49 protein-coding genes (2 of these 49 cut by a window edge) are annotated in these 57671 nt (G+C 70.6%); 31 read left to right on the plus strand and 18 right to left on the minus strand.

What is annotated here, in order from left to right; all coding sequences use genetic code 11:
* Positions 1-143, minus strand: the beginning of a protein-coding gene (locus KV097_RS02185; protein WP_255559062.1) for a DinB family protein. It extends 358 nt beyond the left edge of the window; only the first 143 of its 501 coding nucleotides appear in the window; it begins with the start codon at positions 141-143; the stop codon falls past the left edge of the window.
* Positions 144-168: 25 nt separating this feature from the next.
* Between KV097_RS02185 and tsaD the strand changes: the two genes are divergently transcribed.
* Positions 169-1233, plus strand: coding sequence for a tRNA (adenosine(37)-N6)-threonylcarbamoyltransferase complex transferase subunit TsaD (tsaD, locus tag KV097_RS02190; protein WP_308289306.1), 1065 nt, complete (start codon positions 169-171; stop codon positions 1231-1233).
* Positions 1234-1461: 228 nt separating this feature from the next.
* Entirely contained in the window at positions 1462-3591 is a 2130-nt protein-coding gene (locus KV097_RS02195; protein WP_220364955.1) for an Ig-like domain-containing protein, read from the plus strand.
* 48 nt (positions 3592-3639) lie between these two features.
* Here KV097_RS02195 and KV097_RS02200 read toward each other — a convergent pair whose 3' ends face one another.
* The gene (locus KV097_RS02200; RefSeq protein ID WP_220342005.1) at positions 3640-4839 is read right to left on the minus strand and encodes a class I SAM-dependent methyltransferase; all 1200 of its coding nucleotides are present in this window, start codon (positions 4837-4839) and stop codon (positions 3640-3642) included.
* A gap of 241 nt (positions 4840-5080) precedes the next feature.
* Here KV097_RS02200 and groES point away from each other — a divergent pair, with 241 nt between their 5' ends.
* The 10 genes from groES to KV097_RS02250 all read left to right on the plus strand — a co-directional run bounded on the left by groES (position 5081) and on the right by KV097_RS02250 (position 17083).
* Positions 5081-5380, plus strand: coding sequence for a co-chaperone GroES (gene groES / locus KV097_RS02205; protein ID WP_149770274.1), 300 nt, complete (start codon positions 5081-5083; stop codon positions 5378-5380).
* A gap of 107 nt (positions 5381-5487) precedes the next feature.
* A complete protein-coding gene (groL, locus tag KV097_RS02210; RefSeq protein WP_220342004.1) occupies positions 5488-7068 on the plus strand; it encodes a chaperonin GroEL in 1581 nt (526 codons plus the stop codon).
* 158 nt (positions 7069-7226) lie between these two features.
* The gene (locus KV097_RS02215; protein ID WP_255559063.1) at positions 7227-7820 is read left to right on the plus strand and encodes a sigma-70 family RNA polymerase sigma factor; all 594 of its coding nucleotides are present in this window, start codon (positions 7227-7229) and stop codon (positions 7818-7820) included.
* Positions 7817-8656, plus strand: coding sequence for a hypothetical protein (locus KV097_RS02220; protein WP_220364956.1), 840 nt, complete (start codon positions 7817-7819; stop codon positions 8654-8656). Before KV097_RS02215 ends, KV097_RS02220 begins: the two co-directional genes overlap by 4 nt.
* 135 nt (positions 8657-8791) lie before the next feature.
* The gene (guaB, locus tag KV097_RS02225) at positions 8792-10309 is read left to right on the plus strand and encodes an IMP dehydrogenase (protein ID WP_220364957.1); all 1518 of its coding nucleotides are present in this window, start codon (positions 8792-8794) and stop codon (positions 10307-10309) included.
* Positions 10310-10350: 41 nt separating this feature from the next.
* Positions 10351-11454, plus strand: coding sequence for a GuaB3 family IMP dehydrogenase-related protein (locus tag KV097_RS02230; protein WP_220342001.1), 1104 nt, complete (start codon positions 10351-10353; stop codon positions 11452-11454).
* 88 nt (positions 11455-11542) lie between these two features.
* Positions 11543-13159: a succinic semialdehyde dehydrogenase gene (locus tag KV097_RS02235; protein WP_220364958.1), complete on the plus strand. Its 1617-nt coding sequence runs from the start codon at positions 11543-11545 to the stop codon at positions 13157-13159.
* A gap of 100 nt (positions 13160-13259) precedes the next feature.
* Entirely contained in the window at positions 13260-14963 is a 1704-nt protein-coding gene (locus tag KV097_RS02240; protein ID WP_220341999.1) for a GMC family oxidoreductase N-terminal domain-containing protein, read from the plus strand.
* A 35-nt stretch (positions 14964-14998) separates the two neighbouring features.
* Positions 14999-16555 carry a glutamine-hydrolyzing GMP synthase gene (guaA, locus tag KV097_RS02245; protein WP_374106976.1) on the plus strand — a complete coding sequence of 519 codons (1557 nt, stop codon included), beginning with the start codon at positions 14999-15001 and terminating at the stop codon, positions 16553-16555.
* 3 nt (positions 16556-16558) lie between these two features.
* Positions 16559-17083, plus strand: a complete 525-nt coding sequence (locus tag KV097_RS02250; RefSeq protein ID WP_220341997.1) for a DinB family protein — start codon at positions 16559-16561, stop codon at positions 17081-17083.
* Here KV097_RS02250 and KV097_RS02255 read toward each other — a convergent pair.
* From KV097_RS02255 to nhaA, 4 genes are all read right to left on the minus strand, one after another.
* Complete coding sequence (locus KV097_RS02255) at positions 17073-18299, minus strand: RNA polymerase sigma factor (RefSeq protein ID WP_220364959.1); 1227 nt, start codon at positions 18297-18299, stop codon at positions 17073-17075. The two genes, KV097_RS02250 and KV097_RS02255, sit on opposite strands and share 11 nt — an antisense overlap.
* Positions 18300-18326: 27 nt before the next feature.
* Positions 18327-18680, minus strand: a complete 354-nt coding sequence (locus KV097_RS02260) for a YciI family protein (protein ID WP_220364960.1) — start codon at positions 18678-18680, stop codon at positions 18327-18329.
* Positions 18681-18761: 81 nt separating this feature from the next.
* Entirely contained in the window at positions 18762-19865 is a 1104-nt protein-coding gene (locus KV097_RS02265) for a GNAT family N-acetyltransferase (protein ID WP_220364961.1), read from the minus strand.
* 70 nt (positions 19866-19935) lie between these two features.
* The gene (gene nhaA, locus KV097_RS02270) at positions 19936-21237 is read right to left on the minus strand and encodes a Na+/H+ antiporter NhaA (protein WP_220341993.1); all 1302 of its coding nucleotides are present in this window, start codon (positions 21235-21237) and stop codon (positions 19936-19938) included.
* Positions 21238-21406: 169 nt separating this feature from the next.
* Between nhaA and KV097_RS02275 the strand changes: the two genes are divergently transcribed.
* From KV097_RS02275 to KV097_RS02285, 3 genes are all read left to right on the plus strand, one after another.
* Positions 21407-23134 carry an ABC transporter ATP-binding protein gene (locus KV097_RS02275; RefSeq protein WP_220364962.1) on the plus strand — a complete coding sequence of 576 codons (1728 nt, stop codon included), beginning with the start codon at positions 21407-21409 and terminating at the stop codon, positions 23132-23134.
* Positions 23127-24872 (plus strand): ABC transporter ATP-binding protein, encoded by a 1746-nt coding sequence (locus KV097_RS02280; protein ID WP_220364963.1) that lies wholly within the window; start codon positions 23127-23129, stop codon positions 24870-24872. The genes KV097_RS02275 and KV097_RS02280 overlap by 8 nt, the downstream gene beginning before the upstream one ends.
* A 104-nt stretch (positions 24873-24976) precedes the next feature.
* On the plus strand, positions 24977-25417 hold the full coding sequence (locus tag KV097_RS02285) for an Lrp/AsnC family transcriptional regulator (RefSeq protein ID WP_220341990.1): 441 nt from the start codon (positions 24977-24979) through the stop codon (positions 25415-25417).
* Positions 25418-25469: 52 nt separating this feature from the next.
* Here KV097_RS02285 and KV097_RS02290 read toward each other — a convergent pair whose 3' ends face one another.
* From KV097_RS02290 to KV097_RS02300, 3 genes are read right to left on the minus strand one after another with little or no spacing between them, the layout of a single operon-like run.
* Positions 25470-25664 carry a PspC domain-containing protein gene (locus tag KV097_RS02290; RefSeq protein ID WP_220341989.1) on the minus strand — a complete coding sequence of 65 codons (195 nt, stop codon included), beginning with the start codon at positions 25662-25664 and terminating at the stop codon, positions 25470-25472.
* The gene (locus KV097_RS02295; protein WP_220341988.1) at positions 25661-26029 is read right to left on the minus strand and encodes a hypothetical protein; all 369 of its coding nucleotides are present in this window, start codon (positions 26027-26029) and stop codon (positions 25661-25663) included. Before KV097_RS02295 ends, KV097_RS02290 begins: the two co-directional genes overlap by 4 nt.
* On the minus strand, positions 26026-27333 hold the full coding sequence (locus KV097_RS02300; RefSeq protein WP_220364964.1) for a PspC domain-containing protein: 1308 nt from the start codon (positions 27331-27333) through the stop codon (positions 26026-26028). The genes KV097_RS02295 and KV097_RS02300 overlap by 4 nt, the downstream gene beginning before the upstream one ends.
* Before the next feature lie 142 nt (positions 27334-27475).
* On the opposite strand from KV097_RS02300, the gene KV097_RS02305 reads away from it, so the two are divergent.
* The 4 genes from KV097_RS02305 to KV097_RS02320 all read left to right on the plus strand — a co-directional run bounded on the left by KV097_RS02305 (position 27476) and on the right by KV097_RS02320 (position 32969).
* On the plus strand, positions 27476-28768 hold the full coding sequence (locus KV097_RS02305; protein WP_308289307.1) for a PspC domain-containing protein: 1293 nt from the start codon (positions 27476-27478) through the stop codon (positions 28766-28768).
* Positions 28765-29433 (plus strand): response regulator transcription factor, encoded by a 669-nt coding sequence (locus KV097_RS02310; protein ID WP_301022221.1) that lies wholly within the window; start codon positions 28765-28767, stop codon positions 29431-29433. The genes KV097_RS02305 and KV097_RS02310 overlap by 4 nt, the downstream gene beginning before the upstream one ends.
* Positions 29434-29507: 74 nt before the next feature.
* On the plus strand, positions 29508-30845 hold the full coding sequence (locus KV097_RS02315) for a protealysin inhibitor emfourin (protein ID WP_220364965.1): 1338 nt from the start codon (positions 29508-29510) through the stop codon (positions 30843-30845).
* Positions 30846-30863: 18 nt separating this feature from the next.
* Entirely contained in the window at positions 30864-32969 is a 2106-nt protein-coding gene (locus tag KV097_RS02320; protein WP_220364966.1) for a copper-translocating P-type ATPase, read from the plus strand.
* Between the two features lie 64 nt (positions 32970-33033).
* Here KV097_RS02320 and KV097_RS02325 read toward each other — a convergent pair whose 3' ends face one another.
* Positions 33034-34320: a fatty acid desaturase gene (locus KV097_RS02325; RefSeq protein ID WP_220345289.1), complete on the minus strand. Its 1287-nt coding sequence runs from the start codon at positions 34318-34320 to the stop codon at positions 33034-33036.
* A 10-nt stretch (positions 34321-34330) separates the two neighbouring features.
* Positions 34331-35422: a ferredoxin reductase gene (locus tag KV097_RS02330; protein ID WP_220364967.1), complete on the minus strand. Its 1092-nt coding sequence runs from the start codon at positions 35420-35422 to the stop codon at positions 34331-34333.
* A gap of 166 nt (positions 35423-35588) precedes the next feature.
* Between KV097_RS02330 and zwf the strand changes: the two genes are divergently transcribed.
* Positions 35589-37055, plus strand: a complete 1467-nt coding sequence (gene zwf, locus KV097_RS02335) for a glucose-6-phosphate dehydrogenase (RefSeq protein WP_220341981.1) — start codon at positions 35589-35591, stop codon at positions 37053-37055.
* 64 nt (positions 37056-37119) lie between these two features.
* A complete protein-coding gene (locus tag KV097_RS02340; RefSeq protein ID WP_220364968.1) occupies positions 37120-39516 on the plus strand; it encodes an excinuclease ABC subunit UvrA in 2397 nt (798 codons plus the stop codon).
* A gap of 18 nt (positions 39517-39534) precedes the next feature.
* Here the strand turns inward: KV097_RS02340 and KV097_RS02345 are convergent, their stop codons facing one another.
* On the minus strand, positions 39535-39894 hold the full coding sequence (locus tag KV097_RS02345; RefSeq protein WP_220341979.1) for a GntR family transcriptional regulator: 360 nt from the start codon (positions 39892-39894) through the stop codon (positions 39535-39537).
* 130 nt (positions 39895-40024) lie between these two features.
* On the opposite strand from KV097_RS02345, the gene pcrA reads away from it, so the two are divergent.
* Positions 40025-42442 (plus strand): DNA helicase PcrA, encoded by a 2418-nt coding sequence (gene pcrA, locus KV097_RS02350; protein ID WP_220364969.1) that lies wholly within the window; start codon positions 40025-40027, stop codon positions 42440-42442.
* 363 nt (positions 42443-42805) lie between these two features.
* Here the strand turns inward: pcrA and KV097_RS19620 are convergent, their stop codons facing one another.
* Both KV097_RS19620 and KV097_RS02360 read right to left on the minus strand, forming a co-directional pair.
* Positions 42806-44155 carry a peptidoglycan DD-metalloendopeptidase family protein gene (locus KV097_RS19620; protein ID WP_220364970.1) on the minus strand — a complete coding sequence of 450 codons (1350 nt, stop codon included), beginning with the start codon at positions 44153-44155 and terminating at the stop codon, positions 42806-42808.
* Positions 44156-44322: 167 nt separating this feature from the next.
* Positions 44323-45216 (minus strand): alpha/beta fold hydrolase, encoded by an 894-nt coding sequence (locus KV097_RS02360; RefSeq protein ID WP_220364971.1) that lies wholly within the window; start codon positions 45214-45216, stop codon positions 44323-44325.
* A gap of 106 nt (positions 45217-45322) precedes the next feature.
* Here KV097_RS02360 and sucC point away from each other — a divergent pair, with 106 nt between their 5' ends.
* Positions 45323-46486, plus strand: a complete 1164-nt coding sequence (gene sucC, locus KV097_RS02365) for an ADP-forming succinate--CoA ligase subunit beta (protein WP_220341975.1) — start codon at positions 45323-45325, stop codon at positions 46484-46486.
* A 14-nt stretch (positions 46487-46500) separates the two neighbouring features.
* Positions 46501-47394 carry a succinate--CoA ligase subunit alpha gene (gene sucD, locus KV097_RS02370; protein ID WP_220341974.1) on the plus strand — a complete coding sequence of 298 codons (894 nt, stop codon included), beginning with the start codon at positions 46501-46503 and terminating at the stop codon, positions 47392-47394.
* Positions 47395-47476: 82 nt separating this feature from the next.
* On the opposite strand, the gene KV097_RS02375 is transcribed toward sucD, so the two are convergent.
* Complete coding sequence (locus KV097_RS02375) at positions 47477-47914, minus strand: MerR family transcriptional regulator (protein WP_220341973.1); 438 nt, start codon at positions 47912-47914, stop codon at positions 47477-47479.
* A 57-nt stretch (positions 47915-47971) separates the two neighbouring features.
* Between KV097_RS02375 and KV097_RS02380 the strand changes: the two genes are divergently transcribed.
* Positions 47972-48940: an NAD(P)/FAD-dependent oxidoreductase gene (locus KV097_RS02380; protein WP_220364972.1), complete on the plus strand. Its 969-nt coding sequence runs from the start codon at positions 47972-47974 to the stop codon at positions 48938-48940.
* A 22-nt stretch (positions 48941-48962) separates the two neighbouring features.
* Here KV097_RS02380 and KV097_RS02385 read toward each other — a convergent pair whose 3' ends face one another.
* The gene (locus KV097_RS02385; RefSeq protein ID WP_220364973.1) at positions 48963-50834 is read right to left on the minus strand and encodes a sensor domain-containing protein; all 1872 of its coding nucleotides are present in this window, start codon (positions 50832-50834) and stop codon (positions 48963-48965) included.
* Between the two features lie 114 nt (positions 50835-50948).
* On the opposite strand from KV097_RS02385, the gene KV097_RS02390 reads away from it, so the two are divergent.
* The 6 genes from KV097_RS02390 (at position 50949) to KV097_RS02415 (ending at position 56071) form a co-directional block, all read left to right on the plus strand.
* The gene (locus KV097_RS02390; protein ID WP_220364974.1) at positions 50949-52202 is read left to right on the plus strand and encodes a DUF6350 family protein; all 1254 of its coding nucleotides are present in this window, start codon (positions 50949-50951) and stop codon (positions 52200-52202) included.
* Positions 52203-52221: 19 nt separating this feature from the next.
* Positions 52222-52809 carry a phosphoribosylglycinamide formyltransferase gene (purN, locus tag KV097_RS02395; RefSeq protein ID WP_220341969.1) on the plus strand — a complete coding sequence of 196 codons (588 nt, stop codon included), beginning with the start codon at positions 52222-52224 and terminating at the stop codon, positions 52807-52809.
* On the plus strand, positions 52806-54392 hold the full coding sequence (gene purH, locus KV097_RS02400; protein WP_220364975.1) for a bifunctional phosphoribosylaminoimidazolecarboxamide formyltransferase/IMP cyclohydrolase: 1587 nt from the start codon (positions 52806-52808) through the stop codon (positions 54390-54392). Before purN ends, purH begins: the two co-directional genes overlap by 4 nt.
* Before the next feature lie 94 nt (positions 54393-54486).
* A complete protein-coding gene (locus tag KV097_RS02405; protein ID WP_220341967.1) occupies positions 54487-55347 on the plus strand; it encodes a bifunctional methylenetetrahydrofolate dehydrogenase/methenyltetrahydrofolate cyclohydrolase in 861 nt (286 codons plus the stop codon).
* Positions 55344-55628 (plus strand): DUF3017 domain-containing protein, encoded by a 285-nt coding sequence (locus KV097_RS02410; RefSeq protein WP_220341966.1) that lies wholly within the window; start codon positions 55344-55346, stop codon positions 55626-55628. Before KV097_RS02405 ends, KV097_RS02410 begins: the two co-directional genes overlap by 4 nt.
* A gap of 44 nt (positions 55629-55672) precedes the next feature.
* Complete coding sequence (locus tag KV097_RS02415) at positions 55673-56071, plus strand: phage holin family protein (RefSeq protein WP_220341965.1); 399 nt, start codon at positions 55673-55675, stop codon at positions 56069-56071.
* Between the two features lie 71 nt (positions 56072-56142).
* Here the strand turns inward: KV097_RS02415 and KV097_RS02420 are convergent, their stop codons facing one another.
* Together KV097_RS02420 and aqpZ are read right to left on the minus strand one after the other, a co-directional pair.
* Positions 56143-57132: a malate dehydrogenase gene (locus tag KV097_RS02420; protein ID WP_220341964.1), complete on the minus strand. Its 990-nt coding sequence runs from the start codon at positions 57130-57132 to the stop codon at positions 56143-56145.
* 114 nt (positions 57133-57246) lie between these two features.
* Positions 57247-57671 carry the 3' portion of an aquaporin Z gene (gene aqpZ / locus KV097_RS02425; protein WP_220341963.1) on the minus strand. It continues 331 nt past the right edge of the window, so 425 of the gene's 756 nt are visible here — the last part of the coding sequence; its start codon lies off the right edge, out of view — the gene reads right to left on this strand; it ends in the stop codon at positions 57247-57249.

Genomic DNA, 57671 nt, shown 5'->3' on the forward strand with positions numbered 1-57671 from the left:
GGCGAGGTAGCCAGCGGTGTGGCGTGCGCGAGGTCCTCGGGGAGGCCCTCGGCCTTCGCGAGGGCGGTCTCCCTGACGTAGCGGAGGAGGGTGAGCGCTGTGGTGCGCTCGTCGACGGTGGATGGAGTGTCCGTACGGTCCATGACCCCACCCTGGCACCATGGGGACGTGAGCACTGCGACGACCCACGCCGACGGCCCTCTCGTCCTGGGGATCGAGTCGTCCTGCGACGAGACCGGTGTCGGCATCGTCCGCGGGACCGAGCTCCTCGCCAACGCCGTCGCCTCCAGCGTCGAGGAGCACGTCCGCTTCGGCGGGGTCGTCCCGGAGGTCGCGAGCCGCGCGCACCTCGAGGCGTTCGTCCCGATGCTCGAGAAGGCACAGGCCGACGCGGGCGTCTCCGTGGCCGACGTCGACGCGATCGCCGTCACCAGCGGGCCCGGACTGACCGGCGCGCTCCTCGTCGGGATCGCCGCCGCGAAGGCGCTCGCGATCGCGTACGACAAGCCGCTGTACGGCATCAACCACCTGGTCGCCCACGTCTGCGTCGATCGGCTCGAGCACGGTGAGCTCCCGGAGCCGACCGCCGCCCTGCTCGTCTCCGGCGGCCACACCAACCTCCTGCTCGTCGACGACGTGACCAGCTCGGTCCGGATGCTCGGCGAGACGATCGACGACGCCGCGGGGGAGGCCTTCGACAAGGTCGCCCGTCTGCTGGGCCTTCCGTATCCCGGTGGTCCGGAGATCGACCGCGCCGCCCGCGACGGCGACCCCACGGCGATCGCGTTCCCTCGCGGCCTGACCGGTGGACGCGACATGGACAAGCACCGCTATGACTTCTCGTTCTCGGGGCTCAAGAGTGCGGTCGCGCGGCACGTCGAGCACGAGGAGCGCATGGGCCGGTCGATCTCGGTCCCCGACGTCGCGGCCTCCTTCCAGGACGCGGTGTGCGACGTCCTCTCCGCCAAGACGGTCCGCGCGTGCGTCGATCACGGGGCGGAGCACCTGGTCCTCGGCGGGGGTGTCGCGGCCAACGGCCGCCTGCGCCACTACGTGCTGGAGCGCGCCGAGGCGGCCGGGATCGACGTACGGATCCCGCCGCCGGTGCTCTGCACCGACAACGGCGCGATGGTGGCGGCGCTCGGCTCGGCCCTGGTCGCCAAGGGCGCCGCGCCGAGCTCGCTCGACCTGGCCGCGGACTCCTCGATGCCGGTCACGCAGATCGTCGCCTGAACGGCTCTGCGCTCCCCTCTCGGTGTGGGCAAGAACACATTTCTTGCGTCCCACCTATTGCAACTTGTGGTTACACCTGCGTAGGTTACTGAACCGTAACACTCAGTTACTGGGTATCGGACAAACGGACGCTTACAAGGGCGGTCCGTCGATCTGGAGGGGATCATCTTGTCCATTTTCAGAAATCCAACGGCCCGAAGGCCGTTGTCGCTCGCAGCATCCGGGGCCTTGGTCGCCGGCATCGCGGTGAGCGCGACGGCTCTCGGGGCGGCGCCGGCCAGTGCGGCCGACGTCGAGCTCAACAAGGACTTCACCTACACGTGCAACGTCGTCGCGGCAGGTCTCGCGCTCGGTGACTTCTCCGTGGGTGTCAACGCCAGGGTCGTGATCCCGGAGGTTGTCGCCCCCGGCGACACGATCCCGGCTCGCAAGACCCAGATCACGTTGACGCTGCCTGAGCCGCTGCGCTCGGCGACGTACGGCCTGCTCGGTGCGCGATCGGCCAGCGGCTTCTCCAACGACGCGAGCATCAACATCACGGTTCCGGGGATCACCGACCCGTTCGTGTACCCGATCGCCAACCTCGCCGCGCCGTGGTCACCCGTCCCGGCGACGTCGACCCCGCCGTGGCAGATCCCGACCGAGGGCGACGTGCCCGCGATCCCGGTCCCCACGACGGCGGAGTACCCCGGCCTCGAGCTGCCGAGCACGGGCACCATCCACATGCCGCGGGCGTTCAACGTCATCGCATCGCTGCGCAACGCCGCCGGTGAGCTGGTGGGCGGCGAGGGCGCCGTCACGATGGCGTGCACCTTGCCCGCTGCCAGCGACGACACCTTCGGAACGTTCGGTATCGCGGAAGTGCCGCCGCCGCCGAACACGCCGCCCACCGCGGGCAACGTGACGGCCTCCACGGACTTCGGTGCGCCGGTCGACATCACGCTCGCGGGCGCCGATGCCGACGAGGGCGACGAGCTGACCTACACCTACGGGACGCCGGCCAACGGCACCGTGACCGGTGAGGGCGCCGACGTCACCTACACGCCCGACGAGGGCTTCTTCGGCACCGACACCTTCACCTACACCGTCTCCGACGGTGAGGCGGAGGCCACCGGCACCGTCACCGTCAACGTCGGCGAGCCGCCCAACCAGGCGCCGACGGCGAACGACGGCACGGCGGCGGTCCAGAGTGGCGACCCGGTGGACATCACCCTGTCGGCCTCTGACCCCGACGGCGACGACCTGACCTACACCTACACCCAGCCTGAGAACGGCACGGTGTCCGGTGAGGGCCCGAACGTCACCTACACGTCGGACGAGGGCTTCGCCGGCGACGACACGTTCACCTTCACGGTGGACGACGGCAACGGCGGCACCGACACCGCGACGATCACCGTGTCCGTCACTGCCGACCCGCCGACGAACGTCCCGCCGACCGCGGGCAACGTGACGGCGGAGACCAGGGAGGACGAGGCGGTCGACATCACGCTCGAGGGCGCTGATGCCGACGAGGGCGACACCCTGACCTACACCTACGGGACGCCGGCCAACGGCACCGTGACCGGTGAGGGCGCCGACGTCACCTACACGCCCAACGAGGGCTTCTTCGGCACCGACACCTTCACCTACACCGTGGACGACGGCAACGGCGGCACCGCGACCGGAACGGTCACCGTGACGGTCACCGAGGTCATCGACCCGCCGTACAACACGCCGCCCACCGCGGGCGACGTGACGGCGGAGACCAACCAGGACGAGGCGGTCGACATCACGCTCGAGGGCGCTGATGCCGACGAGGGCGACACCCTGACCTACACCTACGGGACGCCGGCCAACGGCACCGTGACGGGTACGGGCGCCGACGTCACCTACACCCCGAACGCCGGCTTCTTCGGCACCGACACCTTCACCTACACCGTCTCCGACGGCGAGGAGGAGGCCACCGGCACGGTCACCGTGACGGTCAACGAGGTCGTCATCCCGCCGAACACGCCGCCTACCGCGGGCAACGTGACGGCGACGACCAACCAGGACAGGGCCGTCAACATCGCGCTGCGCGGTGCGGACGCCGACGGCGACACCCTGACCTACACCTACGGCACGCCGGCCAACGGCACCGTGACGGGTACGGGCGCCAACGTCACCTACACCCCGAGGGCCGGGTTCTCCGGCACCGACACCTTCACCTACACCGTCTCCGACGGCCAGGCGGAGGCGACCGGCACTGTCACCGTGACCGTCACCAAGGTCACGCAGCCGCCGGCCGACAAGTGCGGTCCGATGCCCAACCCGCTGCGCGAGCCCATCAAGTGGCTCAAGTGGCTCGCCTGCAAGATCCTGGGTCACCTGGGTCGCTGAGCAGGAGCCGCTGAGCGGCACTGAAGCACGAACGCCGGTGGCGGGACCTCAGGGTCCCGCCACCGGTGCGTCTGTGCGGAGGACCGGCTCGACGAGGTAGGCCCGGCCCTCTCCCGCCACGCGGGTGAGGACGACGGTGGCGGTCTCCGAGCCGGCCAGCCGCAACCGTCTGACCAGCACCTCAGGGACCACCGAGACGCCCCGCTTCTTGACGGTCAGCGTGCCGACGTCGCGCTCGCGCAACGCCGCCCGCAGCTGCTTCTCCCGGTACGGGAGCTCCTCCAGGACACGGAAGGCCCGGGCGTACGGCGTCGCCACGTGCGTGGCGCTCGAGACGTAGGCGATGTGCGGATCCACGAGCCAGCCGTCGGTGAGGACAGCGACCGCGGTCACGAGACCTGCGCGGATCACCGCGTCGTCGGGCTCGTAGAGCCAGTCACCCGGGGCGGCGACGTGGACCTCGGTGGGCGCGTCCGCGTCGGTCAGCGTGGCCGTGGCGTGGGTCCCGATGACGGTGGCCCGCCGCGTCGCCCCGGCGTACGCGGGTCCCCAGAGGCAGGCTTCGACGAGGTCCCCACGGTCGCTGACCCACTCCGCCTCGACACCGTCGGGAACCAGATCGTGGGCGATGCCCGGGAGCACCTTGGCCAGGCCGCGATCGGCGAGCACCCCCACCACGAACGACCACGGAGGGCTGAACGCGTCGAGGTCGAACGTCCGACCGCGCCCGTCCCGCCGTGCCGGATCGACGAACGCCGCGTCGTACGGGGTCAGGTCGACCGCCGTCAGGTCCGCGACGCCGACGGTGCCGTCGAGCCGCAGGGCAGCGAGGTTCGCCCGCGCCATCGCGGCCCGGAGCGGATCGCGCTCCACGCCGTGGACCGACAGTCCCGCGCGGGCGAACGCCGCGAGGTCGGCGCCGATCCCGCACCCCAGGTCGACCAGCGTGCGGGCGCCGGTGGCGCTCAGCCGCTCGGCGCGATGAGCGGCGACCCGCAGGCGCGTCGCCTGCTCGAGCGCGTCCGGGGTGAAGTACATGTTCGCGGCGTCGGCGCCGAGCTTGGTGGCCGCCCGGCGCCGCAGCGCCACTTGACTCGTCGCCGCCGCGACCAGCTCGGGGGAGTGGCCCTGCCGGCGCAGCCGGGTGACCAGCGTCAGCTCGTCGACGCTCCCGTACGTGGCCTCGGCCTCGCGGAGGACCTGCTGTCCCTCGGCGTCGAGGAGTCGTTCGAACGTCTCGACCTCCATGGGGGCAAGTCTCGCAGCACGGGCCCGGAGGCCGGGCTCACGGGCGCTGGCACTCTGCTTGACCGAGTGCTAACCCGGCTCTAGGTTGGATTTAGCACTCTCGTATCCTGGGTGCTAACGGTGCACCGCGTACGGCTCCCGCGACGGCGTGCGTGCGAGCACCTCGAAGGACCCACAGTCCCAGTCCCGTCGTACGGGCGAACGCCCGCTCACGGGGTAACACGAAAGGGGAGGTCGACAAGTGTCGGTCACCATCAAGCCGCTCGAGGACCGTATCGTCGTCAAGATTCTCGAGGCGGAGCAGACCACCGCCTCGGGCCTGGTCATCCCGGACACCGCCAAGGAGAAGCCCACCGAGGGCTCCGTCCTGGCCGTGGGCCCGGGCCGCTTCAACGAGGACGGCGACGAGCGCATCCCCGTCGACGTCAAGGTCGGCGACGTCGTCGTCTTCAGCAAGTACGGCGGCACCGAGGTGAAGTACGACGGCGAGGAGTTCCTCATCCTGTCGGCGCGCGACGTCCTCGCGGTCATCGAGAAGTAGCGACGTGCTCGCCCCGGCGGTCCGAGACCGCTGGGGCGAAAGCACTCGTCCGCAGCACATGGGCCCGCGGTGTCTCGACGGGTCCGACACCACAGAGAAGGATCCCCATGCCCAAGATTCTTGAGTTCGACGAGACTGCTCGTCGGTCACTCGAGCGTGGCGTCGACATTCTGGCCGACACCGTGAAGGTGACGCTCGGCCCCAAGGGTCGCTACGTCGTCCTCGACTCCAAGTGGGGTGCGCCGACGATCACGAACGACGGCGTGACCGTCGCCCGTGAGATCGAGCTCGACGACCCGTTCGAGAACCTCGGCGCCCAGCTCGCCAAGGAAGTTGCCACCAAGACCAACGACATCGCCGGTGACGGCACCACCACGGCGACCGTGCTCGCTCAGGCGATGGTCCACGAGGGCCTGCGCGCCGTGGCGGCGGGCACCAACCCGATCGCCCTCAAGCGCGGCATCGACAAGGCCGTCGCCGCTGTCTCAGAGCGGCTCCTCGAGCTGGCCCGTGACGTCGACGACAAGCAGGACATGTCGCACGTCGCCAACATCTCGGCGCGTGACGCCCACATCGGTGGCCTGATCGCCGACGCCTTCGACAAGGTCGGCAAGGACGGTGTCATCACCGTCGAGGAGTCCAACACGATGGGCACCGGCCTCGAGTTCACCGAGGGCATGCAGTTCGACAAGGGCTACCTCTCGCCCTACATGGTGACCGACACCGAGCGGATGGAGGCCGTCCTCGACGAGCCGTACATCCTCGTGAACCAGGGCAAGATCTCGTCCGTCGCCGACCTCCTCCCGCTGCTGGAGAAGGTCGTCCAGGCGGGCAAGTCGCTCCTGATCATCGCCGAGGACGTCGACGGCGAGGCGCTCTCGACGCTGGTCGTCAACAAGATCCGCGGCACGTTCACCTCGGTCGCCGTCAAGGCGCCGGCGTTCGGTGACCGCCGCAAGGCGATGCTGCAGGACATCGCGGTCCTCACCGGCGCCCAGGTCGTCACCCCCGACCTCGGCCTGAAGCTCGACCAGATCGGGCTCGACGACCTCGGCACGGCGCGTCGCGTCGTCGTCACCAAGGACGACACCACGATCATCGACGGTGCCGGCAAGGACGACGAGGTCTCCGCCCGCGTCAACCAGATCAAGGCCGAGATCGACTCGACCGACTCCGACTGGGACCGCGAGAAGCTCCAGGAGCGCCTCGCGAAGCTCGCCGGCGGCGTCTGCGTCATCCAGGTGGGTGCCGCGACCGAGGTCGAGCTCAAGGAGAAGAAGCACCGCATCGAGGACGCCGTCTCGGCGACCCGTGCGGCGATCGAGGAGGGCATCGTCGCCGGTGGCGGCTCCGCTCTCGTGACCGCCGTGTCGGTGCTCGAGGACGACCTCGGGCTCACCGGTGACGAGGCCGTCGGTGTCGCGATCGTCCGCAAGTCGGCCGTCGAGCCGCTGCGCTGGATCGCCGAGAACGGTGGCGAGAACGGCTACGTCGTGGTCGCCAAGGTCCGCGAGAGCGGCCAGGGCTACAACGCCGCGACCGGCGAGTACGGCGACCTGGTCGCCCAGGGCGTCCTCGACCCGGTCAAGGTCACGCGCTCCGCGCTGGCCAACGCGGGCTCCATCGCCGCCATGCTGCTCACCACCGAGACGCTGGTGGTCGAGAAGCCGGCCGACGACGAGAGCTGATCCGAGCGCACTCCCACGACGAAGGCCCGTCCCGTGAGGGGCGGGCCTTCGTCGTTGTGCATCCGGTCTGGCGTGTCGCCCGGCGACGTGGGACGGTGGGCGTGGCACCACCGGTGCTGACCCGTCCTGATGCTCCTGAGCCCCCGAAGGATCCCCGGATGCTTCCCCGCCCACCCTCCGGTGAGCCAGACCTCGCCGAGCTGGCGCTGCGAGCCCTCGATGATGCCGACGTCATGGATGCCCTCATGCGCGACGTGCGCACCGTGTCGCACCGCTACTGCCGTGCCCGCCTCGGCGGATACCGCGACGGTGCGCAGCTGGCCGAGGACGTCGCCCAGGAGATCTGCATCGCCGTCTTCCAGGCACTCCCCACCTTCGAGCACCAGGGTCTTCCCTTCGAGGCGTTCGTGTACGCCATCGGCAGCCGCAAGGTGGCCGACGCCCAGCGCAGCGCCTACCGCTCGCGCCAGGTTCTCGTCGACGTCGTCCCGGACTCGGGCGTCGCCTCGGCCGAGAGCGAGGTGCTCGGACGCCTCGAGTCCCAAGATGTCCTCGACCTGCTCGACTGCCTTCCGGGCCGACTGCACGAGGTGCTCGTCCTCCGGGTCGCGATGGGACTGACCGCCAACGAGGTGGGCACCGCGATGGGGATGACGCCCGGCGCCGTACGGATCGCGCAGCACCGTGCCCTTCAGCGGCTGCGCGACCTCCACCGCAACCGCCAGGTGACGCGCGGGGAGGTCTCGGCGTGACCGGCGTCGATCCGGTCGCGCACGACGACCGTCTCCTCGACGACCTGATCGCCGGTCGGGCCACGGGCGACCCCCTCCTCGACGGACTGGCCGCTTGGCGCACCGACGTCATGGCCGCGCTCCCCGGCGCCGGGGACCCCGCCGCTGACCGGCTGACCGCCGTGTCGAGGGCGCCGGGCCGGGCCGGCTGGCGGGTGGGGCCTGTGGGTGCCCGTCGCGTGCGCCCGGTCGACCGCCGCCGCGCCCACCGCGGTCGCGCGACTCGACCCGCGCCGGGCGTCCGCCGCGCCACCGAGCTTGGTGTGGGCGTCGTCGTCCTGCTCGCCATGGGCGTCAGCCAGGCGGTCGCCGGCAGCCCCGTTGCGCCGCTCACCTACGTCGTCGGACGCGCGGTCGGGCTGGGTGAGGAGGTCGCGACACCGCGGACGGCCAAGAGGCATGAGCGCCCCAACCTGTCGGCGCCGGCGGTCACAGGTTCAGAAGTGCACACCGGGCGTTCCGGCGCCGAGGCGCTCTCGTCTGCTCACAAGGGCGAGGCATCTCACCCCGTTCCCTCGCGGGACGGACGGAGCCGTGCGGACTCGCCCCGGGCCGAGCACCCGGCGACTCCTGCGCCGTCGCCCGTCCCAGGGGTGGTGACGACCGCGCCCGCTCCCGCCGACGACGGGACCCGTGATCGGGACTGGGACCGTGACCGTGACGGCGCCTGGGACCGTGATCGCGGCGGCGCCTGGGACGGTGATCGTGACGGGGACCGCGACCGGGACCGTGATCGTTCGGGCGACCAGTGGGCCGACAGGTCGTCGTCGTGGCGCCCGTCGTACGTCGTGCGCTGACGCTCCTCGACGGTCCTCGCCGGACGTGACGGCCGCCGCACGTGGCCGTGGAAGCAGCTGCGCCCATCCGTCGTTGGATGTGTCGACAGGGGTCCTCGTAGGATGGGGACGTCGGATGCTCGAGGGAAGGACGTCATGGATCTCAACGCCGCGGGTGTGCCGGAGAAGTTCGCACCGCTGGGCCTCACCTACGACGACGTCCTGCTGCTCCCTGGCGAGACCGACGTCGTCCCGAGCGAGGTCGACACCACGTCGCGGTTGACCCGAGACATCTCTCTCCGCATCCCCTTGATCTCCGCGGCGATGGACACCGTGACCGAGGCGCGCATGGCCATCGCGATGGCGCGCGAGGGTGGCATCGGCATCCTCCACCGCAACCTGTCCGTGGAGGACCAGGCCTACCAGGTCGACCTCGTCAAGCGCACGCAGACCGGCGTCATCCCCAACCCGATCACCATCACCGAGAAGGCGACGCTGGAGGAGCTCGACGAGATCTGTGGCCAGTACCGCGTCTCCGGCCTCCCGGTCGTCGATGCCGACGACACGCTCCTCGGCATCGTCACCAACCGCGACCTGCGCTTCGTCCCCCTGGCGGAGTGGTCCCACAAGACGGTCGGCGAGGTCATGACGCCGATGCCGCTCATCACCGGCCCGGTCGGCATCGACCGCGAGGCGGCGGCTGAGCTGCTCCGCTCCCACAAGAAGGAGCGCCTCCCGCTCGTCGACGAGGGCGGCCACCTGCGCGGCCTCATCACGGTGAAGGACTTCGTGAAGTCCGAGCAGTTCCCCGACGCCAGCAAGGACGCGCAGGGCAGGCTGCTGGTCGGTGCCGCGGTCGGCTTCTTCGGTGACGCCTGGGATCGCGCGACCGCGCTGATCGAGGCCGGTGTCGACGTCCTCGTCGTCGACACCGCCCACGGCCACGCCCAGGCGCTGCTGGAGATGATCCAGCGCCTCAAGCGTGATCCCGCGACCTCGCACGTCCAGATCATCGGCGGCAACATCGCGACGTACGCCGGCGCGAAGGCGCTCGTCGACGCCGGCGTCGACGCCGTCAAGGTCGGTGTCGGACCCGGCTCCATCTGCACGACACGTGTCGTGGCCGGCGTCGGCGTGCCGCAGGTGACCGCCATCTACGAGGCGTCCCGCGCCACCAAGCCGGCGGGAGTGCCGTTGATCGGTGACGGTGGCCTCCAGTACTCCGGCGACATCGCCAAGGCTCTCGTGGCCGGTGCGGACACGGTGATGGTGGGCTCGCTCCTGGCCGGTACGGAGGAGAGCCCCGGCTCGCTCATCTTCGTCAACGGCAAGCAGTACAAGAGCTACCGCGGCATGGGGTCGCTGGGCGCGATGTCGTCGCGGGGCAAGAAGTCCTACTCCAAGGACCGCTACTTCCAGGCCGACGTCACCTCCGACGACCAGCTCGTCCCCGAGGGCATCGAGGGCCAGGTGGCCTACCGCGGCCAGCTCGGCGCTGTCGTACGCCAGCTCGTCGGCGGGCTTCACCAGTCGATGTTCTACGTCGGTGCCCACACCGTCCCGGAGCTGCAGGACCGCGGGCAGTTCGTCCGGATCACGTCGGCGGGTCTCAAGGAGAGTCACCCCCACGACATCCAGATGACCGTCGAGGCCCCGAACTACGCCAGGCTGTGACGCAGTCCTCGGTGTCCGCCCCGCCTCACTAGAATGCGGGGATGGACATCGAGATCGGCGCCGCCAAGCGCGGCCGCAGGGCATACGCGTTCGACGACATCGCGATCGTCCCGAGTCGCCGGACTCGTGATCCCGAGGAGGTCTCGACGGCCTGGCAGATCGACGCCTACCGGTTCGAGATCCCCGTGGTCGCCGCGCCGATGGACTCGGTGATGTCGCCGGAGACGGCGATCATGCTCGGCAAGCTCGGTGGTCTGGGCGTCATCGACCTCGAGGGGCTCTGGACTCGCTACGACGACCCGCTGCCGCTGCTCGAGGAGGTCTCCCACCTCGAGTCGCGTGAGGCGACGGTCCGGCTCCAGCGCATCTACCAGGAGCCGATCAAGGCCGAGCTGATCCACGAGCGGCTGAAGCAGATCCGCGATGCCGGCGTGACCGTCGCCGGTGCGCTCTCGCCCCAGCGGACCAAGCAGTTCGCGCAGACGGTCGTCGACTCGGGCGTCGACCTGTTCGTCATCCGGGGGACCACGGTGTCGGCCGAGCACGTCTCGGGGCAGACCGAGCCGCTCAACCTCAAGGAGTTCATCTACGAGCTCGACGTGCCGGTCGTCGTCGGCGGCTGCGCCACGCACCAGGCCGCCCTCCACCTGATGCGCACCGGCGCCGCGGGGGTCCTGGTCGGCTTCGGCGGGGGAGCGACGCACACCACCCGCCAGGTGCTCGGAGTCGCCGTGCCGATGGCGAGCGCGCTCGCCGACGTCGCCGCGGCACGACGTGACTACCTCGACGAGTCGGGCGGCCGCTACGTGCACGTCATCGCCGACGGCTCGGTCGGCCACAGCGGCGACCTCGCGAAGGCGATCGCCTGCGGCGCGGACGCGGTCATGGTGGGCTCGCCGTTCGCGCGGGCGGCCGAGGCGCCCGGACGCGGGTTCCACTGGGGCGCCGAGGCGTGGCACCCCGACCTGCCGCGCGGCCAGCGCATCAACCTCGGCACCGTCGGCTCGTTCGAGTCGGTGCTCTTCGGGCCGTCGACCGCGCCGGACGGCACGATGAACCTCGTCGGCGCGCTCCGCCGGGCGATGGCGACGACCGGCTACACCGAGCTCAAGGAGTTCCAGCGGGTCGAGGTCGTCGTCCAGTAGCGCCGACGCCCGGCGTTCGTGACACTGCCGGTGGCGGACTCGTTACCGGGGGGTAGCACTGGTGTGGTGCCCCCTCTACAGTGACCGCATGTCACGACGCGACCCCAGCGCTCCGGAGCACGGGCGCCTCCCCGCCGACCCCGAGCACGACGCGACAGCCGCGTTCGCCGTCGACCCGGCCCTCGTCCGTCGTCTGACCGCAGGGCTGCGCGCCACGTCGGGCGAGGCGGAGACGACGTACGCGCCCTTCACCGGGCAGCCGATCGCTACGCTCCCCGTCTCGGACACCGGTGACGTCGAGGACGCGTTCGCGGCTGCCCGGGCGGCGCAGGACCCGTGGTCGCGGACCGACCTGTCCCACCGGGCGGCGCTGCTCCTCGACCTCCATGACGCGGTTCTCGACCACGCCGACGACCTCATGGACCTCGTGCAGTGGGAGTCGGGGAAGGCGCGCAAGCACGCCTTCGACGAGGTCCTGCACGTGGCGCTCACCGCTCGCTACTACGGTCGCACCCTCGCGCGGCACCTCACGACGCGTCGCGTCCCCGGGGTCTACCCGCTCTTCACCCAGACGCGGATCAACCGGGTCCCCAAGGGCGTCGTCGGGATCATCTCTCCCTGGAACTATCCGCTCACGCTGGCGATCTCGGACGGGATCCCTGCCGTCGCGGCAGGCAACGCGGTGGTCCACAAGCCCGACGGCCAAACACCTCTCTCCGCCTTGGCCGCGATCGAGCTGTTCCGCGAGGTCGGCTTCCCCGCGAGCCTGTGGCAGGTCGTCAACGGGCCTGGCCCCGTGATCGGCGGTGCGATCGTCGAGCGGGCGGACCACGTCTGCTTCACCGGTTCGACCGCGACCGGCAGGCGTGTCGCGGCGCAGGCGGCCGAGCGGCTCGTCTCGACCTCGCTCGAGCTGGGTGGCAAGAACCCGATGCTGGTCCTCGCCGATGCCAACCTCGACCGCGCCGTCGAGGGCGCGGTCCGTGCGTGCTTCTCCTCCGCCGGCCAGCTCTGCGTGTCGGTCGAGCGGTTGTTCGTCGCGGACGCGGTCTATGACCGTTTCGTCGCCAAGCTCGTCAAGCGGATCGGCCGCATGACGATGTCGGCGTCGCTGGACTACGACGGAGACATGGGCTCGCTGGTCTCGCAGCGGCAGCTGGACACGGTGTCCGCCCACGTCGCCGACGCCGTGTCCAAGGGAGCCCGCGTCCTCACCGGCGGGAGGCCGCGCCCCGAGGTCGGTCCGTACTTCTACGAGCCCACGCTGCTCGAGGGTGTGAGCCCGGCGATGGACTGCTTCGCCGACGAGACCTTCGGCCCGGTCGTCTCGCTCTACCGCTTCGGCAGCGAGGGTGAGGCCATCGACCGCGCCAACGCCGGGTCGTACGGCCTCAACGCCGCGATCTACACACGTGACGTCGCGCGGGGTCGCGAGCTTGCTCGCCGGATCAAGGCAGGCAGCGTGAACATCAACGAGGGGTTCGCCGCCACCTTCGCCTCGCTGGAGGCGCCGATGGGCGGGATGCGGGAGTCGGGCATCGGCCGTCGGCACGGTGCGGAGGGGATCCTCCGCTACACCGAGACGCAGGCGGTCGCCAACCAGCGGCTGCTGCCCCTCTCGGCTCCCCGGATGGTGAGCGATGCGGCCTTCCAGACGACGATCACCGCGGCGCTGCGCGTCCTGAAGAAGGCCGGCCGGGCCTGACACCGACCGTCACGCCGCGTCGGAGGGGATACGACATCCGCGATGACATATTCGTTACCCAGGGGTAGCAATAGCGTGAACGCGGTCTTACGCTGACGCTGTGAACGACACCGCACCGCAGCACTACGACGTCCTGGTGATCGGCTCGGGGTTCGGCGGGAGCGTGACCGCACTGCGACTGACCGAGAAGGGCTACCGCGTCGGGGTCCTCGAGGCCGGGGCGCGGTTCCGCGACGAGGACTTCGCGGACAACTCGTGGAACCTCCGGCGCTACCTCTTCGCGCCCGAGGTCGGCTGCTACGGCATCCAGCGCATCAACCTCCTGAAGGACGTGATGATCATGTCCGGCGCGGGTGTCGGCGGCGGCTCGCTGGTCTACGCCAACACCCTCTACGAGCCGTTCGAGCCCTTCTATCGCGACCCTGCCTGGGGTCACATCACCGACTGGAAGGCGGAGCTCGCGCCCTTCTACGACCAGGCCAAGCGGATGCTCGGTGTGACGACGTACCCGGTCACCTCTCCTGCCGACGAGGTCATGCGGGAGGTCGCCGAGGAGATGGGCGCCGCCGACACGTTCCACCCCACACCGGTCGGCGTCTTCTTCGGGGGCCCCGGTGAGACCGTCGCCGACCCCTATTTCGGTGGTGCAGGCCCTGATCGGGCCGGATGCATCCAGTGCGGCGAGTGCATGACGGGGTGCCGCCACAACGCCAAGAACACGCTGGTCAAGAACTACCTCTATCTCGCCGAGCAGGCCGGCGCGCGCGTCCACGAGCTGACCACCGTGACGGAGGTCCGCCCGCGCCCCGGTGGCGGCTACACGGTCGACACGCGGCGTACGGACCGGCGCCGCAAGGTCGCCTGCCGCTTCACCGCAGACCAGGTCGTGTTCGCCGCCGGCTCGCTGGGCACACAGAAGCTCCTGCACAGGATGCGCAGCCGAGGCGTCCTCCCGCGGATTTCGTCGAGGCTCGGGGTCCTCACCCGGACCAACTCGGAGTCGCTGCTCGGGGCGATCGCCGGCAGCCGGGACGTGGACTACTCCACCGGCGTCGCGATCACCTCCTCGTTCCACCCCGATGAGGTCACCCACATCGAGCCGGTCCGTTTCGGCAAGGGCTCCAACGCGATGTCGCTGCTCCAGACGGTGCTCACCGACGGTGACGGGGAGAGGCCGCGCTGGCAGGCCTGGCTCAAGGAGCTGTGGGCGCAGAAGCGCAACGTCAGAGAGCTGTACGACTTCAAGCACTGGTCGGAGCGGGTGATCATCCTGCTGGCCATGCAGTCGCTCGACAACTCGATCACGACCTCCATGAAGCGGAGCCGGATCACCGGACGCCTGCGGCTGACCTCGGCCCAGGGGGCGGGCGACCCGAACCCCTCGTGGATCCCGAAGGCCAACGAGGCCGTGCGCCGTACGGCTGACAAGATCGACGGCTGGCCCGGAGGCACGATCGGTGAGCCGTTCAACATCCCGCTCACCGCGCACTTCATCGGGGGCTGCGTGATCGGCGACTCCCCGGCCACCGGGGTGATCGACCCGTACCACCGGCTGTACGGCTACGACGGCCTCCACGTCGTCGACGGCGCCGCGATCTCGGCGAACCTGGGCGTGAACCCGTCGCTGACGATCACGGCCCAGGCCGAGCGGGCGATGGCGTTCTGGCCCAACAGGGACCAGTCGGACCCGCGTCCGGCGACGGGCGAGGCCTACGCGCGCCTCGAGCCCGTGGCGCCGAAGAACCCCGTCGTGCCGGTCGACGCCCCTGCGGCGCTGCGTCTTCCCATCGTCGGCGTCAGCTAGCTGACGGCGCTCGATAGGATCGAGGTGTGACCGAGATTCCTGAGCACGACCTGGTCCTCGTCGTCGACTTCGGCGCCCAGTACGCGCAGCTGATCGCCCGACGCGTGCGGGAGGCGAAGGTCTACTCCGAGATCGTGCCCCACACGATGCCGGTCGAGGACATGCTCGCCAAGAAGCCGAAGGCGATCATCCTCTCGGGGGGCCCGTCGTCGGTGTACGAGGAGGGCGCGCCGCGCCTGGACCCGGCGCTCTTCGGCACGGGCACCGCGGTCTTCGGCATCTGCTACGGCTTCCAGGCGATGGCCCAGGTCCTCGGAGGGACGGTCGCGAGCACCGGCCAGCGTGAGTACGGCCGCACCGACGTCACGGTCGGTGATCACGGTGTGCTCCTGGCCGGGCTGCCCGACCAGCTCCGGGCGTGGATGTCGCACGGGGACGAGGTCGTCGCCGCGCCGGAGGGCTTCGTGGTCACCGCGTCGTCACCCCGCGCGGCCGTCGCGGCGTTCGAGGACGTCGACCGTGGACTGGCCGGGGTGCAGTGGCATCCCGAGGTCCTGCACACCGAGCATGGTCAGCAGGTGCTGGAGCGCTTCCTGGTCCAGATCGCCGGTTGTCGGCAGACCTGGACCATGGTCAACATCGTCGACGAGCAGGTGGACCGGATCCGGGAGCAGGTCGGCGACGCCCGCGTCATCTGCGCGTTGTCCGGCGGTGTGGACTCGTCGGTCGCCGCCGCACTCGTGCAGCGCGCGATCGGTGACCAGCTCACCTGTGTCTTCGTCGACCACGGGCTCCTCCGCAAGGGCGAGCGAGACCAGGTGGTCCGCGACTACGTGGACGCGACCGACGTCAACCTCAAGGTCGTGGACGCCCGCGAGCAGTTCCTCGGCCACCTCACGGGCGTCACCGACCCCGAGGAGAAGCGCAAGATCATCGGCCGCGAGTTCATCCGGACCTTCGAGGCCGCCGAGCGCGAGATCCTCGAGACCCCTGGCACGCCGGTCAGGTTCCTCGTGCAGGGCACGCTCTATCCGGACGTGGTCGAGTCCGGCGGGGGCGAGGGCGCGGCCAACATCAAGAGCCACCACAACGTCGGTGGCCTCCCCGAGGACCTCGAGTTCAGCCTGATCGAACCGCTGCGCACGCTGTTCAAGGACGAGGTCCGGCAGGTCGGCGAGCAGCTCGGTCTGCCGCCGGCGATGGTCTGGCGCCACCCGTTCCCGGGGCCAGGGCTCGCGATCCGGATCGTGGGCGCCGTCGACGAGGAGCGTCTCGAGATCGTGCGCGAGGCCGATGCCATCGCCCGGGAGGAGCTCACCGCCGCCGGTCTCGACCGCGACGTGTGGCAGTTCCCGGTGGTGCTGCTGGCCGACGTCCGCTCGGTCGGGGTCCAGGGCGACGGACGGACGTACGGACACCCGGTCGTGCTGCGTCCCGTGAGCAGCGAGGACGCGATGACGGCCGACTGGAGTCGTCTCCCGTACGAGCTCCTCGAGCGCATCTCCACCCGGATCACCAACGAGGTCCGCGAGGTCAACCGGGTGGTCGTCGACATCACCAGCAAGCCGCCCGGCACGATCGAGTGGGAGTGAGCCGTGGCCATCGTCCCCGACACGAAGGACTGGACCTGGACGGCGCGGAAGGTGTGCCCGGAGTGCGGTTTCGATCCGGCCGCGATCAGCGACGGCGAGGTCGGTGCGCACGTGCGTGCGCTCGCCGCACGATGGCCGGCGGTGCTCGAGCGCCCCGACGTGCGCGACCGGCCGGACGCGAGCACCTGGTCGCCGTTGGAGTACGCCTGCCACGTCCGTGACGTCTTCGCGCTGTACCGCCACCGCCTCGGCCTGATGCTCGACGAGGACGGCCCGACCTATCCGAACTGGGACCAGGACGCGACCGCGGACGCCGAAAGGTACTCCGAGCAGGACCCCGGCGCCGTGTCCGAGCAGCTCGCCCGCGAGGCGGCGCTCGTGGCTGCGGCCTTCGACGCGGTCCCTGCGGACCGGTGGACGCGTACGGGTCGGCGGAGCGACGGGGCGTCGTTCACGATCACGACCTTCTCACGCTATTTCCTCCACGATGCCGCGCACCACCTCCACGACGTCGGCGTCAGGGTCTGAGCGCGTCCAGGCGTGACGTGAGCAACCGACGCTGGCCATCGTCGCCGGCGACCGCGATTGCACGGCGGTAGGCGTCGGCCGCCTCCTCGCGTCGCCCGACGTCGGCGAGCAGTCGCGCCTGCACGGCGGGGAGGTAGGCGTACTCGCCCAGGCTCGGGTCGCCGATGACAGGCTCGAGCGCCGTGAGCGCGGCCTCGGGGCCCTCGACGTACGACACCGCGACCGCGCGGTTGAGGCGGACGACCGGGGTCGGCCACTCCTCGACCAGCCGGTCGTACAGCCGCAGCAGGGCGGGCCAGTCGGTCGTGTCGACGCTGGCCGCGTCGGCGTGCACGCCGGCGATGGCCGCCTGGAGCGCGTACCGCCCTGCACGGCCGTCGCGAGCCAGTGCCCGCTCGATCGCTCGGGTGGTCGCCTCCCGGCCACCCGCCATCAGCCGCACGTCCCACGATCCGCGGTCCTGACCGTCCAGGAGGACCACGTCGGCCTCGCGACGGGCCCACGTGCGCGCCTGCGTGAACAGCACCAGGCCCAGCAACCCCAGGACCTCCGGCTCGTCGGGGAAGATCTCGCCGAGGCTCGTCGCGAGCGAGCGTGACGCCACCTCGAGCGCGTCGGTCTGCGGGTCGCGCGGTCGTTCGTGCGCCGCGGTGGCCACCAGGTGGACGACCTCGAGCACGGCGCCGAGCCGCTCGGGAAGGTCGTTCGCGGCCGGGACGGCGTACCGGATCCCGGCCGCGGTGATCTTGCGCTTCGCTCGCGTGATCCGAGCCGCCGCGGTCGACGGACGGATCAGGAGGAGGGAGGCCGCGGTCGGTGTGGGGATCCCGCAGACCACCCGCAGCGTCAGCAGCACCCGGTCGGCCTCGGACAGCGACGGGTGGCAGCACGTGAAGACGAGACGGAGGAGCTCGTCGTTCCAGCGGGCGGCCGCGGCGTCGGCGTGGCGCGACTCCTCTCGCAGCGCGAGGTCGGGCATCCGCTGCCGCAGCGATCCCGTCCGGCGGTGCAGGTCGAGCGCGTGGTTGCGTGCGGTCCGGACGAGCCACCCGACCGGGCTCGACGGGACGCGCACCCAGGTCTGCAGCGCCCGCTCGAACGCGTGCTGTGCGCAGTCCTCGGCGGTGTCGATGTCGCCGGCGGTGCGGACCGTGGCCGCCACCACGCGGCCCCAGTGCTCCCGGTGCAGCGCGGCGACGGCCTCGTCGACCGTCACGGGTGTCGTCTCAGGCGACGTGGGCCGTCACTCCCCGCCGAGATCGAGGATCGGCCGCACCTCGACGACCGCGCTGGGGCACTGCTTCGCGAGCGCGAGCGCGGTGTCGAGCCCGTCGCACTCGATCAGGTAGTAGCCGCCGAACGCCTCCTTCGACTCGACGAACGGTCCGTCGGTGACGACCGGCTCGGGCCCGTTGCGCACGGTCGTCGCGGTCGTCGTCGGCTGCAGCGCCTCGCCCCCGTGGTCGACACCACCGGCGGCCGCGACCGCCTTGGAGAATCGGTCGTGGGCAGCCATCACGCGTTCCCACTCCTCGGGGGACGCCTCGGCCCACGTGGCCTCGTCGTCGAACAGGATGAAGAGGTAGCGCTCGCTCATCGGTCTCTCCTTCGGTCGGCCCCGCGGGTCGGGGCCCTCACCCGGACAACGAACAGAATCCCCCGAGATCGACAACCGGCGCTAGGAGTCCGTCAGCCGGAGCTGCCACTGCCCGCTCACGCTGGCCGGGCGGTAGCCGAGCGCGACGTTGACCGCCAGCATGTGCGTGTTCTCCTCGGCGTTCCACGTGTGGATGCGCCGCGCCTGCGGGCGTACGGACGCCAGCGTCTCCAGCAGACGGCACTTGACCAGCATCCCGAGGCGGTGTCCGCGGTGCTCCGGCAGCACAAGCGTGTCGTCCTGGATCACCGACTCGGGTCGTGAGTCGGTGAACTCGACGACGGTGTAGGCGGCGAGCTCCCCCGTCGGGACGTGCTCGGCCGCGACGACGAGCGCCAGGTCCCCGGTCGCCTGCCGTCGTGCCGTCGCTTCGCGGAGCCGTGCGACGTCCCAGGGATCCTCCACCTGCTCCATCCCGCCGGACGGTGTGGCCGTCGACATGCGCGTCAGGAGCCGGGCGTACTGGACCTCCCACGCCTCGGGGATCTCGTCGACCCACGTGTGGAGGCGATAGGCATCGCCGGCGGCCGCGGCCGACGTCCGGGACAGACCGGCCAGGTGCTCGTGGCCGACCGGCAACGGGAGCGTGGACTGTCGCTCCACCTGCTCGAGCGTGAACCCGTACCGGACGGCGAAGCGGGTCGCGGGATCGTCGGTGGGGACGCTGCCCACGCCTGTCGTCGCCGCCAGCGTCTCGTTGCCGGCGTCGATGACCCGTCCGTACGACGTCTCGGCCTTGACCACCGTGCGTCCCGTCTCCCGGACCCTCTCTGCGAGGACGGCGGCGAGCGCCGTCCCGATCCCGCGCCGACGCCATGCGGGGTCGACCCCGAGGTCGAGGTGCACGACGTCGGTCTCGCCGACCTGGGGCAGCCGGACCGACGCGTGGCCGACCACGGACTCCGGCGTACGGAGGTCGTCGCAGACGGCCACGATCCGGTGCTGTGGGCGGTACGTGCGGTCGGCCAGGATCGACGCCATCTGGGCGAAGCCCGGCGTCAGGTCGTGGTGGCCGTGGAGCGCGTCGTCGCTCGCCACCCGCACACGCTCGACCCCCAGCAGCGCCCAGGCCTCGGGGGAGGTGGCGGAGGAAGGCAGGGGGACGGGATGGATCGCGGGCAGCATCTGGCGAGTGTGTCCCCGGTCGGAGGGGCGGTCAATCGCTTAACGACCGCGCGTCCTCGGGCGACGGCAACTACGCCTCGTCGTCGCGCTGGTAGACGTCGGGCACGCCGTCACGGTCGTCGTCACACGCCTCGTCCTCACTGATCCGACGGTAGCGGCGGTTGCGCAGACGCAGCACGACCGTGGCGAGCAGCGCGGCGAGGACAGAGCCCTCGAGCACCCCGATCTTCACGTACTCGTCGTACGTCGAGGCGAGACCGTACGCGAGGTCGCCGATCAGGAGGGAGACGGTGAACCCGATCCCTCCGAGCATCCCGACGCCGACGACGTCGATCCACCCGAGCGACGGGTCGAGGCGTGCGTGCGTGAACCTCGCCATCAGCCAGGTGGCCCCGACGATGCCGAGCGTCTTGCCGACCACCAGACCGAGGACGATTCCGTACGTGATCGTGCTGCGGTTGGCGTCGAGGAGCCCGCTGACTCCGCCGACGTCGACACCGGCGGCGAAGAACGCGAAGATCGGCACGGCGATGCCTGCCGAGATCGGTCGCCAGACGTGCTCGAAGTGCTCGGCGAGCCCTGGGCCGGCCTCCGGGCCGCCCGCCGCCTTTCTGCGCGCCACCGGCACGGTGAATCCGAGGATGACGCCCGCGACCGTGGCGTGCACCCCTGAGGCGTGGACGAGGCCCCACGCGAGCAGCGCGAGGGGGATGAGGATCCAGCCCGAGCGCACCCGTCGCTGCACCAGCACCGCGAAGATCCCGATCGGCACGAGGGCGGCGGCGAACCACCCCACCGCGAGCTGGTCGGTGTAGAAGAACGCGATGATGACGATCGCCAGCAGGTCGTCGACGATGGCGAGGGTGAGCAGGAAGGTCCGCAGCGCCGTCGGCAGGAAGGACCCCAGGACGGCCAGGACGGCCAGGGCGAACGCGATGTCCGTCGCCGTGGGGATCGCCCAGCCGCGCAGCGCCGTGCCCCCCGTGCTGAGGTTGACGGCCACGAAGATCAGTGCCGGCACGACCATGCCACCGACGGCAGCGAGGATCGGGATCGCCGCTCGACGCGGGTCGCGCAGGTCGCCGGCGACGAGCTCGCGCTTGAGCTCGAGCCCGGCGACGAAGAAGAAGATGGCCAGCAAGCCGTCGGCCGCCCACGTGCCGAGGCTCAGGTCCAGGTGCAGCGACTCGGGGCCGATCCGGGTGTCACGCAGCGTCGTGTAGGCGTCGCCGAGTCCGCTGTTGGCGAGCACGATCGCGACCGCGGCGGCGCCGATCAGGAGGAAGCCGCCGACGGTCTCCTGCCGTAGCAGCGCGGCGATGCGCGAGGCCTCAGGCCATGAGCCGCGACCGAGGACGGTGTTCTGGGACAACGGTGCTCCTTCTGGGGTGGTCGAGACGACGCCGACCAGACTTCCCGGCACACCGACACACACTTTACCGGCGACTCGTTGCTTCGCTGAGGAGACCAGGATCACATACCATCCGGACGGTCGATATTCGATCGCGGCGCCTCCGACACGGTGCTTAGGCTTGACCGTTGTGAAGAGCCTCCCGCTGGACGACCCAGGCACACCGGACCTCCGTTCGGCGGCCCGCTACATGGCGTGGATCCTGCGTGTCCAGGGCTGGACGCTCGTCGGCGCGGTCACGTTCGGGATCACCTGGATGGTCGCCCAGGCGTCGGTGCCCGCCGTCATCGGCGCGGCGATCGACGCGGTGGTGGAGCACGGGTTCGGGCGGGGTCTGGTGCTCTGGTCAGCGCTCCTGCTGCTCGTGGGTGCGATCGGGGCGGCCGCCGGGATCATCCGTCACCGGCTCTCGGTCCAGATGTGGCTGGATGCGGCCTACCGCAACGTCCAGCTGGTCAGCGGGCACTCCGGCCGGCTCGGTTCGGAGCTGAACCGCCGGGTCGCTCACGGCGAGGTCGTCTCCGTGGGTGCGACCGACCTCGCGAACCTCGGCAACTACGTGGACGTCGCGGGTCGCTTCGCCGGCGCGATCGTCGCCTATCTCGTCGTCGCGGTGATCCTGCTCCGCTCATCGACCACGTTGGGCCTCGTGGTGCTGATCGGTGTCCCGGTCCTCATGCTCGCCACCGGCCCGCTGCTGCGCCGTCTGAACCGACGCAACCAGCACGCCCGTGCTCTCCAGGGGGAGCTCAACACGCTCGCCAGCGACATCGTCGCCGGCCTGCGGGTGCTTCGCGGGATCGGCGGGGAGGCGATGTTCGACCGCCGCTACCGCGCCGCGTCGCAGGACGTCCGCAGAGCCGGCGTCCAGGTGGCGCGGGTGCAGTCGGTGCTCGACGCGCTCCAGGTCCTGCTCCCCGGGGCGTTCGTGGTGCTCGTCGTCTGGCTCGGCGCGCGCTACGCCGCGTCCGGGGAGATCAGTACGGGCGACCTCGTGGCGTTCTACGGCTACGCGACGTTCCTGCTGCTGCCGCTGCGCACCTTCACCGAGGCCGCCAACAAGATCATCCGCGGCCACGTCTCGGCGCGGCACGTCATCCGCATCCTCCGCATCGCCCCGAGCGTCTCCGACCCCGCTGACCCGGTCAGCCCGCCCGACGGCGACCTTGTCGACGCTTCGACCTCGTTCGTGGCGAGCAAGGGCCTCTTGACCGCCGTCGTCAGCGACGACCCGCGGGACGCCGTGGCGCTGGCGGACCGGCTCGGAGGCTACGTCCAGCCGGGACGCGACGACGTCGACGCCGTCACCTACGGCGACGTGCCGCTGGGTGCGGTCGGTCGGGACGAGCTCCGGCGCCGGGTCGTGGTCAGCGACACCGCGTCCGCCCTCTTCAGCGGGCGCCTCCGAGACGCCCTGGACGCCGGCCGTGCGACCTCGGACGAAGAGGTCGCGCACGCCCTGACGACCGCCTCGGCCGACGACGTCCTGGAGGCGCTGGACGACGGGCTCGACGGTGAGCTGGCCGAGCGCGGGCGGTCCCTGTCCGGCGGTCAGCGCCAGCGCATCGTGCTCGCACGAGCACTGCTGACCGACGCCGACGTGCTCGTCCTCGTGGAGCCCACCTCGGCGGTGGACTCGCACACCGAGGCGCGGATCGCCCAGCGGCTGAGACGCCACCGCGCCGGACGGACCACGGTCGTCGTCACGAGCAGCCCGCTCGTCCTCGACGTCGCCGACGAGGTCGTGTTCCTCACCGGAGGGCGCGTCGTCGCGAGGGGCCAGCACCACCACCTGATGTCCACCGACCGTGCCTACCGCCAGGTCGTGACCCGAGAGGAGGCCGAGGACGTTGCATGATGCCCTGCCCATCGCCGGCAGCCGAGTCTTCCGCTCCTACCTGCGCCGGATCGGGCGCGACCACCGCCGCGACCTCGTCGTGATCGTCGTGCTGCACGGTGCGGCAGCCGGCGCCGGCCTCGTGGTGCCGTGGTTGATCGGCGACCTCGTCGAGGCCGCGACCGACAAGGGCGGCTACGGCACCATCGACCGGATCGCGATCTTCGTCGCGGTGTGCCTGCTGGCGCAGACCGTGCTCACCCGGTGGGCGCGACTGCGCTCGGCCGTCTTCGGCGAGACCGTCCTGGCCCGGCTGCGCGAGGACTTCGTCGACGAGGCGCTCGGCCTGCCGATCGGTGTCGTCGAGAGCGCTGGGACGGGCGACCTCCTCACCCGGACGTCGCGTGACGTCGACACGCTCGGATGGTCCGTGCGCTTCGCGGTGCCGGAGACCGTCGTCGCTCTCGTGACGGCGGCGTGCACGATCGCCGCAGCGCTGCTCGTCGGCGGCTGGGTCGCCGTCCCGCTCGTGCTGGGCGTGCCCGTCATCTGGGTGGCCTCCCGGTGGTACCTCGCGCGTGCGCGCGCCGGCTACATCCGCGAGCACGCCTCGTACTCGCGGATCAACACCACGCTCGCCGAGACCGTCGAGGGTGCTCGCACCGTCGAGGCCCTCGGGCTGGGCGCGCAGCGCAGCGAACGCATCGACGCCGACATCGCGGAGTCGTACGCGGCCGAGTCCTACACCCGCAACCTCCGCTCGGTGTTCTTCCCCGCGGTCGAGATCGGCTATCTGGTGCCCGTCGTCGCGACCCTGCTCGTCGGGGGATGGCTGATGGCGCAGGGGTCGATCACGCTGGCCCAGATGACGGCGGCGGTCCTGTACGTCCGGTTCCTCATCGACCCGGTCGACCGCATCATCAGCTGGATGGACACCCTCCAGGTGGGTGCGACGTCGCTCGCGCGCCTGCTGGGCGTGGCGGAGGTCCCGGACGACCGGGTGCCGACCGGTCGCACCCCTGCAGGCGAGGAGATCGAGCTCGACGACGTCCGGTTCTCCTACATCGAGGGCCGAGAGGTGCTCCACGGGGTGGACCTCGAGCTGGCGGCGGGCGAGCGGCTCGCCGTCGTGGGCCCGTCGGGCGCGGGGAAGTCGACGATCGGCCGCCTGATCGCGGGCATCCAGGGTCCGACGAGCGGCGCGGTCACGGTCGGCGGGGTGGGGGTCACCGAGCTCGAGCTCGACGACCTCCGGCGCCGGGTGGCGCTGCTGACGCAGGAGCACCACGTCTTTGTCGGCACCGTGCGTGACAACCTCCAGCTTGCCCTGGAGGACGGGGGTACGGCCGCCGACGACCGGCTGTGGGCAGCGTTGGACGCCGTCGGTGCGCGCGACTGGGTCGCGCAGCTGCCGCACGGCCTCGACACGATGGTCGGATCCGGTGGGCACCGGCTCACCGACGCCCAGGCGCAGCACCTGGCGCTGGCGCGCGTCGTCCTGACCGATCCCCACACGCTCGTGCTCGACGAGGCCACGTCGCTGATCGACCCGCGCGCTGCCCGCGCCCTCGAGCGCTCGTTGAGCGCGGTGCTCGAGGGACGCACCGTAGTCGCCATCGCGCACCGCCTCTACACCGCGCACGATGCCGACCGCGTCGCCGTCGTCGAGGACGGCGCGATCACCGAGCTCGGCAGCCACGACGAGCTGGTAGCCCGCGGAGGGTCGTATGCGGCCCTGTGGAAGTCCTGGCAGAGCTAGCGACCACGTGGGGTGCCTGTCAGGGCGGGTAGGGGCCGTGACTGCGCCGCGGGCTCTAGGCTGGGCGGCACGAGGGCGCGCGCGACACCGAGGAGGCCCGACCGATGGACGCTGTCGACCGGGAGATCATCGGGCACCTGATGCGCGACGGGCGGGCGACCTACGCCGAGATCGGGTCAGGTGTCGGGCTGTCGGCGCCCGCGGTCAAGCGTCGGGTCGACCTGATGCGGGCCCGCGGCCAGATCACCGGGTTCACCGCCCTCACCGACCCGGCGGCGCTGGGCTGGACCACCGAGGCGTACGTCGAGATCTACTACGACGGCAACGTCTCCGTGGCCGAGCTCAAGCGCAACCTCGCGGCCATCCCGCAGATCGTCGGCGCGTGGACGGTGGCCGGCCACGCCGACGCGATCGTGCACGTGATGGCGACGAGCATGACCGAGATCGAGCAGGTCGTGGAGCGGATGCGGGAGCACGCGCGGGTCGAGCGGACACGCAGCGCGATCGTGATGTCGCGGCTGTTCGAGCGCCCGCGCTCGCGGTGAGGGCCCGCCACCGTCCTCCCGACCCGCGCGCCCCTCAGGGGGTGGTGGTGGCTCAGGCGTCGGCGGGCATGAGGAGCCAGGCGACGAGGTAGACGAGGATCATGGATCCCAGTCCGAGCAGCGTCAGGACGACGAACCCCAGCCGGACGACGGTCGGGTCGACGCCCAGATAGCGGGCCAGTCCTCCGCACACTCCTCCGATCCACTTGTCGTGGGTCGTGCGGGCGAGCTGCTTGGAACGGTTCATCGGGGGTCCTCTCGGTCGTCGGAGGACCGCGTGAGGTCCTCCAAGGTGAGTGTGTCGGCAGGGACGGTGTCGGTGTTCTCGGCCGGGTCGTCGTCGTCCGGCTGCTCGGCAGCGCCCGGCGTGGGGTCCAGAGTCGTCGGTGGCGCCACCGCGGTGCGCTGCTCGCGCTGCCGCCGACCCGCCTGGCGCGCGGCGATCAGCGTCGCGACGAGCCCGACCGTGCCGAGGGCGACAAGGAGCAGGGGGGCCGCCACCGCGAGGGTGGCCGGCTCCCAACCTGCGTACCACATGCCCCACAGGGCGCCCGCGACGAGCACGAACGCGAGCGCGACGAGGGTGACGGCGTCCAACGGATGACGCTTCATGAGCGGATCACCTCCACGTCACCGAGGGAGACGTCGATGCTGAGGATGAGGTCGGGGAGCGAGGAGTCGTCGTGCACGTCCAGCGACGTCTGCACGCCGCCGCGCTGGTAGCCGAGGGCTGTGATCGAGCCGGCGCCGACGGAGGCGTCGAGGTCGATGTCGAGGGTGGCGGGGACGTACACCCTGACGCCACCCAGACCGACCTCCAGCTCGAGCCGGCGCCCGTCCAGGGCCGCGGGGTCGGAGACCTGCCGCAGGTCCACCACGACCTCGCCCGTCCCGACCGCGTAGCCGGACCTCAGGTCCGCCGCGCTGGTCGGCACGGTCTCGATCCGGCCGGCGTCCAGGCGTGGGATGACGGTGGAGACAGCGAGGACCATGACGGCGAGGATGGCCGGCAGGATCAACGGACGAGCGTTGCCGAACACCGTGCCGATCAGCATGCCCAGCGCGAGTGTGCCCGTCGCCGCCGCGGCGTAGACCGACGGCGCGAGGTCGCCCTGGGTGGCGACGAGCGTGACGCCGGTGACGATGAGCATCACCGACAGGGTGATGACGGTCAGCGTCCCGCGGTCGTGCCGCGGGTTCGGCCGCTTGGGCGGCTTCACCGGGGCGGGTTGAGGAGCGGAACCCCACGCTGGTCCGGGTGGTCCTGGCGGCACAGGAGGCACGGCGGCGTACGACGGGGCTCCGGTCGGCGCGAAGGGCGTCGCGGTCACCGGCGCCGGAGCGGTCGGCGCCCACGGCGGAGGAGCGTACGAGGGCGCCGGCGGAGGCGGCACGTTCGGCGGCGGCGTGACCGAGGAGGTGCCGGAGTCCCGCCGCTCCTGGTACTCGCGGTAGCCGACCCACGCGATGACGACCAGCGCCGCGACCCACAGCGGGCCGATCTGCCATCCCCAGCCCCAGGTCCACGTGACCGCGATCAGCCCCGCGGCCCCGAGACCGACGAGACGGATCTGGGGCTCGCTGTCGCCCAGTCCCAACCATCGCTTGAGATAGCTCTCGCCCGTCCGCTCGTCCGGAATCAGGATCCATGAGGCGACGTAGGCGATGACACCACCGAACCCCACGAGGGTGAAGACCGCGAACAGGATGCGCGGGATGACCGGGTCGATCCCGAGCGTCCGCCCGATGCCCGCGCACACCCCGGCCACCATGCGTCCGCTCTCGGTCCGCCGGATGTCGGTCAGCGAACCGGTGGTCGGTGGTCGGGCCGCGCCCTCGGGCGCGGTGCTCGAGCCGGTCCCGAGGCTCGCCGGTGGTGTCACCGGGTCCTCGGGGCGTGAGGTCGTGTCGTCCATGGCTCCATCCTGCTCGGCTTGTGTCACTTGGAGTATGGGTGAGACCCCTGGTCCGCACCCGGTGCGCGCCGGCCCGCCCCAGGGTCGCTCAGGGGTCGATCCGGCTGGTCCGAGACCAGTGCCGCGTGTGACGATCGACAGCGTGACCATCAGTGCGACACCGGTGAGACGGCTCTCCCGATCCGCGAGCCCACGCGTTCTCGGCGGGGTGGCGCAGGGACTCGCCGACCACCTCGGCGTCCCTGTCCTGTGGGTGCGGCTCGCGTTCGTCGTGGGCACGCTGTTCCAGCTCGCCGGCGTCCTGGCGTACGTCGCCTTCTGGGTCTTCGTCCCGCTGGGGAGCGCCGATGGCTCGCCCGGGCTGGCCAGTGCGACCCGCCGCGGGCTGCGGCTCGACGAGGACGAGGCGACACCGCCGTCGAACAGGATGACCCTGCAGACCACCGCGCTCGTCGTGCTCGGTGTCGGCGTGGCGTGGTTCGTCCTGGGCAGCGACAGGGTCTCGAGCCTCGTCTTCCCCGCTGTCCTGGCGATCGCCGGCTTCGCGCTCATCTGGCGCCAGGCCGACGACCGGTTGCTGCGCCGCTGGGTCAGGGTGACGTCAGGATGGGCCGCCGTGCTGAGGATGGCGGCCGGCGCCCTGCTGGTGCTCATCGCCTACGGCGTGTTCGTGGCGCAGCTCGGGGGCGGTCTGGGGTCGGCCGCCCAGCTGCTCGCGGCGCTGGTCGTCGCCGTCGCCGGCGCCGGCCTGCTGCTCGGGCCGTGGATCGTACGCCTGGTCAGTGATCTCGCCGCCGAGCGGCGCGAGCGCGTGCGGTCGCAGGAGCGGGCCGACGTGGCGGCCCACCTCCACGACTCCGTCCTTCAGACCCTGGCGCTGCTGCAGAAGAACGCGAACGACCCGGCGCAGGTCGCGACGCTCGCCCGGCGTCAGGAGCGGGAGCTGCGCGACTGGCTGTACGGCGAGCCGGCCGACGACGACGGCTCCACGCTACGGACCGGCCTGGTCGCCGACGCCGCCGAGATCGAGACGACCTATCGGGTGCCGATCGAGGTCGTCGGGGTCGGTGACCTCGATCCGGACGTCGACGTGGAGGCGCTGCGTGCGGCCGCGCGCGAGGCCATGACGAACGCGGCGAAGCACTCCGGTGCCGACCGCATCGACGTCTACGTCGAGGTCGGGAGCGCGGCGGCGGAGGTCTTCGTGCGCGACCGCGGCGTCGGGTTCGACCCGTCGGCGATCCCGGAGGACCGGTTGGGCATCCGCCGCTCGTTGGTGGCGCGCATGCACAGGCACGGCGGCACGGCCGTCGTACGCTCAGGACCAGGGGAGGGCACGGAGGTTCGACTCGCGCTGCCCCTCGTACGAGACAAGGCGCCCAACGGCGCACACGAGGCTGCGCGCAACGGCGCGGACGGAGGAGGAGACGCGTGAGCACCCCGACGCAGACCGGCAGCTTGAGGGACCTCGGCGTCCTGCTCGTCGACGACCACGCGATGTTCCGGACGGGTGTGCGGGCCGAGCTCGGCAGCACGGTCCGGATCGTGGCGGAGGCCGGGGACGTCGACGAGGCGGTGCGTGCGGTGGAGTCGTACCGTCCCGACGTGGTCCTGCTCGACGTCCACCTCCCGGGAGGCGGCGGTGCGGAGGTCCTCCGCCGGGTCGCGACCCGCTACCCGGACACGAAGTTCCTCGCCCTGTCGGTGAGCGACGCCGCCGAGGACGTCATCGGGGTGATCCGCGCGGGCGCCCGGGGCTACGTCACCAAGAACATCACGGGCGACGAGCTGGTGGACGCGATCCGTCGGGTGGCCGGTGGCGACGCGGTCTTCTCGCCGCGGCTGGCGGGATTCGTGCTCGACGCGTTCGCGGGGACGATCGAGGTCGCGCAGGTCGACTCCGACCTCGACCGGCTCACCGAGCGCGAACGTGAGGTGATGCGCCTGATCGCCCGTGGCTACGCCTACAAGGAGGTCGCCAAGGAGCTCTTCATCTCCGTGAAGACCGTCGAGACCCACGTGTCGTCCGTGCTGCGCAAGCTCCAGCTGTCGAGCCGTCACGAGCTCACCCGGTGGGCCAACGACCGCCGCCTGATCTGAGGCGCCCCGGACAGCGCCCTTGGGCGGCGCTCAACCGTGTCGCCGGTGTCGGTGCGGCACGGTAGACAAGACGCATGAGATGCCAGTTCGTGCCGCCGTACCTCCTCGACCGGCTCGCCGATGTCGGCCACGGCCACGCCGTCGACTTGTTCGGCCGCACCCGTGGGCTCGACGAGCGGCTGAGGGAGCGGCGCGCGACGACGTCACCGTCGGTCGCGCAGCCGCCCGACGCGGACGGGACCAAGACGATCTACAGCGCCGGGGGTGGGACGAGCCTGCCGGGCGACAAGGTCCGCGGTGACGCCGACCCGCCGACGGGAGACCAGGCGGTCGACGAGGCGTACGACAGCACCGGCATCGTGCACGAGCTGTTCTCCACCGTCTACGGACGCAGTGGCATCGATGACGCAGGCAGCACCGTCACCGTCACGGTCCACTTCGGGCGGGCCTACGACAACGCCTTCTGGGACGGTGACCAGCTGGTGTTCGGTGACGGAGACGGCGAGGTGTTCGAGCGGTTCACCAAACCGCCTGACGTGCTCTTCCACGAGTTCACCCACGGCGTCACGCAGTTCACCGCGGACCTGCGCTACTCGGGTCAGTCCGGTGCGCTCAACGAGTCGGTGTCCGACTGCTTCGCGGCCATGGCGCTCCAGCGCCAGTTCGACCAGACCGCCGAGCAGGCCGACTGGTTGATCGGCGAGGGCCTCTTCAAGCCGAGCATCAACGCCGTCGCGCTCCGCTCGATGCGCGAGCCCGGCACGGCGTACGACGACCCGCTGCTGGGCAGGGACCCGCAGGTCGGGTCCATGCGCGACTACGTCGAGACCACGGCCGACAACGGTGGCGTGCACATCAACTCCGGCATCCCCAACAAGGCGTTCACCCTCGCGGCGCTGCGCCTGGGCGGCTACACGTGGGAGCGCACCGGGAGGATTTGGTACGCCGCGCTGACCGGGGACGCGGTCGGACGTGACAGCGGGTTCGGCGAGTTCGCTGCCGCGACGGTCGCCGCGGCGGGGGACCTCTACGGCGAGGAGGAGGCCGACGCCGTGAGCGCGGCGTGGGAGGAGGTCGGTGTCACCCCGGGTCTCGATGCCGCGGATGCGGGCGCTCCGGCCCGTCGCTCGGGGCGGATCGTGGTGTCGCGCACGGGCGGCTTCACCGGCGTGGTGCGCGAGGCCGCGGTCGACGCCGACGAGGGGCCTCTCGGGGCCGAAGTGGCGTCGATTCTCCAGCAGGTCAACTTCACGGCGCTGCCCATCCGCGACGCCGATCCGCGGGGCGCCGACCGGTTCACCTACACGTTCACGTACGGCGACCAGCAGGTGACGGTCCCGGAGAGCGCGCTCACTCCCGAGCTCGAGCGGGTGGCCACGTTGGTTCTCGGCCGGTTGGCAGATACCCCCTAGGGGTATACTGTCGGTGGCATGAGCGGCCATCACCACGGGCCGGGGATGCCCACGCAACACGTGCACGGCAGACACGCAGGTCACGCCCACGACCCGGACATGGCGGGCCACGAGGGTCACGAGATGGCGGGCGAGGGGCACGCGGGCCACGGCGACCACGTCGGTCAGTTCCGTCGTCTGTTCTGGATCATGCTCGTCATCGCCGTGCCCGTCGTGGGCTTCTCCGGCATGTTCGCGGACATCGTCGGCTACGACCTTCCTGACGCGACCTGGGTCGGCTGGGTCTCTCCGCTGATCGGCACCGTGATGTACGCCTGGGGCGGCCAGCCGTTCCTGAGCGGCGCCGTGAGCGAGATCCGTGCACGCCAGCCGGGCATGATGCTGCTCATCGGGCTCGCGATCACCGTCGCGTTCGTGTCGTCGTGGGGTGCGAGTCTCGGGATCCTCCACCACCAGCTCGACTTCTGGTGGGAGCTCGCGCTGCTGATCGTCATCATGCTGCTCGGTCACTGGATCGAGATGCGCTCGCTCGCGCAGACGACCTCCGCGCTCGACTCGCTGGCGGCGCTCCTGCCGGACGAGGCAGAGCGTGTCGAGGGCGACCAGATCGTGACCGTCGCGCCGTCCCGGCTGCGGGTCGGCGACCTGGTCGTCGTACGCCCCGGTGGCAGCGTCCCCGCGGACGGACGCATCGTGGAGGGCGCCGCCGACATCGACGAGTCGATGGTGACGGGGGAGTCGCGGCCGGTCCCGCGCGGCGTCGGGGATCCCGTGGTCGCGGGGACGGTTGCCACCGACTCCGGTCTGCGGATCGAGGTCACCGCCGTCGGCGACCAGACCGCGCTCGCGGGCATCCAACGGCTGGTCACCGAGGCGCAAAGCTCGTCGTCGCGAGCCCAGCGCCTCGCCGACACCGCTGCCGCGTGGCTGTTCTGGTTCGCGCTGGGTGCTGCTCTGATCACGGCACTGGTGTGGTCACTGATCGGTGAGCCCGACGAGGCGGTCGTCCGCACCATCACGGTCCTGGTCATCGCCTGTCCGCACGCCCTCGGGCTCGCCATTCCGCTGGTCGTGTCCATCGCGACCGAGCGCGCGGCCCGCGGCGGCGTCCTCGTCAAGGACCGGCTCGCCCTCGAGAGCATGCGCACCGTCGACGCGGTGCTGTTCGACAAGACCGGCACCCTGACCAAGGGCGAGCCCACCGTGACGGCCGTCGAGACCATCGGCGGGTGCAGCCCGGACGAGGTGCTCGCGCTCGCCGCCGCGGCGGAGTCCGACAGCGAGCACCCGCTCGCGAGGGCGATCACGGCCGCTGCTCGCGGCCGGGGTCTGACGGTGGGCGTCTCGGGCGGGTTCAGCTCGTCGCCGGCCGTGGGCGTGACCGCGGTGGTCGACGGCAGGCGGGTGCAGGTCGGAGGGCCCACGCTCCTCGAGCAGGAAGGCGGGCGCGAGCTCGGTGTGGCCGAGGCGTGGCGGACGAGGGGCGCGATCATCCTCCACGTCGTCGTCGACGGGGAGGTGGCGGGTGCGCTCGCGCTCGCTGACGAGGTGCGCGAGGAGTCGAGGCAGGCCGTGGACGCCCTGCACGCGATCGGGGTGCAGGTCGTGATGATCACCGGTGACGCCGAGGCGGTGGCGCGGGCGGTCGCCGACGAGCTGGGCATCGACCGCGTCTACGCCGGTGTCCGCCCCGAGGACAAGGCTGCCAAAGTCTCCGAGCTGCAAGGAGAGGGACTCAAGGTCGCGATGGTCGGCGACGGCGTCAACGACGCACCGGCACTCGCCCAGGCCGACGTCGGGATCGCGATCGGCGCCGGCACCGACGTCGCGATCGCCTCTGCCGGCGTCATCCTGGCGAGCTCCGACCCGCGCTCGGTTCTCTCGGTGATCGCGCTGTCGCGGGCGACGTACCGCAAGATGAAGCAGAACCTCTGGTGGGCCGCGGGCTACAACCTGATCTCGGTGCCGCTCGCTGCGGGTGTCCTGGCGCCGGTCGGCTTCGTGCTCCCGATGTCGGTCGGAGCGATCCTGATGTCGGCGTCCACGGTGGTCGTCGCCCTCAACGCGCAGCTGCTCCGCCGCCTCGACCTCCGTCCCGACGTCGTCGTACGAGACGTCGCCTGAGACGACGATGCGTTCCGACCAGCGTGTGGTCGGAACGCATCGTCGCTCAGCACGAGCCGTACGGTCAGGCGGCCGTTGCCAGCGCCTCGCGTGCGGCCTTCTCGGCCTCGCGCTTCTCGCGACGCAGCGCCTTCGACTCCGGCGAGTTGCCGACCTTGTACGGGTCGGACGGCTTCTTGCCGAGAGCGGCGAGCTGACGGGCGACGCTGCCGATCTGCTTCGAGAGACGACCGGTGTTGTAGTGCAGGTTGTACTTCTCGACGAGTCGGCGCACGTCCTTCGCGACCTCGGGATAGCGGCGCGCCGGGATGTCGGGGAAGAGGTGGTGCTCGATCTGGTAGGACAGGTTGCCCGACATCACGTGGAAGAGCTTGGAGCCGGTGATGTTCGCCGAGCCGAGCAGCTGGCGGAGGTACCACTGGCCGCGCGTCTCGTTCTGGGCCTCCTCCTCGGTGAACGTCTCCACCTCGGCGGGGAAGTGCCCGCAGAAGATGATGATGAACGTCCACACGTTGCGGATGATGTTGGCGGCGACGTTGCCGCCGAGCACGGCCAGCGGGACCCACCAGGCGGTGAACGGCACGAGCGCGACCGAGGCGAGCGGGAAGGCGACGTAGTCCTTGACGACCTGACGACGCACCTTCTGAAGCGCACGCTTCTTGCGGGCGGTGAACTCAGCCTTGCTCATGCGGCCACCGAGGTACTCGTCCAGCTCGATGCCGTGGTACATCACGCCCCACTCGAAGAAGAGCATGAGGAGCGACGCCAGCGGCAGGTTGAACCGGTGGCTCGGGTACCAGGGCTGCTCGTCGTCGATCCGGAACAGGTTGTAGCCGATGTCCCGGTCCATGCCGTGGATGTTGGTGTAGGTGTGGTGGATGTAGTTGTGGCCGTGCTTCCAGTCCTGGGCCGGCGCCACGTTGTCCCACTCGTACTTCTTGCCGTCGACGACCGGGTCGTTCATCCAGTCGTACTGGCCGTGCATCACGTTGTGCCCGATCTCCATGTTCTCGAGGATCTTGGAGATGCCCAGGCTCGCGATGCCGCCGACGAAGGCGGGCGGGAAGAACGGCATGAAGACGCCGACGCGGCCGACGACGTCGCACACGCGCTGTGCCTTGATCACGCGGCGGATGTAGTCGGCGTCCTTCTGGCCGAGGTCGTCCAGGACGCGCTGGCGCACCTTGTCGAGCTCCTTGCCGAACTCCTCGAGCTGCTCGTACGTCATCAGGTCCAGCCCGATGGTGGCGCGGGTTGAGGCGTCCTCGCCGACGAGGGGGACGGGCGCCTGGTTGTGGTTGCTGGCGCTGAGCGGCTCGATCGGGGCGCGCTTCTTGCGGTAGTGGGACATGGGTTACCTCTCAGAGGGCGACGTTGACGTCGCCGACGGGGACCTGGACGCAGATCTTGACGGTCTCGTCGGTGTTGGCGGTGACCTCGCCCGAGATGACATGGCGGACGGCACCGTGGTTCTTCTTGATGGCGCAGGTGTTGCAGACGCCCATGCGGCAGCCGAAGTCGGGCGTGAGCCCGGCCTTCTCGGCCTGCTCGAGGATGGTCGCGCCGGAGTTGGCGGCGTCGATGCCGCTGTCGTCGAAGGTGAGGGTCCCGGTCGCGTCTGCTGCGGAGAGATCGACCGTCGGGACCTTGAAGTATTCCTGGCGCAGCTGCGCTGCGGCGCCGATCTCGTCGTACGCGTCCCGCACCGACGCGATGAGCCCGGCAGGCCCGCACACGTAGGTGAGAGTGGTGGTGGGGTCGACGTCGAGATGCTTGAGATGGACGAGGTCGAACCGCCCGGTCAGCTCGGCGTCGCGCTCGGGGACACGGGTGTAGACGCGGATCACGCGCAACGAGTGGTACGAGGCGGCGAGCTCGTCGAGCTCGGCGGAGAACATCTCGTCCTCGCGGCTGCGGGCGTAGTGGAGGAAGGTGACGCGCCCCGTGTGGCCGTCGTCGCGGAGCGTCCGCAGCATCGACATGACGGGTGTGATCCCGCTGCCGCCGGAGAGCAGCAGCAGGTCCTCTGGGACGGTCTCGGGCAGCACGAACTCGCCGGCGGCCTGAGACAGGTGCACCAGGGTCCCCGGGGCCAGCTCGTGGTGCAGGTACTGGGAGACGTAGCCGTCCGGGTGCGCCTTGACGGAGACGCTGAAGAGCCCGTCCTTGCGGCGGGCCGAGCTGGAGACCGAGAAGACGCGCACGCGGCGCTTGCCGTCGACCTCCACGCCGAACTCGACGTGCTGCCCGGGCGCGAAGCCCTCCCAGACGCCGTTGGGCCGGAGCACGACCGTGCTGGCGACACCGGTCTCGTGGATCACCTCGACGACCCGGGCGCGGACGTGCTGCACCACGAGCATGGGGTGGATCTGGTCGAGATAGTGGTCGATGGTGTGGGGCGAGGTCAGGGCAGCGATCGGACGCGAGGCGAGCGCCTTGCGGACGATTCCCATGGGGCCTCCGAGGGTTCAGTGAACGGCCGTGCACCAACAACCTACGCAACCGTAGGTTGGTCGGCAACCCCGCTTGGCTGTGACGGCGGTCACGAGACTCCCCGGTCGCCCCTCGTTGCGGTCGCTCCACCATCGAGATCCGCGGGCGCGCACTACGCTGAGGCGCATGGAGTCGCAGTCGTACGTCATCGTTCTGTTCGGGGCGACGGGGGACCTGGCACGGCGCAAGCTGCTGCCAGGGCTGCTCCACCTCTGGCAGGCCGGCCTGCTCCAGGACGCCCGGATCGTCGGCACGTCGCTCGACGACATGGACCTCGACAAGTTCCGCACGCTGACGCGTGACGCGGTCGACGAGTTCAGCACGCCGGCACCCACCGACGAGGCATGGGCCGAGTTCGCCGGCATGCTCCGCTGGGCGCCTGGTGACGAGGGCGCAGACGGGCTTGCCGCCGTCGTTCGCAAGGCCGAGTCCGAGGTCAGCGGCGAGCCGCAGGTCCTGCACTACCTGAGCGTTCCGCCCAAGGCCGCGCTGTCGGTCGTGCACGAGATCGACGAGGCCGGCCTGGCGCCGCGCTCGCGGATCATCATGGAGAAGCCCTTCGGCACCGACCTCGCGTCGGCCCGGCGTCTGAACGCGGCGCTCCACGAGGTGTTCCGCGAGGACCAGATCTTTCGTATCGACCACTTCCTCGGCAAGGAGGCGGCGCAGAACATCCTCGCGTTCCGCTTCGCCAACGGCCTCTTCGAGCCGATCTGGAACCGCAACCACATCGAACACGTCCAGATCGACGTGCCGGAGACACTGGGGCTCGGTGGGCGGATCGGGTTCTACGAGGAGACCGGCGCCTATCGGGACATGGTCGTGACCCACCTCTTCCAGGTGCTCGGCTTCGTCGCCATGGAGCCGCCGACGGCACTCACCCCGCACGCGATCACCGAGGAGAAGAACAAGGTCTTCCGGTCGATGCTGCCCATCGAGCCCGCCGACGTCGTCCGCGGCCAGTACGCGGGCTACCGCGAGGAGCCGGCCGTGTCGGACGACTCCGAGACGGAGACGTTCATCGCGCTGCGGTGCTGGATCGACAACTGGCGGTGGGCGGGAGTGCCGTTCTACCTCCGTACGGGCAAGAAGCTCGCCGAAGGCGCGCGGATCATCTCGATCGCGTTCCGGGAGCCGCCCAAGAGCATGTTCCCCGAGGGGTCGGGTGTGGGTGCGCAGGGCCCGGACCACCTGACGTTCGACCTCGCGGACCGCGCGCGGCTGTCGCTGTCGTTCTACGGCAAGAAGCCCGGGCACGGCATGCGGATGGACAAGTACTCCATGCAGTTCTCGTTCCACGAGGACCCCGGCGCGGTGTCGGCCCTCGAGGCGTACGAGCGGCTCATCTACGACGCGATGCGCGGCGACCACACGCTGTTTACAACCGCCGACGGCATCGAGCAGCTGTGGGGTCTCTCGCAACAGCTCATCGACCACCCGTCGCCGGTCAGGGTCTACCCGCCGGGCTCGTGGGGGCCGAACGCGATCCACCAGCTGATCGCGCCGAACGCCTGGCGGTTGCCGTTCGAGCGCCCGTGGCGGGAGCACAAGGATGAGCCGCACGACGATGGGCACACGGAGACGCCGCGCTGACGGCCCGCTCGGAGGTCAGGAATGAAGAAGCGACGGGAGCTCGCTCGCCGCTAGCGTGGCGGCCATGGACACCGCCCGCCACCCCGCTCCTCCTCCCCAGGCCGACTCCGACCACGCGGCGGACCGCCACGACCTGATCCGCGTGCAGGGCGCGCGCGAGAACAACCTCAAAGACGTGAGCATCGAGATCCCCAAGCGCCGGCTCACAGCGTTCACCGGGGTCTCCGGCTCCGGCAAGAGCTCGCTGGTCTTCGCCACGATCGCCGCGGAGTCTCAGCGGATGATCAACGAGACGTACTCGGCGTTCGTCCAGGGCTTCATGCCGTCGCTCGCGCGTCCCGAGGTGGACCATCTGGAAGGGCTCACCACGGCGATCATCGTCGATCAGGAGCGCATGGGGGCGAACCCGCGCTCCACGGTCGGCACCGCCACCGACGCCAACGCGATGCTGCGGATCCTCTTCAGCCGCCTCGGCACCCCGCACATCGGGCCGCCGACGGCCTTCGCCTTCAACGTCCCGACCCGTACGGCGAGCGGGGTGATGAAGACCGAGAAGGGCGGCAAGGAGGAGAAGACGGTCGTCCGCGGTGCGGTCTATCAGGGCGGCATGTGTGCGCGCTGCGAGGGGATGGGAGTGACCAGCGACTTCGACCTGACCGCGTTGTACGACGAGTCGAAGAGCCTCGAGGAGGGTGCGCTGACCGTCCCGGGATACAGCATGGACGGCTGGTACGGCCGCATCTTCAGCGGCGCCGGGATCCCGATGGACAAGCCGATCGCGAAATTCACCAAGAAGGAGCTCCAGCAGCTCCTCTACGCGGAGCCGACCAAGATCAAGGTCGAGGGCATCAACCTCACGTACGAGGGTCTGATCCCCAAGATCCAGAAGTCGATGCTCTCGAAGGACGTCGACGCCATGCAGCCGCACGTGCGTCGATTCGTGGAGCGCGCGATCACGTTCACCACCTGCCCCGACTGCGACGGCACCCGGCTGAGCAAGGAAGCGCTCTCCTCGACGATCCGGGGCAAGAACATCGCCGACCTCTGCCGGATGCAGATCAGCGACCTCGCGGCGTGGATGCGCGACCTCGACGAGCCGGGAGTCGCCCCCCTCGTCCGCGGCCTCCAGCACCTGCTCGTCGCGTTCCAGGAGATCGGCCTGGGATACCTGAGCCTCGAGCGTCCCGCCGGCACGCTGTCGGGCGGCGAGGCGCAGCGGACCAAGATGATCCGCCACCTCGGCTCGTCCCTCACCGACGTCACGTACGTCTTCGACGAGCCCACCATCGGGCTCCACCCGCACGACATCGAGCGGATGAACCAGCTGCTCCTCCAGCTGCGCGACAAGGGCAACACCGTGCTCGTCGTCGAGCACAAGCCCGAGACGATCGCGATCGCCGACCACGTGGTCGATCTCGGTCCCGGCGCGGGGGCCGACGGGGGCACGATCTGCTACGAGGGCACCATCGAGGGTCTCCGGGAGAGCGACACGACCACCGGGCGCCACCTCGACGACCGCGCGAGGCTCAAGGAGGAGGTCCGCACGTCCACCGCGGCGCTCGAGATCCGTGGCGCGTCGATGCACAACCTGCAAGACGTGGACGTCGACGTGCCGCTGGGCGTGCTGTGCGTCGTCACCGGCGTCGCCGGCTCGGGCAAGAGCTCGCTGATCCACGGCTCGATCGCCGAGCGCGACGGCGTGGTCGTCGTCGACCAGGGCGCCATCAAGGGTTCGCGACGCAGCAACCCCGCGACGTACACGGGTCTGCTGGAGCCGATCCGCAAGGCCTTCGCCAAGGCCAACGGCGTGAAGCCGGCACTGTTCAGCTCCAACTCGGAGGGTGCGTGCCCGGCCTGCAAGGGCGCAGGAGTGATCTTCACCGAGCTCGGGGTGATGGCGACCGTCGAGTCGACCTGCGAGGAGTGCGAGGGCCGGCGCTTCCAGGGATCGGTCCTCGAGTACACCTTCGGTGGCCGCAACATCGCCGAGGTGCTGGCGATGTCGGTGACCGATGCCGAGGCGTTCTTCAGCGACGGTGACGCACGGACACCGGCTGCGCACAAGATCCTCCACCGGCTGGTCGACGTCGGGCTCGGCTACCTCAGCCTCGGGCAGCCGCTGACGACCCTGTCGGGCGGAGAGCGGCAACGGCTCAAGCTGGCGGCGCAGATGGCCGAGAAGGGGGACGTCTACGTCCTCGACGAGCCGACCACCGGTCTCCACCTCGCCGACGTCGAGCAACTGCTCGCGCTGCTCGACCGGCTGGTGGACTCCGGGAGGTCGGTGGTGGTCATCGAGCACCACCAGGCCGTGATGGCCCACGCGGACTGGATCATCGATCTCGGTCCGGGAGCAGGCCACGACGGAGGCAGGGTCGTCTTCGAGGGCACCCCCGCTGATCTCGTCGCCGACCGGTCGACCCTCACCGGCAAGCACGTCGCGGACTACGTGGGCGTCTGAGCGCAGACTCGGTGGGCGTCAGAGCCAGCGGTCCTCGACCATCCTGACGCCTTCGGTGCGAGCCAGGCCCAGGCGGCGAAGCTCGCTGACGTAGGCGTCGGCCGCCGCGGCAGCGGCACGTGAGACGTCGGCTGTCATCACCGACGTACGGACGAACGTCCCGCGGCGCCCCAGCGTCTCGACGACGCCTTCGGCCTCCAGTGCGCGGTAGGCCTTCGCCACGGTGTTCACCGCGAGGCCGAGATCGTGGGCGAGCGCACGCACTGTCGGGATACGTGCCCCCGGACCCAGCGTGCCGTCGGCTGCCTGCGACGCGATCTGGCGGCGTACCTGCTCGTACGGGGGTTCACCCACGTCGGGATCAATGACGATGCGCACGTCGGCGCCTCCTTAGCTCGCAGTGACCCCCCTTGTCAAGAGTAGGCCGCCACTGGTGAACAGTGGGTGAGCTTGTTCCAGTACGCCCGGCGCGATCATGTCCGTCGGCCCCCGTAGGCTGGGGAGCACGATGAGCCTCCCGTTTCCCGTGCCCTCAGACCGCCTGCCGGGCGGCTCGCGACCCGGCGACGCCCGTACGACCCCCTCTCTCGGCAGCCCTGGCGGAGGCGGCCACGACGGTCCGAGCGACGAGGAGATCGAGGCGCGCCGCGCGGCGAAGGCAGACGCGCTGCTCGAGGGGCTCAACGACCCGCAGCGCGCGGCCGTCACCCACGCGGGTGGCCCGCTCCTGGTCGTCGCCGGCGCAGGCTCGGGCAAGACCCGCGTCCTGACGCGGCGCATCGCCTGGATGATCTCGCAGCACCACGTCCACCCGGGGTCGATCCTCGCGATCACCTTCACCAACAAGGCCGCTGCCGAGATGCGCGAGCGCGTCGCCGACCTCGTCGGCGGGCGCGCGCGGCTGATGTGGGTGTCGACGTTCCACTCGGCCTGCGTACGCATCCTCCGCAAGGAGGCCCAGCGCTTCGGCTACTCGTCGACGTTCACGATCTACGACGCGGCCGACTCCAAGCGCCTCATGACCCAGGTCTGCCGAGACCTCGAGCTCGACCCCAAGCGGTTCCCGCCGCGTGGAGTGCTCAACTGGGTCTCCAACCTCAAGAACGAGCTCGTCGACCACGAGCAGGCGTCATCCAAGGCGCACAACGACACCGAGCGCGCCTACGCCACGGCCTACGTGGCCTACCAAGAGCGTCTACGGGCGTCCAACGCCATGGACTTCGACGACCTCATCATGACCACGGTTCACCTGTTCCAGGCGTTCCCCGACGTCGCCGACGTCTATCGGCGCCGGTTCCGTCATGTGCTCGTCGACGAGTACCAGGACACCAACCACGCCCAGTACGTCCTCATCCGCGAGCTGTGCACCGAGCCCGACTCCGACCTGCTGGTGGTGGGCGACTCCGATCAGTCGATCTACGCCTTCCGCGGGGCCAACATCCGCAACATCCTCGAGTTTGAGGCCGACTTCCCGACAGCGACGACGATCATGCTCGAGCAGAACTACCGCTCGACGCAGTCGATCCTCGACGCGGCCAATGCCGTCATCTCCCGCAACGAGGGCCGCAAGAAAAAGAACCTGTGGTCCGCGCAGGGCAAGGGCGAGGCCATCATCGGCTACGTCGCCGACGACGAGCACGCCGAGGCGCAGTTCGTCGCCGACGAGGTGGACAGGCTGACCGACGAAGGGCTGGCCAAGCCCAGCGATGTCGCCGTCTTCTATCGGACCAACGCACAGTCGCGCGTGTTCGAGGAGGTCTTCATCCGCGTCGGCCTGCCCTACCGGGTCGTCGGCGGGGTGCGCTTCTACGAGCGCAAGGAGATCAAGGACGCGATCGCCTACCTCCGGGTGCTGGTCAACCCGGCCGACGCGGTCTCGCTGCGTCGCATCCTCAACACCCCCAAGCGCGGCATCGGAGACCGGGCAGAGGCCGTGGTCGGGGCGTACGCCGACCGTCTCCGCATCACGTTCTGGGAGGCGTTGCAGCGTGCGGAGGAGGCACCCGGCATCGCGACGCGGTCGCTCAAGCAGATCGCCGGCTTCGTCGAGACGATCACCGGCCTGCAGGAGATGGCGGCGTCGGGCGAGCCGGTCGACGTGGTTCTCGAGGCGACGCTGGCCCGCTCCGGCTACCTCGATGAGCTCGAGAACAGCACCGATCCGCAGGACGAGGCTCGCGTCGAGAACCTCTCCGAGCTGGTGGCCGTCGCGCGCGAGTTCGTCTCCGACGCCGCGACGCTCACCGCCGATGCGGGAGACGGTGACGCGGAGACCGCCGACGACGACGTCCTGCAGCCGGGTTCCGTGGCCGCGTTCCTCGAGCGCGTCTCGCTCGTCGCCGACGCCGACTCGATCCCGGACTCCGGCGACGGCATGGTCACCTTGATGACGCTGCACACGGCCAAGGGGCTGGAGTTCCCTGTCGTGTTCCTGACCGGGCTCGAGGAGTCGATCTTCCCGCACATGCGGTCGTTGGGTGATCCCAAGGAGCTCGAGGAGGAGCGCCGGATCGCCTACGTCGGGCTCACCCGGGCCGAGCAGCGGCTCTACGTCACCCGGGCGCTCGTACGCTCCGCCTGGGGCGCGCCCTCGCACAACCCGCCGTCGCGCTTCCTCGACGAGATCCCCGAGGACCTCGTCGACTGGAAGCGCACCCAGGCCGACACGACCACGTGGTCCGGCGGCTACCTGCCGCGCCGGACCTCCGCGGCCCCGTTGCGTTCGGCGACGGCCGACAAGGCGAGCAAGGCCAAGCGTGACGTTCCGAACCTGTCGCCGGGCGACCGTGTCTCACACGACACGTTCGGTCTGGGGACGGTGGTGGCGGTCGAGGGCGCCGGCGACCGGGCCGTAGCGTCGGTGGACTTCGGGTCCGAGGGCGTCAAGCGGCTCCTGCTGCGCTACGCCCCCGTCGAGAAGATCTGACCCCGGGTCACCTTCTGGCGCTCGCGGGTCACTTCCTGCCGCCCGCGGGTCACTTCCTGCCGCCCGCGGGTCACTTTCTGGCACTCGCGGGTCACTTCCTGCTGCCCGCGGGTCGCTTTCTCGACTCCGTGGGTCACTTTCTGGCGCCCGGCCCCGCCCGCCGTACCGATCGGGGAGGTGATCCCGCCAGTGGTAGGGCGAGTGACCCGCGAGGCCTAGAGGGTGACCCGCGAGCGATTAGAGAGTGACCCGCGAAGGCCAGACACTGACCCGCGAAGGCCAGACACTGACCCGGGAGGGCCAGGGAGTGACCCGCGAGCGCGAGAAGGTGACCCGCGAGGGCCAGGGGTGACCCGCGACGGGTTAGGGGAAGACGTTGTGTTCGCGCAGGGCGGTCATCGGGTCGACCGGCGTGTCCGGGGTGGGCCGGACCTCGAGGTGGAGGTGCGGGCCTGTCACGTTGCCGGTCGAGCCGACATAGCCGATCACGTTGCCCGGCGCGACCGAGTCGCCCACGCTGGCCTTGACCGACGACTGGTGGCAGTACCAGATCTGGGTGCCGTCCTCGAGGGTCAGCACGGTCTTGTTGCCGTACGCCCCGTCGAAGCCGGTGCTGGTCACCGTGCCGCGGGCGATCGCGACCAGCGGCGTGCCTGAGGGGGCCGCGAAGTCGAGCCCGGTGTGGGTCGTCGACCAGAGCGAGCTGGACTGGCCGAAGCGTGCGGTCAGGCGGTAGCCCGTCAGCGGGAGGACCCACTGCTTCTTCTTGATCTCCTGCGAGCGGGCCTCTGTCTTGTCGGCCAGCTGCGAGAGAGCGGTGCTGCGCTGAGCGGCCTGCTGCTCCGCCTGCTTGGCGATCAACGCCCGGTCGAAGTCACGGGTCACGTCGACGTTGTTGGGGTCGTACCGCTTGGCGGCCGCGCCACCCGAGACGTCGGCGGACAGCGCCTTGAAGTCGGCGGTCTCCATGACCGGCGGCTTGGCCGACGACATGGCCACCGCGCCGAAACCGGCAACCACCAGGGCTGCGGCACCGATCACAGCCGGCGTCGGGAGCCCGGGGAAGCGACGGGTGCGCGTGTGGGCGGAGCGGGAGCCAGGAGGAGTGGCACGGCGAGCGGTGCGCATCTCGCCGGAGCGTCGCTCGGTGATCGTGGTGTGCTCGGAGACCGCATCGATCGTGGCCGTGGACTCGGCCGGGATCGGGGGGAGCTCTGCGGCGCGCTTGCCGCGGTAGGACGACGCAGTAGTGGAGCCGGTCGGGGCGCTCTCACGCGGGGCGCTCTCACGCGGGGCGCTCTCACGTGGGGCGCTCTGCGCGACCTCGGGCTCGGAACGCCGGGCCCGGCGGCCCGGTGCGGAAGGTTGGTCACGCGCGGGGGGCGTCGCGGACGAGCCGGCAGAGGAGTCGATCGCGCTCGGGAGCTGAGGAAGCGCAGGCTGCGGGCGGCTGACCTCGGCCTGGGGGGCAACCTCGGTGCGGACCGCGGTGATCTCGGTCCGGATGAGCGTGGTCTCGACGGCCGACGCGGGAAGCGGCGTCGGGTGGATCTGGGGAGATCGCGTCGCCTCGCCGGCGGGGGAGGCCGTACGGCCTGCGACCCTGCGTCCGCTCGTGGCGGCGGAGGCGTTGGGGGTGGTGGAGTCTGACGGTCGCGAGATGCCCCTCTTGGGCTTCTCGGCGCGGCGCTTGGGCGCGGGGCGCGACGTCACGTACTCAACCTCCACTGTGGACTGCCTGGATGTTGACCCTAACGGAAGCGCCCCCGTTACCGAAGAGTGACAACCGGACCACTGTCCTGCATCTTGGGCGACTGGTCAAGGTCAGCCTCTGGATCCCTGTCGTGGCGGGGGAGGAACGGCCGTCTATGACCTCGATCTCAGTTCGTGCCGGGCGCCGCCGACACCGTCTCCCGCACCGTGGAGGCGACCGCCTCCGGCCGGGTCCAGGGCACCCAGTGACCGGCGCTGACCTCGTGCCGGGACAGGTGCCGTACGTAGTGCGACAGCCCGTCGTACAAGAACGGCGAGAGGAAGTCGTCCTCAACCGGGATCACCAGCGTCACCGGGATGTCCGTCGGCTCGGGGAGCGGTGACGACGCCGACCGGAAGGCGTTGGCGCGATAGAGGTTGAGCCCGTTGGCCGCCGTCGTCCCGAACGAGTCCGCCCAGTGGTCCTCCTCGAGCCCTTGCGAGCGCGCCAGTGCCTGTCGCACTCGATCTGGTGCCGCGCGTACGACGAGCTCGGGGATGACGGGCACTTGGAACGCGAGGATGTAGGACGACTTCGCGAGCTGTCCCGCGAGGCGCCGCCAGCGGTGTTCGCGCGCGGAGGTACGGAGGTACGCGCCGTACAGCCGCAGGTCCGGCCCGCTGATGGACACGAACGACGCGATCCGTCCGCGAAGTCGGGGGTCGTCGCCCGCGGCGAACACCGCGGCCCACAGCTGCACCGAGCCCCAGTCGTGACCGACGAGATGCACGGCGCCGCCGTCGGGGCGGACGGCGTCGAGGACGGCGACGAGGTCGTCGACCAGCCGCTCCACCCGATAACCCGCTCGGGCGCTCGGTGCCGAGGACTCTCCGGCGCCGCGGGCGTCGTAGGTCACGACGTCGTGATCGTCGAGCAGGGGCACCACCCGGTCCCAGACGTGGTGGTCGTCGGGGTAGCCGTGCAAGAGGACGACGGTGGGTCCCGTACGGGTGCCCGACCGGTGCACGGCGAGCGTCACGCCTGCAGAAGGCACACTGAGAGGAGCGCTGTCACCTGCCATGCGCGGATCCTAGTCCGCGCACCCCGTCCGGTTGTGACGAGGCTCACGGGGCTAAAGTCGCGAAGGTTGTACGGCAGCGCACCTGTACCAAAAGGACGGCATCACCGTGGATCTGATGGAGTACCAAGCGAAGGAGCTCTTCGCCAAGCATGGGGTTCCCGTGACGCTCGGCGTCGTGGCGAACACCCCTGAAGAGGCGCGCAAGGGCGCCGAAGACCTGGGTGGCGCAGTCGTCGTCAAGGCCCAGGTCAAGGCCGGTGGCCGCGGAAAGGCCGGCGGCGTCAAGCTCGCCAAGACGCCGCAGGAGGCCTTCGACCGCGCCAGCGACATCCTCGGCATGGAGATCAAGGGCCTGACGGTCAACCGTGTCCTGGTCGCGCCCGCCGCCAGCATCGAGGACGAGTACTACTTCTCCTTCCTGCTCGACCGTGCCAACCGGCAGTACCTCTGCATCGCGTCGGTCGAGGGAGGTGTCGAGATCGAGGAGGTCGCGAAGACCAACCCCGACGCCGTCAAGCAGATCCCGATCGACCCGGGCACCGGCGTCGACGAGGCGACGGCCCGCGCGATCGCGACCGAGGCCGCCTTCCCCGAGCCGATCTTCGAGCAGGCCGTGACGCTGATCGAGGCGCTGTGGAAGGTCTTCGTCGAGGAGGACGCCACTCTGGTCGAGGTCAACCCGCTCGCGCGTCTGGCCGGCGACAAGCTCGAGGCGCTCGACGGCAAGGTCTCGCTCGACGACAACGCCGACTTCCGCCACCCCGATCACGAGACCTTCGTCGACAAGAGCGCGGAGAACCCGCTCGAGGCGAAGGCCAAGGCGCTCAACCTCAACTACGTCAAGCTCGACGGCCAGGTGGGGATCATCGGCAACGGTGCGGGCCTGGTCATGTCGACCCTGGACGTCGTCGCGTACGCCGGTGAGAAGCACGGCGGCGTGAAGCCCGCGAACTTCCTCGACATCGGCGGCGGCGCGAACGCCGAGGTGATGGCGAACGGTCTCGACGTGATCCTCGGCGACCCCGACGTCCGGTCGGTGTTCGTCAACGTCTTCGGCGGCATCACCGCCTGTGACGAGGTCGCCAACGGCATCGTGGGTGCACTCGATCTGCTCGGCGACGCGGCAACCAAGCCGCTCGTCGTCCGCCTCGACGGCAACAACGTCGAGCTCGGTCGGCAGATCCTCGACCAGCGCAACCACCCGCTGGTCACCCTGGTCGACACCATGGACGGCGCGGCCGACAAGGCCGCCGAGCTGGCGAACGCCTGAGAGGGGTCGAGGACATGTCGATCTACCTGAACAAAGACTCCAAGATCATCGTCCAGGGCATCACCGGCGGGATGGGTGCCAAGCACACCGCGCTGATGATCGACGCCGGGTCGAACATCGTCGGAGGTGTGAACGCCCGCAAGGCGGGCACCACGGTGACCCACAAGAAGGGCGGCGCTGAGGTCGAGCTGCCCGTCTTTGGGACCGTCAAGGAGGCGATGGCCGAGACCGGCGCCGACGTGTCGGTCGTGTTCGTGCCGCCGGCCTTCACCAAGGACGCCTGCGTCGAGGCGATCGACGCGGGCATCGGTCTGCTGGTCGTCATCACCGAGGGTGTGCCGGTCCAGGACACGGCCGAGGTCTGGTCGTACCTCGAGGGCAAGCAGACTCGGATGATCGGGCCGAACTGCCCGGGCATCATCACGCCGGGCGAGTCGCTGGCCGGCATCACTCCGCACACGATCGCGGGCAAGGGCCCGGTCGGCCTCGTGTCGAAGTCGGGCACGCTGACGTACCAGATGATGTACGAGCTGTCGGACCACGGCTTCTCGACCGCCATCGGCATCGGCGGCGACCCGATCGTCGGGACGACGCACATCGACGCGCTCGAGGCGTTCGAGAACGACCCCGAGACCCTGGCGATCGTGATGATCGGCGAGATCGGTGGCGACGCCGAGGAGCGGGCCGCGGCGTACATCAAGGAGCACGTCACCAAGCCGGTCGTCGGCTACGTGGCAGGCTTCACTGCCCCGGAGGGCAAGACGATGGGCCACGCCGGCGCCATCGTCTCGGGCTCCTCGGGCACCGCCGAGGCCAAGAAGGAGGCCCTCGAGGCCGCCGGTGTCAAGGTCGGCAAGACGCCGTCCGAGACCGCCGAGCTCATGCGCGAGATCCTCAAGGCTCTCTGACGCAGGCCCGACGGCCGCGCCAGCGCGGCACGTACGAGGCGCCCCGACCGGGTTTCCGGTCGGGGCGCCTCTGCGTACGGCATCACGTGTGGTCCGGGCCCTCGGCGTTCCACTCGCCGCCCTGGAGGACGTCGTCGAGGGTGGACCGGAAGTTCGGGCACGAGGTGATGTCGTGCGCCCGGCACTCCAGCGCGTGGGCGGTCATCTCGCGTGACCGGACCATCTCGGCCATCCGCCGGTCCAGGTCGGCGATGTGCGCCTCGAGGACGCTGTGCCGTCCGGCCCACTGCGCGTCCAGGAGTACTCGGATCTGGTCGAGGGACATGCCCGCGGCCTTGCTGCGCAGGATGACGGCGACACGGACGACGTCGCTGTCGTCATAACGGCGTCTGCCGCCCGCGTCTCGGCCTGGCGCGAGCAGGCCGACCGACTCCCAGTGCCGGAGGACGTTCGTCGGGAGGTCGAACCTGGCCGCCAGGTCGCCCACGGACCAGGTCACTTCGTCGGAGGTTGACTTCATGTTGACATGAAGTCACATGCTGGGTACCTCGATCAACCCAGAGCATGAGAGGACACCATGACCATCGCACCGGACAAGACCTACGACGCCGTCGTGATCGGCGGAGGCCCGGCAGGACTCCAGGCCGCGTTGACGTTGGGCAGGATGCGGCGTGACGTGGTCGCGTTCGACTCCAGCGAGTACCGCAACGCCTCGGCGCGGCACATGCACAACGCCGTTACCCGCGACGGGACCTCGCCCGAGGACTTCCGTACGGCGGCTCGCGCGGAGCTCGCCGCGTACGACACGGTGGAGACGTGCGAGGCGAAGGTGACGGAAGTCGTCCCCGAGGGAGATGTCTTTAGCGTTCGCGTGGGTGCGGCGCCCGACGGTGGTTCGCTGCGCGTGCGCGCGAAGAACGTCATCCTCGCCACCGGGCTGCGTGACACGCTGCCCGACACCCCAGGGCTGGCGGAGCTGTGGGGCGACATCGTCGCCCAGTGCCCCTACTGCCACGGGTACGAGCTCAAGGGGCGCCACGTCGCCATCCTCGGAAGCGGTCCCCACGCAGGCCGTGTGAGCATGCTGCTCGCGCGGATCGCCGACCGCATCACGGTGCTCGCCGACGGCGAGGACCTCGAGGGGGAGACCCGTGAGCTCCTCGCGAGGAACGGGGTGCACGTGCGGGAGGAGCCGATCTCCGGCGTCCAGCGTCGCGGCGACGGGGCGGTGGTGTCGTTCGCCGACGGGCCGGCCGAGGAGATCGGCGGGATGTTCGTCACCACGGGTTCCTTCGCCCAGGCCGCGCCGTTCGCCGAGCAGCTGGGCCTGGACATGCTGCCGTCGGGCTGCATCCGGACCGACGAGCTGGGTCGCACGAGTCGCGACGGGATCTATGCCGCCGGTGACCTCGCGCACCTCGCCTCGTTGCCGATGCCGCTGGCCTCGGTCGTCACGGCCATCTCGGCGGGACTGCTGGCCGCCACGGCTGTCGACCAGGATCTCGTGGACGCGGCCATCGCCGACCCCGTGCCCGCCATGGCCTAGCGGGAACGCGGCTCGACGCCGGTCAGCGCCAGTGGGCGAGGCGCTGGCCGGCGCGATCGGCAATCTGGGAGAACTGCCCGGCGCTCAGGTCGGCCCGCTTGTTGCCCGACTGCGCGACCTCGGTGACCGTGGCGCCCCGGACGACGAGCGCGAGGCGATAGCTGATCACCGACTTGCGGCCGGTCTCGAACGACATCCGCCAGGTCTTGCCGGTGTAGCCGGCGCCACGGATCGGCTTGCCGGCGGAGATCGTGGCCGCCTGGTTGCGGTCCTCGCACTTCGCGATGCGCTTCTCGAGGCTCTTGACGAAGGCGCGTGCTCGAGCCGGCGTCCGGAAGGTGGCGATCGACTGGCCGATACCGAAGGTTCGCGGCGCAGCCTTGTCGTTCGGGACGACGTACATCCGACCACGCGCCTTGACGACGCCGCGCGAGAGGAAGTTGGCGCGGTCGCACATGGTGGCGGCGGGGTTGTCGCTGGGTGCCTTGGGCTCGGTGCCCGCCCACGGCTGCGACTGGGCACCCACCGGAGGCAGGTCGACGGCGGCGAGGAAGCCGGGGTTGGACGACGTCCGGGGCAGCGGTGCCCCGACGACCTTCGTCGACGTCGTGCAGGGACCGCCCGACGCGGCGCACGCGAGCCGCATGCCCTCGACGAGCGTCTGGCCGAACGCCGCCATCGACGGGGCGGCCGAGCCGTCGGCGCGGTGCATCAGCATCGTGTTGACGACGCCGGTCTGCATCAGACCGATGGTGAGCGTCCTGGTGGGAGACGTGAGCTCCTGGAGCCGCAGGATCGTCACCGGCGACGCCGCCCCGGCCACGGTCGCGCTGCTGGAGGTGATCTGGACCCGCGGCACCGCGCAGTCGGCGTACCACTGGAGCCGACGCTTGAACGCCTGCTCCGCACCTTGGGTGTCGCGCGCGACCTCGAGGACGTGCACCGCCTGCTCCGGCTGGCCGTACGCCTCGAACTCACGGAGATAGGTCTTGGCGGGCCGGTCGGTGGCGAAGCGTCGCGGGGCGCAGGAGGTCAGCGGGTCGTCACTCGTGTCACGGACGTCCTCGCCGGCGGGCTCTGCCGAGGCTTCACCCTCGTCGTCCACCACCGACTCGTCCGCGACCGTCGTGACCGTGGTCCAGTCGCGCTTGGGGTTGATCCGGCCGACCTCGATCGCGTTGAGCAGCGAGCGCGCTGTGACCGCGTCGCCGGGTCGCGCCGGCTCGACCATGCGCTCGCCGACGCGGTTGCGCTCCTGTGCGTGGGCGGGGCTCAGCGGAGCGGTCGGCGCGACGGCGAACCCGGCGGCCACCACCGCCGCGGTCGCCGCCGCGACGGAGCCGAGGGTGCGGCGGCGGCTGCGCTTGCGCGCCTTGCCGCGGATGCTGGCGGGGCGTTGGAGGGGGATGCGCTCGGAGATCTCCGACAGTCCGAGGAGGCGGCTCTCGACCTGCCCGATGCTCTGGCCCAGGGCCTGCTCGAGCTCGGTGACCGCCTGCTGGGTCTCGGTGACGGCGTCAGTGTCGGTCATCGCGAGGTCACGGGCGGCGGAGGACAGGTCGAGCTCGCCCAGGGTCTGGAGGATGATGAGCCGGCGGGTGCGGTTGCCGAGTCCCTGCAGCGCCTCGATCAGGGCGACGTCGCTGTCGTCCTCGTTCCGGCGGCGCCACGGCCGGGTGCCGCGGGCCACGCGTGCGTGGCGGAACGCCTCGCCGCGCACGAACGCGAGAGGGTCGCGGGTCCGCTGCTTGCCCCAGCTCTGCCACGCCTTCCCGTACGCCTCGGCGACCGCCTCTTCGGTGAGCGTGCGGTCACCGCTCTCGGCGTACGTGAGGTGGGTCACGTAGCGGCTGGTGGAGTCGTAGAAGGTGTCGAACTCTTCCACCTTCGGCATGACTCGGATCTCCCAACGTCGGGGTGAGGTGCTCGGTCTTTTGGGCGGTCCCCCTGGCAGCGCGTCCGGCGTGCCTCCGTCCCGGCGACCCAGGCTACAGGGACGATGGTGATGATGACCGAGACCTTGAGATCAGCACCGGGCCCTGTTCGTGGACGCCTCGTCAGCGTCGGGCGGCCTGGTTGGGCGGCCGGCGCGACCGGCGCCCTCCTCGCCGCCGCCATCGGCCTCCTGCTCTGCGGTGGCCTGACCGTCGTGGTCTGGCTCTCCGGCGAGGGAGGGACGGCCGGAGGAGCGCTGCGCGGCGGCGCGATCGGCTGGCTCGCCGCCCACGGGACGGGCGTCGCGGTCGGGAGCACGGTGATCAACGCGATCCCTCTGGGCCTCCTCGCCCTCGTCGTGGTGCTCCTGCACGGCGCGGTGTCGCGGCTCGCCGCCGCGTACGGGGTGTCGTCCTCGGTGCGGGAGGCGGTGATCGCCGGCCTGGCGTGCGGGACGGCGTACGCGGTGGTGCTCGTCCTCGTGGCGTGGTGGTCGGCCTTGGCGGCGGTGCAGGTCGAGCCGCTGCGGGCCGCGTTCGCGGGCTTCCTCCTGGGCGCGCTGTGCGGGACGACCGGGTGCGCCCAGGGGACGGGAGTCGCCCGTCGCCAGTACCTGGCGCTGCCCGTGCTCGGGCGGGCTGCGCTGCGGGGCGCGATGCTCGGCGCGGCCGTGGTGCTCGCCGTGGCGGCGCTGCTCGTCATCGGCGGCCTCGTGGTGCGCCTCGATGCCGCGGGCGCACTCTGGAGCGGCTTGAACCCTGGTGTCCTCGGCGGCGTGGGGCTGCTCCTCGTGTGCCTGCTCGTCCTGCCCAACCTCGTCCTGTGGAACGCCGCTGCCCTCCTCGGCCCCGGGTACGCCGTGGGTACGGGCACCTCGGTGACGCTCACCTCCAGCGGTCTGGGAGCCGTTCCCGCCCTGCCGGTCCTGGCTGCGCTGCCGCCGGTCGGTCCGCGTCCGGCATGGCTGGTGGTCCTCGCCGTGGTGCCCCTGCTGGCCGGTGCGGTCGCCGGATACTCCACCGTGGCCCCGCGACCGGACGGGGCGAGGGTCGGCACCCTTCGTACAGTCCTCACCGCGGGTGCCGGGTCGGGTGCGCTCGCCGGCTCGGCCGTCGCGGTCGGCCTGCTCCTGTCCGGCGGCGCCATCGGACCAGGACGGCTGGGCCACACCGGTCCCGACGTCGGCCTCGCGGTGCCGCTGTCGATCGTCGTCCTCGCCGTGGGTGGCGCGGTCGGCGCGGCCGCGGCGCACTATCGTGGGCGCCGTGGAGCAGACGACGCCGCCTCCGCGGTCCCAGACACGCCGGACTCCACCCCCGTCGACTGACCGTCCGGCACGGCTCGTCGTGCTGGTCTCCGGGTCCGGCAGCAACCTGCAGGCCCTGATCGACGCATCCCGCGACCCGGCCTACGGTGCCGAGGTCGTCGCGGTGGGCGCCGACCGCGACGGGATCGAAGGGCTCGCCCGCGCGGAGCGTGCCGGTGCGGCCACGTTCGTCCACCGGCTCCGCGACCACGAGGACCGGGCTGCCTGGGACGCCGCCCTGACCGCGAGCGTGGCTTCGTACGAGCCTGACCTCGTCGTGTCGGCGGGCTTCCTCAAGCTGGTGGGCGCGCAGTTCCTCGCCGCCTTCGCCGATCGCTACGTCAACACCCACAACTCGCTGCTGCCGAGCTTCGTGGGGATCCACGGACCGCGCGACGCCCTCGCGTACGGGGTCAAGGTCGCGGGCGCCACCCTGTTCTTCGTCGACGACGGCGTCGACACCGGGCCGATCATCGCCCAGGTCGCCGTCCCGGTCCTCGACGAGGACACCGAAGACACGCTCACCGAGCGGATCAAGGAAGCAGAGCGTCGTCAGCTCGTCGACGCCGTCGGAGCGATGGTCCGCGGAGGCTGGACCATCGCCGGAAGAAAGGTCACCATCGGATGAGCGATGACGCGTACGGCGCACGTCAGGACGACGGCAGGCGCGCGATCAAGCGGGCCCTGATCTCGGTCTATGACAAGACGGGGCTCGAGGCGCTCGCCAGCAGCCTCCATGCCGAGGGGGTCGAGATCGTCTCGACCGGGTCGACGGCCGAGCGCATCGCCGAGGCAGGCGTGCCGGTGAGGCGGGTCGAAGAGGTGACCGGCTTCCCCGAGACCCTCGACGGCCGGGTCAAGACGCTGCACCCGCGCCTCCACGCGGGAATCCTCGCCGACCTCCGGCTCGACAGCCACGTCGAGCAGCTCACCGACCTCGAGATCGAGCCGTTCGACCTGGTGGTCAGCAACCTCTACCCCTTCCGGCAGACGGTGGCCTCGGGCGCCGCGCCTGACGACGTGGTGGAGCAGATCGACATCGGCGGCCCGTCGATGGTCCGCGCGGCGGCCAAGAACCACCCGTCGGTCGCCGTCGTGGTCGATCCGCGACGCTACGACGCCCTGCTCGACGCCGTCCGCGGCGGGGGTTTCACGCTGGCCCAGCGCGCGCGGCTGGCCGCCGAGGCGTTCACCCACACCGCGTCGTACGACATCGCGGTCGCGTCGTGGTTCGAGAACGTCTACGCGCCGCAGCCCGAGCAGCAGTTCCCGGCGTGGATCGGTGGCGACTGGGGGCTCTCGACGGTGCTGCGCTACGGCGAGAACCCGCACCAGGCTGCGGCGCTCTATCACGGTGAGCGGCCGGGGATCGCGAACGCGACCCAGCTCCACGGCAAGGAGATGTCCTACAACAACTACGTCGACGCCGACGCGGCGCGCAGGGCCGCGAACGACTTCGACGAGCCCGCGGTCGCGATCATCAAGCACGCCAACCCGTGTGGCATCGCGGTCGGCGACGACGTGCTCGACGCGTACACGAAGGCCCACGCGACCGACCCCCTGTCCGCGTACGGGGGCGTGATCGCGGCGAACCGGCCGGTGACGGTCGAGATGGCCGAGAAGGTCGCCGAGGTGTTCACCGAGGTCATCGTGGCGCCCGAGTTCGAGCCGCGCGCGGTCGAGGTGCTGACCCGCAAGAAGAACATCCGCATCCTGGTCGCCCCGCTGGACGAGCACGCTCAGCGGATCGAGCTGCGTCTGATCTCGGGCGGTGCGCTGATGCAGGCCCGCGATCACGTCGACGCACCCGGCGACGACCCGGCGGCCTGGACCCTCGTCGCGGGTGAGCCCGCCGACGACGCGACGCTCGCCGACCTGGCGTTCGCGTGGAAGGCGTGCCGCACGGTGAAGTCCAACGCCATCCTGCTCGCGAAGGACCGCGCGGCCGTCGGCGTCGGGATGGGCCAGGTGAACCGTGTCGACTCCTGCAGGCTCGCCGTCGAGCGCGCCGGTGAGCAGCGGGCGAGCGGCGCGGTCGCTGCCTCGGACGCGTTCTTCCCGTTCGCGGACGGGCTGCAGGTCCTCATCGGCGGCGGGGTCCGTGCGGTGGTGCAGCCAGGCGGCTCGGTCCGTGACGAGGAGGTGATCGCGGCGGCGAACGCCGCCGGGATCACCATGTACGTCACCGGGTCGCGTCACTTCTTCCACTGACGCGTCGGGCCGTGCGTCAGAGCGCGTACGGCCCGACTCCGAGGGTTCCGAGGCGAGGGGGCCCGCACGAAGTCTTGCATGCGAGACTTCTCGGGTGAGCGCACAGATTCTCGACGGCAAAGCAGCGGCCTCGGCGATCAAGGCCGACCTCACCGAGCGGGTCACCGCCCTCGCGAAGCGCGGTGTACGACCGGGGCTGGGCACGCTGCTGGTCGGAGACGACCCCGGCAGCCAGATCTACGTCGCCGGCAAGCACCGGGACTCCCTGCAGGTGGGCATCGAGTCCATCCGGGTCGACCTGCCCGCGACCGCCACGCAGGCCGAGGTGCTCGCCGCGGTCGACACGCTCAACGCCGACCCCGCGTGCACGGGATACATCGTGCAGCTGCCGCTGCCCAAGGGCATCGACGAGAACGCCGTCATCGGACGGATCGATCCGGCGAAGGACGCCGACGGGCTCCAGCCGACCAACCTCGGGTGGCTGGTGCTCAACGAGCCCGCCCCGCTCCCCTGCACGCCACGCGGGATCGTGGAGCTCCTGCGCTGGGGTGGCGTCGAGATCGCCGGCGCCCACGTCGTCGTGGTCGGACGCGGCGTCACCGTCGGACGCCCGCTCGGGCTCCTGCTGACGCGACGCTCCGAGAACGCCACCGTCACGTTGTGCCACACAGGCACCCGCGACCTCGCCGCCGAGGTGCGGCGCGCCGACATCGTCGTCGCGGCGGCGGGTGTGCCGTCGATCGTCACCGCCGACATGGTCAAGCCGGGGGCGGCGGTGCTGGACGTCGGCGTGAGCCGTGACGCGGAGGGCAAGATCGCCGGTGACGTCGACGCGGGCGTCGCCGAGGTGGCCGGGTGGGTCTCGCCCAACCCCGGCGGTGTCGGACCGATGACCCGGGCGATGCTCCTCCAGAACGTGGTGGAGGCCTCCGAACGCGCAGCCGGCGTGGCATGAGCCGACGGGAGGGTCTCACAGCGGGCACGCAGATGTACGCCGCGCTGGTCGTGGCCGTCGTCGTGGGTCTGGCTCTCGTGGCCTTCGGAGCGTGGCGGCAGGGCATCATCCTGCTCGGCGGCGCGCTCGTCCTCGGTGGCGCCGTGCGCGCCGTTCTCCCCGAGCCCCGCACCGGGCTCCTTCGGGTGCGGGGCCGGGTCTTCGACACCGCGTGGATGCTGTTCCTGGGATCCGGGCTCGTCACGCTCGCCTTCGTCGTACCCCCCGGGATCGGCTCCTGAGCACGAAACCTCGACGCGAGGTCGGTCGCCGCTAGGCTGCGGCCATGATCCGGCTGCTCATCAATGCCGCCATCGCGCTGGGGTCGAGCGCGGTCGGCATCCTCGTCGCGACCTGGGCGCTGCCCGAGATGGACGTCGAGGCGAGCGGATTCGCGACGGCGGTCGTGGTGTTCACCCTCGCTCAGGTGATCTTGTCGCCGTTCGTCACGACGGTCGCGGCGCGCAACGCGCCGGCCTTCCTTGGCGGCATCGGGCTGGTCTCGACCCTGGTCGCGCTGATCATCGCCCGGGTGGCGACCGACGGACTGTCGATCTCCGGGGTCACGACCTGGGTTCTTGCGGCACTGATCGTGTGGCTGGTGACGGCGCTCGCCGCATTCTTCCTGCCGATGATCTTCCTCAAGCGCCGCCGCGACGACAGGGCCGCCGGCAGACCGCGCTGACGGGACGACGAAAGCCCCGACCCCAGCCCGTACGGGCCGGAGGTCGGGGCTTTCGCAGATCGTGCCTGCGCTCAGATGAGGCCGAGCTTGGTGACGGCCTCGCGCTCCTCGGCGAGCTCGGCGACCGAGGCGTCGATCTTGGCCCGCGAGAAGTCGTCGATGTCGAGGCCCTGGACGATCTCCCAGTCACCGTTGCGAGTCACGACGGGGAACGACGAGATGAGACCCTCGGGGACACCGTAGGAGCCGTCGGACGAGACGGCCATCGAGACCCAGTCGCCCTCGGCCGAGCCCTGCAGCCAGTCGCGCGCCGCGTCGATCGTCGCCGACGCCGCCGACGCCGCCGAGGACGCACCGCGGGCCTCGATGATCGCAGCGCCGCGCTTGGCGACGGTCGGGATGAAGTCGTTCTCGATCCACGCCTGGTCGCCGACGACCTCGGCGGCGTTCTTGCCGGCGATCTGGGCGTGGAAGAGGTCTGGGTACTGGGTGGCCGAGTGGTTGCCCCAGATCGTCATCTTGGAGATGTCGGTGACCTTCGCGCCGGTCTTCGCGGCGAGCTGCGAGATCGCGCGGTTGTGGTCCAGGCGGGTGAGCGCAGAGAAGCGCTCGGCGGGGATGTCCGGCGCGTTGGTCTTGGCGATGAGCGCGTTGGTGTTGGCCGGGTTGCCGGTCACGCCGATCCGGATGTCGTCGGCGGCGTGGTCGTTGAGCGCCTTGCCCTGCGCGGTGAAGATCGCGCCGTTGGCCTCGAGGAGGTCGCCCCGCTCCATGCCCTTGGCCCGCGGACGGGCGCCGACGAGGAGGGCGAGGTTCGCGCCGTCGAAGATCGTGTTGGCGTCGTCGCCGATCTCGACGGAGTCGAGCAGCGGGAACGCGCAGTCGTCGAGCTCCATCACGACGCCCTCCAGCGCCTTGAGAGCGGGCGTGATCTCGAGCAGACGAAGCTGGACCGGGGTGTCCGGGCCGAGCAGATCGCCGGCGGCGATCCGGAAGAGCAGGCTGTAGCCGATCTGACCGGCGGCGCCGGTGACGGCGACCTTCACGGGTGTTGCGCTCACGACATCTCCTTGCAAGGGCGGGGCGTACAGGCACGTACGTGCTCCTGACGCTAGCAAGGCGGGGCTCTTCCCTGCTGTCAGGGGTGCGGGCCCGGCTCGCTGTGCGGAGAGAGGTCAGGAGTCGGAGTCTCCGACCACGTCGACGTCGGACCGGTCGACGCCGGTGATGAAGACGAACGTGGCTCCGGCGATGGCCGCGCCGATCAACGGCGCGAGGATGAAGAGCCACACCTGCGCTAGGGCGTCCGCCCCGGCGAACCACGCCACGCCGAGCGACCTGGCCGGGTTGACCGAGGTGTTCGTGACCGGGATGGAGATCAGGTGGATCAGCGTCAGGCCGAGGCCGATCGCCAACGGCGCGAACCCGACGGGGGCACGCTTCGAGGTCACGCCGAGGATGATGTAGACGAACATCGCCGTCATCACGATCTCGCACACCAGGCAGGACCACAGGGCGTACCCGCCGGGCGACCTGTCGCCGTACCCGTTGGTCGCGAAGCCGCTGTCGACCGCGGAGAAGCCCTCCACCCCACGGGCGA

The sequence above is a fragment of the Mumia sp. zg.B17 genome, assembly GCF_019550915.1.
GTDB lineage: Bacteria > Actinomycetota > Actinomycetes > Propionibacteriales > Nocardioidaceae > Mumia.

Bases quoted from the DNA above. Each gene is read 5' to 3' on its own strand.
- zwf (WP_220341981.1), top strand. From the start codon at position 35,589: ATGGAGTCGCAGTCGTACGTCATCGTTCTGTTCGGGGCGACGGGGGAC.
- purH (WP_220364975.1), top strand. From the start codon at position 52,806: ATGAGCGATGACGCGTACGGCGCACGTCAGGACGACGGCAGGCGCGCG.
- KV097_RS02325 (WP_220345289.1), bottom strand. From the start codon at position 34,320: ATGTCCCACTACCGCAAGAAGCGCGCCCCGATCGAGCCGCTCAGCGCC.
- sucD (WP_220341974.1), top strand. From the start codon at position 46,501: ATGTCGATCTACCTGAACAAAGACTCCAAGATCATCGTCCAGGGCATC.
- KV097_RS02330 (WP_220364967.1), bottom strand. From the start codon at position 35,422: ATGGGAATCGTCCGCAAGGCGCTCGCCTCGCGTCCGATCGCTGCCCTG.
- groL (WP_220342004.1), top strand. From the start codon at position 5,488: ATGCCCAAGATTCTTGAGTTCGACGAGACTGCTCGTCGGTCACTCGAG.
- KV097_RS02315 (WP_220364965.1), top strand. From the start codon at position 29,508: ATGAGATGCCAGTTCGTGCCGCCGTACCTCCTCGACCGGCTCGCCGAT.
- KV097_RS02340 (WP_220364968.1), top strand. From the start codon at position 37,120: ATGGACACCGCCCGCCACCCCGCTCCTCCTCCCCAGGCCGACTCCGAC.
- KV097_RS02375 (WP_220341973.1), bottom strand. From the start codon at position 47,914: ATGAAGTCAACCTCCGACGAAGTGACCTGGTCCGTGGGCGACCTGGCG.
- KV097_RS02295 (WP_220341988.1), bottom strand. From the start codon at position 26,029: ATGAAGCGTCATCCGTTGGACGCCGTCACCCTCGTCGCGCTCGCGTTC.
- KV097_RS02320 (WP_220364966.1), top strand. From the start codon at position 30,864: ATGAGCGGCCATCACCACGGGCCGGGGATGCCCACGCAACACGTGCAC.
- KV097_RS02390 (WP_220364974.1), top strand. From the start codon at position 50,949: ATGACCGAGACCTTGAGATCAGCACCGGGCCCTGTTCGTGGACGCCTC.
- KV097_RS02385 (WP_220364973.1), bottom strand. From the start codon at position 50,834: ATGCCGAAGGTGGAAGAGTTCGACACCTTCTACGACTCCACCAGCCGC.
- KV097_RS02285 (WP_220341990.1), top strand. From the start codon at position 24,977: ATGGACGCTGTCGACCGGGAGATCATCGGGCACCTGATGCGCGACGGG.
- KV097_RS02215 (WP_255559063.1), top strand. From the start codon at position 7,227: ATGCTTCCCCGCCCACCCTCCGGTGAGCCAGACCTCGCCGAGCTGGCG.
- KV097_RS02380 (WP_220364972.1), top strand. From the start codon at position 47,972: ATGACCATCGCACCGGACAAGACCTACGACGCCGTCGTGATCGGCGGA.
- KV097_RS02260 (WP_220364960.1), bottom strand. From the start codon at position 18,680: ATGAGCGAGCGCTACCTCTTCATCCTGTTCGACGACGAGGCCACGTGG.
- KV097_RS02300 (WP_220364964.1), bottom strand. From the start codon at position 27,333: ATGGACGACACGACCTCACGCCCCGAGGACCCGGTGACACCACCGGCG.
- KV097_RS02410 (WP_220341966.1), top strand. From the start codon at position 55,344: ATGAGCCGACGGGAGGGTCTCACAGCGGGCACGCAGATGTACGCCGCG.
- KV097_RS02230 (WP_220342001.1), top strand. From the start codon at position 10,351: ATGGACATCGAGATCGGCGCCGCCAAGCGCGGCCGCAGGGCATACGCG.
- KV097_RS02290 (WP_220341989.1), bottom strand. From the start codon at position 25,664: ATGAACCGTTCCAAGCAGCTCGCCCGCACGACCCACGACAAGTGGATC.
- KV097_RS02235 (WP_220364958.1), top strand. From the start codon at position 11,543: ATGTCACGACGCGACCCCAGCGCTCCGGAGCACGGGCGCCTCCCCGCC.
- KV097_RS02415 (WP_220341965.1), top strand. From the start codon at position 55,673: ATGATCCGGCTGCTCATCAATGCCGCCATCGCGCTGGGGTCGAGCGCG.
- KV097_RS02200 (WP_220342005.1), bottom strand. From the start codon at position 4,839: ATGGAGGTCGAGACGTTCGAACGACTCCTCGACGCCGAGGGACAGCAG.
- KV097_RS02360 (WP_220364971.1), bottom strand. From the start codon at position 45,216: ATGGCAGGTGACAGCGCTCCTCTCAGTGTGCCTTCTGCAGGCGTGACG.
- guaB (WP_220364957.1), top strand. From the start codon at position 8,792: ATGGATCTCAACGCCGCGGGTGTGCCGGAGAAGTTCGCACCGCTGGGC.
- pcrA (WP_220364969.1), top strand. From the start codon at position 40,025: ATGAGCCTCCCGTTTCCCGTGCCCTCAGACCGCCTGCCGGGCGGCTCG.
- KV097_RS02265 (WP_220364961.1), bottom strand. From the start codon at position 19,865: ATGCTGCCCGCGATCCATCCCGTCCCCCTGCCTTCCTCCGCCACCTCC.